Below are 55,255 nucleotides of genomic sequence, written 5' to 3'. Positions count from 1 at the left end.
GCGGCGGCCGGCCAGCCGGAGTCGGAATTGACCTAACGATCTGACTCCACGCACAGTTTTCTGAAATCGGTTGGCTGAGGGTTGTTGGCACGGAGCTTGCGGAGAGAGACGGAAAGCATCGCCCCTGCTCGGACACGCCATGGCCACTCCCGCCGCCCTCGAACTGGTCGCCGTCACCAAGCGCTACGACACCACGCTGGCGGTCGACAACGTCAACCTGAAGATCCCGGCCGGCACCTATTGCTGCCTGCTCGGCCCCTCCGGCTGCGGCAAGACCTCGACCCTGCGCATGATCGCGGGCCACGAGGCGGTCAGCGAGGGCGACATCATCCTCGGCGCGCAGAACGTCACCGACCTCGAGCCGGCCAAGCGCGGCACGGCGATGATGTTCCAGTCCTACGCGCTGTTTCCGCACCTCTCCGTGCTCGACAACGTCGCCTTCGCCTTGAAGATGCGCGGCATCGACAAGCCGACGCGCCACAGGCGCGCCGGCGAACTGCTCGAGCTGGTCGCGATGAGCCAATATGCAGGCCGCCTCCCGGCGCAGCTCTCCGGCGGCCAGCAGCAGCGCGTCGCGCTCGCCCGCGCGCTGATTACCGAGCCGCAGATCCTCCTGCTCGACGAGCCGCTCTCCGCGCTGGATCCGTTCCTGCGGGTGAAGATGCGCGGCGAGTTGAAGCGGCTGCAGCGCGAGCTCGGCATCAGCTTCATACAAGTCACCCACGGTCAGGAAGAGGCGATGGCCCTCGCCGACCACATCGTGGTGATGAACCAGGGCCGGATCGAGCAGCAGGGCACGGCGCGCGACATCTTCCATCATCCCCGCACCGAATTCGTGGCCCGCTTCATCGGCGGCCACAATGTCCTCAGCGACGCCGGCAAGCTCATCGCCGTGCGCGCCGATCAGCTCGGCATCGTGCCGTTCGCCGACGGCGCGTTCGGCGCGCCGGCGCTGCTGACCCAGACCGAGTACCAGGGCTCCTACATCGCCGTTTCGCTCACGCTCGACGATGGCACCGCCCTGTTCTCCCACCTTCCCGAGGCCGCCTTCGACGTCCACCCGTTCCGTCCGGGCGATCGCGTGCTGGCCACCTGGGATCCCGCCAAGGCGCAACCCCTGCAATAGCGCCGATCAATCACCGGAATGGAATGCGCAACAGAGGAGTGATGACATGACCGAGACCACCTGGACGAAGGGCGTCAGCCGCCGCACGCTGCTCAAGGGTACCGCAGGTCTCGCCGGCCTCGCCGCCGGCTCGGGGGCGATCACCGGCTTTCCCTACGTGAAGTCGGCCGACGCGAAGGTGCTGCGCTATCTCGGCACCGCCGTGAACGAGGGCGACGACATCGCCAAGCAGTGCCTGAAGGACACCGGCATCAAGATCGAATACATCACCGCGACCACCGACGACGTCACCAAGCGCGTGATGACCCAGCCGAATTCCTTCGACGTGTTGGACACCGAATATTTCTCGCTGAAGAAGATCGTGCCGTCGGGCAACATCCTCGCGCTCGACGCCAGGAAGATCAAACAGTTCGACAACATCACGCCGGTGTTCACCAAGGGCGAGACGCCCGGCGGCAAGAAGATCGGCGGCCAGGGCACCGCGCCCTGGAAGGTGCTCTACCTCGAAGGCAAGGACTCCAAGAAGTTCGCGACGTCGCCGACCGAATTCGTGACACTGATCCCGACCGTCTACAACGCCGACACGCTCGGCATCCGCCCCGACCTGATCAAGCGGCCGATCAATTCCTGGTCCGAGCTGCTCAACCCCGAGTTCAAGGGCAAGGCCTCGATCCTCAACATCCCCTCGATCGGCATCATGGACGCCGCGATGGTCGTGGAAGCCTCCGGCAAGTACAAATATGCCGACAAGGGCAACATGACCAAGCAAGAGATCGATCTCACCATGAAGGTGATGACCGAAGCCAAGAAGGCCGGTCAGTTCCGCGCCTTCTGGAAGGATTTCAACGAGAGCGTCAACCTGATGGCCTCGGGCGAGACCGTGATCCAGTCGATGTGGTCGCCGGCGGTGACGAAGGTGCGCTCGATGGGCATCCCCTGCACTTTCCAGCCGCTCAAGGAAGGCTACCGCTCCTGGGCCTCGGGCTTCTGCGTCTCCAAGGGAGTCTCGGGCGCAAAGCTCGAATGGGCCTATGAGTTCGTCAACTGGTTCCTGTCCGGCTATGCCGGCGCCTATCTCAATCGCCAGGGCTATTACTCCGCCGTCCTCTCTACCGCGAAGGCGCACATGGAGCCCTACGAGTGGGCCTACTGGATGGAAGGCAAACCGGCCGAGAAGGACATCAAGGCGCCCGACGGCTCGCTGCTCGAGAAGGCTGGCGCGGTGCGCGATGGCGGCTCCTACGAGGACCGCATGGGCGCCGTCGCCTGCTGGAACGCGGTGATGGACGAGAACGACTACATGGTCCGCAAGTGGAACGAGTTCATCGCGGCGTGACGTGATGGACACCTCCGAGGACATCCTGGATCACGCATCCCCGGACCTCGTCCGGGGATCGGAGACGGCGCGCCGCAGCAAGACGGCGCGACTATCACCGTCTTTCATCTCCTGGCTCCAGGCCGGGCCGATGATGCTGGTGTTTCTCGCCTTCTTCCTGATCCCGCTCGTCTTCGTCGTCATCGTTTCGTTCTGGGACTACAACGAATACCAGCTGCTGCCGACCTTCTCGGGCCGCGGCTACACCGACACGTTCGAGGGCTGCATCGCGCAGCTTCCCGACCTCTGCACGATCGGCAAGACCTATCTGAAGACGCTGAAGCTGTGCTTCCTGGTCTGGGCCATCACGCTGTTCATCGGATTCTGGGTGGCCTATTTCCTCGCCTTCCACGTCAAGTCCAAGACATGGCAGATGGGATTGTCGCTGCTGTGCACGATCCCGTTCTGGACCTCCAACGTGATCCGGATGATCGCCTGGATTCCACTGCTCGGGCGCAACGGGCTGGTGAACTCAGGCCTGATGAAGACGGGCCTGATCAACCACCCGATCGAATGGCTGCTGTTCTCCGAATTCTCCGTCGTCCTGGCGCTGGTGCATCTCTTCACCTTCTTCATGGTGGTGCCGATCTTCAATTCCATGGTGCGTATCGACAAGTCGCTGATCGAGGCGGCCTATGACGCCGGCGCCACCGGCTTCCAGACCCTTGTCGACGTCATCATTCCGCTCGCAAAACCCGGCATCGTGATCGGCTCGATCTTCGTCATCACCATCGTGATGGGCGACTTCATCACCATCGGCGTGATGGGGGGGCAGCAGATCGCCGCCGCCGGCAAGATCATCGAGACGCGGGTCAACGCGCTGCAATTCCCCGCGGCAGCGGCCAACGCCGTGATCCTGCTCGTCATCACCTTCCTGATCATCACCATGATGTCGCGCATCGTCGACATCAAGAAGGAGCTCTAGAGCATGAAGGAAGGACGTCCGCGCTCTTTCTACGTGCTCGCGATCTTCTTCGCGGCCTATGTGCTGTTCCTCTATGGCCCAATGATCGCGATCTACGTGCTGTCGTTCCAGGGGCCACAGGGCGGCCTCACCTTCCCGATGAACGGCGTCTCGACCTTCTGGATCGCAAAGCTGTTCCAGGGCACCGGCATCGTCGATCTCGGCGCAGCCTTCCGCCGCTCGCTGCTGCTCGGCATCATCGTGATGATCGTCACCGTCGTGCTGTCGGTCGCCGCGGGCATGGCTTTCCGCCGCAAATTCAAGGCGCAAAGCGTCCTGTTCTATTCGGCGATCGCGAGCCTGATCGTGCCCTCGATCATCACCTCGCTCGGCATATCCCTCGAATTCCGCATCATCGACGATTTGATCAAGGCGCATTGGAACGAGAATTTCGAGACCTCGATGGGCCTGCTCACCTCCGGGCTCGGCGCGCACCTGACCTGGACACTGCCGTTCGGCCTCCTGATCATGTTTGCGATCTTCAACCGTTTCGACCCGCGCCTCGAGGAGGCCGCCCGCGATCTCGGCGCGACGCCGTGGCAGACGTTCCGCTATGTCGTGCTTCCGATCATCCTGCCGTCGGTGATCGGCATCGGCCTGTTCGGCTTCACGCTGTCATGGGACGAGCTCGCCCGCTCCAGCCAGGCGATCGGCGCAGTGAATACATTGCCGCTCGATCTGCAGGGCCTCACCACCACCGTGACGAACCCCGACATCTATGCGCTCGGCACCGTGATCTCGGCCGTCTCGTTCACGATGATCGCCCTTGCGCTCGGCACCATCCACATGCTCAACAAGCGGCAGGCGGCCAAGGGTTCGGACGCCGGCCAAGGACTCGTCTAACAAAGCGCTCGTCTGACAGGGGACTTGTCTGATCCGATGCGGCTGCACGTCGTCAACCCCAACACCACCGCGTCGATGACGGCGAAGATCGCCGCTGCGGCGCGCGGCGTCGCCCTGCCCGGCACGGTGATCGACGCGCGTCAGCCGACGATGGGCCCGGTTTCGATCGAGGGGTTTTACGACGAAGCCTTCGCAGTCCCCGGCATGCTCGGCTGCATCCGCGAAGCCGACCGCGACGGCGCGGAAGCGCACGTCATCGCCTGCTTCGACGACACTGGCCTCGACGCCGCGCGCGCCGCCGCGAAAGCGCCGGTGATCGGCATCGGCGAAGCCGGCTTCCACATGGCGAGCCTGATCGCCGCGCGCTTTGCCGTGGTGACGACGCTCGGTGTGTCTATCGTGCCGATCGAGCACAATCTGAGGAAATACGGACTCGCCGAGCGCTGCGCCCGCGTCCGGGCGGCCGACGTGCCGGTGCTCGCACTGGAAGAGCGCGACACCGATGCACTTGGTAAGATTTCGGCGGAGATCACGGCCGCGATCCGCGACGACCGCGCCGAAGCCATCGTGCTCGGCTGTGCCGGCATGGCCGACCTCGCCATTGAGCTCGCCGCCACGCACGGCCTGCCCGTGGTCGACGGCGTCACTGCTGCGGTGACGCTGGCGGAATCACTGGTGCGGCTGGGGCTGAAGACCTCCCGGCTCGGCCCCTATGCCGCGCCGCGATCGAAGCCCTATGATGGATTGTTGTCGCAGTTTCAGCCGTAGGCGCAGCAGCAGATACCTATGGACAGGGTCAGTGTGCCCGACCCGCACCCACACCGCGATGGCCTCGCCTACCGATTCTGATGCGGAATCACTGACGAGCGCAGCCCCGACGACCGGATCAGCAACGCGTCCTCGGGCGGACGCCGGCGCCCCGGATTGAGCGAATCTCGTGAAAACACCGCGAAAAAGGTGCTATTGAACCTCTTTTTGCCCCCGCCCCTCCCATTAATCCCAATCAGCCTCTTTTTGGTCCTATTCCTTGCCGAAACTTAAGGCTTTCGGGACGCCCCGGTGGCCCTCTGGGTTGCCGGTCTTCGCCATTCGCCAAGTTTCCATTTGGGTTTTGTCAGCGATGATCGATCTCGCCCGGGACACCCCGTCCACCTCCCTGCTTCGCCTCGGGGGTCAGCCCATCGCGCTGACCGCTGCAGCCCTCTTGCTCCTGATCGCGGGCGTGACTTCAATCGCGATCTGGCGTGCCTATACCGGCGCCGCCCCTGAGAGCGACCGCATGGTGGCATCGCGGCAGCTCCAAGCGCGCGCGGCCCAGGCGTCCGAGCAGTTGGTCGAGAAGACCAAGGGTCTGGAGGCGACCCAGCAGGAATCGATCGACCAGCTCCAAGTGGTGCAGGATCAGCTCCTGACCATGAAGCGGCTGCTCGCCGCGCAACAGGCCGATACCAAGCGTCTGTCAGAGCAGGTCGCCGCCCTGAACGAATCCATCGACGGCTTGCGCCAGTCATTTGCCAGTGCGCGGGCGACCGAGGTCGAGACACCGTCGGTTACCCGCAGGAAACCGGCAAGGCACCGGGTCCAGGCCGGCGCGCGCAAGCGGTCGCGCAGCTGAGCCGACAGCCGCGGGAACTTTATTTTCGCCACTTGTGAACTGGATCACATTCGCCCGTAGGATTCCGCGCGATGTTGACAGCTACCGGATGGCGTGAGCCGATTTCAATATCCGGGGCTGGCAAGGTCGTTGACGGTATACTGCGTCAACGGCCTTGTTCTTTAACAGGTTATTGCGGTCTCACTCGCAGACGTCGACCCGACGGTACCGCCATCCCGACGGCGTCATGACGCGCTTTCGCGCGACATAGCAGCCTCCGTAACCGTCGTTGTAGCCGGGGCCGTAATAGTAGGGATCGCCGTAGTAGGGATAACCGTAGCCGTAATAGCCGCCGTAGTAGCCGGCACCGACGAAACCCGCGCCGATTGCGACACCTGGCCAGAAGCCGCCGCCATGCCAGTGGCGATGCCCCCAGCCTCCCCCATGGAAGCCACCGCCGCGAAAGCCTCCACCATGGAAGCCGCCGCCATGGAAGCCTCCACCATGTCCAAACCCACCGCGCGCCTCAGCCGCCTGCGGCGCCAACAGTCCGAACGCCGCCACAGTCAGCGCCGTCACGATCATCTTGCGTAACATCACTCGATCCTCCGCGTGGACACACTCCACGCTTCAAAGCCGGACCAAGCTAACGTCAGTTGGGAACTCGTGACAGCCACGCTGTCTCACTTCCGCGCGAGCGTCAGCAGCCGCGGCAGATGCTCTTGATTTTCCTGTCGAGCTGCCGGTTCTCGGCATTGACGGCGGCATCTGTCGCCTCACCTCCGCCGATGCCGGTGGTGACTCCGGAGCCAGGGCCGGATGATTGAGCCGTACCCAGGCTGTTGAGACCCGGCGGCGGAACTGGCGAATTGGCAAAGCCTCCGGTCGACCCGACCGAGCCTCCAGTCGATCCCACTGAGCCTCCGGTTGGTCCCACTGAGCTTCCACTCGATCCGGCAGAGCCGCCGGTCGTTTGCGCGAACGATAAGGCGGGCAAGGTCGCGAGTACGAGGATCATGATCGTAGTCTTGATTGAACCTCTTGCAGACGATCTGGCCATCGGAAGTCCTCCTTTGCCGGTCAACGGCCGCTATCAAGAGCTGTTCCGAAACAAATGCCGTCACATCAGCTTGAAAGCGAGGGAAGCAAATCACGACGATCGATCGCGATCCCTTTGCAGAGGGCGAGCGCGCCGCGCGCGAAAATATTCCGGCCGAAGCCAATCCTACCTCAACGGCAGCGACGAACATGCACTCTGGGCCGCCGGTCACGAGAAGGTGGCAGGCGCGATCGAAGCGCGCAAATCCGAGGGACGATGAGGGCCCGCTCCGTGGCGAACCCCGGCCGCTATGCCGCCGCCGCTGGCCGCTCGGTCCGATCCTCGACCATGGTCACGAACATGTGGGACTCCTCACCGGTGCCCCCCACCTGGATGCGGCGGGCGCAGATGACGCGGCGCCCGCGGACGGGATTATCGATCGTATCGATGATCGGCTCGAGCTGCTGCCTCTGTGCGAGCAACTGCTGGTCGCGCCGCTCGATCAGTTCGGCAGCCTCGGCGGAGAACAACTCCCGCGCCGTCTTGCCGATGATCTCGCCGCGCGACATGCCGATCATCTTCTCGGCGGCCTTGTTGACGAAGACGTAGCGCAGATTGCGCGCATCCTTGGCGATGATGCCCTCAGCCACGTTCTCGATGATGGTGGCGAGGAAGCGCTCCATCCGCTCGAGAATGCGTTCGCGCTGGCGCTGTTCCGTGACGTCCTCCTGCACTGACACCCAGCCGCCGCCGTCCATCGGGCGCTCGTAGATCTTGATGATGCGGCCGTCGTTCAAGGCGATCTCGGAGGCCGCTGGCTGGCGCTTGGCGATCCGGTCCAGAACCGCCGCGACGTATTTCGTGACGTCGCCGCTGAACAATCCGCTGTCGACCCTGTGCCGGAGGATCTCCTCGAGGCTCGACCCGGTCTGGATCGTCTCCGGCAGATTGTAGATCTTCCGGTAGTTGGCGTTCATCGCGACCACGTTGGCCTTGCCGTCGAGCATGATCAATCCCTGCGGCATGCTGTTGATCGCGGCCGAAAGCTGCCACTTCTTGGCCTGGTATTTGTCGTTGAACTTGTCGCGCTCGGTCATGGCCGCGTCCCGCGCCTGCGCGGTCCCGAGCTCGAGCTCCTCGAGCTCGAAGATGCGCGCCACCGCGTCGCGGAAATTCTGCACCGCGCGCGCAAGATGACCGATCTCGTCGTGACGGGAGAGATGCGGCACCTGGCTCTTGACGTCCCCCCGTGCGATCCGGTCGGTCGCGTGCGTGATTTCGGACAGGGCACCGACGACCGAGCTGCGCATGACCACGACGTTGAGCGCCGCCAGCATCAAGGCCGCGAGTCCGAGCACGAACAGATAGGCGGCCGCGTAACGGTTGCTGTCGGCGAGTTCGTCCGCCTCGCGGGCACGCTGCTGGTAGATGCGCTCGAGCTCCTCGATATCGCTGTTGAGCTTGCTGCGCACCGTGCGGTTGGCGTCGTTGTCGCCCCATTCGCGCGCCGCGGCCGAGCCGATCTCCACTCCGCGGCGCACGAGTTCCTGACGGAAATCGATGAACTGCTGGATCCGCTGCCGGAAGCTCGAGAACAGTTCGGCGTCATCATTGCCGACATTCTTCTCCATGTTCTTCACGGCCTCGGCAAGCTCACGGTTGCGCCGCAGCAGGCCGTCCGCGAAGTGCTTCATCCTGACACGATCCGCCGTCATGTAGATGCCGCGCGACTCCATGACGATCGCATAGATCAGCGCATTGATGCGTCCGACGTTGATCGCTGCCGCAGCCGAGGACGCATGCATGTGACGATAGGTCGTCTGCAACCGCACCGACTGGACCGACATCACCAGCAGGAAGACGGTGACGATCGCCAGGAAGGCGGCGATGCTGTAGACCTTCTCCGCGACCGTCAGCGTGTCGGCGCCGCGCGCGAATCTCACAAACTTCTTCAATAATTTGGTTCCGGCACCGAAGCCTGATCCCAGCGCCGTCGCAGCCATGGCGACGCTCCTCCTGGTTGAAAACGCCCAACAATAAGCGTGATCGCACTAGCGGAGGATTAAGCTGGCCGCTGGTATTTTTACGGTACGGAAGGGAGCCGCGCCCCCGCGCCGGATCTCAGCCGATCCGCTTCAAGCCTTTCCTGAAGCGCGGTCCGTTGGCCACGTAGAACCTGGCCGCACTGCCCATCTTCTGCACCTGCGTGTCGTCGAGCGTACGGATCACGCGCGCGGGCGAGCCGATGATCAGCGAGCGCTCGGGGAACTCCTTGCCCTCGGGGATGACGGAACCGGCGCCGACAATGCTGTTGCGGCCGACCCTGGCGCCGTTCATCACGATCGAGCCCATGCCGACAAGGGCGCCCTCCTCGATGGTGCAGCCATGCAGGATGACATTGTGGCCGACCGTACAGTTCCTGCCGACGTGAAGCGGAAAGCCGAGATCGGTGTGGCAGGTCGAGCCGTCCTGCACGTTGGCGCCCTCGGCGATCTCGATCCACTCGTTGTCGCCGCGCAGCACGGCGCCGAACCAGACGCTCGCACCGGGCTTCAGGCGCACGCGGCCGATCACGGTCGCGGTCTCCGCGATGAAATAGTCGCCGTCGGCGGGAAGATCGGGCGCCTGCCCGTCGAGCTCGTAGATCGCCATCAAGGTCTCCTGTCGGGTTGACCCAGCCATAGCGAAACGGCGGCCGCGACGCAAAGGGCCGGCCGCGCTCAAAGCGCGGGCGGCGTCAGACCAGGATGCCGGCCGCGCGCAGCGTCATCAGAAAGAAGGTGCCGCTCATCATGCTCCAGAACGCGGCGATGACGGTCGCCATCATCACGAATTCCACGCGGCGGCTTTCCACCCGCACGCCGCGCAGCGTGTTGCGCATGATGATGAAGGGCGCGGCGAACACCAGGAACGGAACCGCCGCGAAGGTCTTCGGCGCCACGCCCTCCTGCAGCAGCCCGAAGCCGGCGGGCCGCCGCGCGAGCGCCTGGTAGCCGTTCACGAGCGCGCCAGCGAGCGCGAAACCGATGCAGATCGAGAAGAAGGTATTGAGAGCTTCGGGTGTCATCGGAACAGTCCGCATTTACGCAACGCCGGAGCCTACCTGTGACAAAGGGTGCCGGTTAACGCTACATTATCCTTAAGGGAAGGTTAACGTGGCCGGCCGCTCCACGCAGGGCCGTCCCCACCTCCCGCAACCGCGAATACTCCGCGAAACCGCCCTCGCGTGGCATATTCGCCGCTGATTCGTCGGCCATCGGCCGACCTCCGGCTCGACTTGCGCAATTCATGACGGTGTTTTCGGCAGCTCCCCTCAGGTCCCCCCGCACGCGCACCCGTGCGCATGTCGTCCCGATCGTGCTCGCCGGCACTGCCGCGGCATGCGCGGTTGCGCTCGTCGCCTATTTGTTGTGGCCGACCTGGGGCACCAGGGGCGTCAACGCCCCGGACAAGCTGCCGGTGAGCATCGGCGGCACGCTGTTCAACCTGCCGGTGACCGCGATCCGCATGAAGATCCAGCGGCACTCGGGGCCGCAGGAGCGCATCGATCTCGACTTCCTCTATCCCTCGCTGGAGCCGCCCGGCGCGCCGAAGCACGTCACGGCCGACACGGTGGAAGCGGCGGTGCAATCGATCGACCGTATCTTCCTGTCGATCGCGGCCCATCACGATGCGCTCTCGCCCGAGCAGCGGACGGCCACGATCTATCCGCGCTATCTCGATCAGGCCGCGACCATTCCCGTGGATGGGCTGACGATGCGGATGTTCCGCACCGACACGCCTTACGGCAGCGAGGATCTCTATTCCGCGGCAAACCCCGCGCTCACTGCGCGCTGCACGCGCGATGCGGCCACCCCGGGCATGTGCCTCTCGGAGCGCCGCGTCGGCGGCGCCGACCTCACCTTCCGCTTCGCGCGCAGCTGGCTGTCGCAGTGGCGTGACGTGGCGGATGCGATGGACAGGCTGACGGCGCAATTGCGCGGGCCGAGGGGCTGAGCGCGGCCGCCCTGCCCTTCGTGGGGGCCCTCACAACACGAACTGCGAAAACAACCCCATGCACAGTAGCCAGGCCCTTGGCGCGACTTCGCATTTTTAGAAGCCGCGCCGACGGTCGTGCCGTGATCGATTCAAGAGAGGTGGTGACACATCACGCTCCGAAATTTCGCATTTTTCGAAACAAACTTGACCCGTCGGGCAAAACAGGGGCATGATGGCATCATGGGAGATCGACAACCCCGCGCCGTCAGATGGCGCAGATCCGTCCCCGGCCATAGCCGCCCTTCAGCAACCGCACGGGACGTTCCGGCAAGCTCAGTCCCGCCCCTTCTGCGCCCGATACAGGCTCGGCGTCGTCCCGACCGCCTTGCGGAAGGCGCGGTTGAAATTGGCCTGCGATGAAAATCCCGCGGCAAAGGCGATGTCGACCAGCGGGCGATCGCTGGTGGACAGGAGCCGCTTGGCGAGATCAAGACGCTGACGGCTGACATATTCATGCGGCGCGCTACCCGTCGCGGCCTTGAAGCTGCGGGAGAAATGCGCCGGGCTCATGCACGCCACCGAGGCCAGATCCTTCACCGTGACATCGCGCTCGACGGATGCGTCGATGAATTCCGTGACGCGCGACAGGCGCCTGGCATCGAGCGGCTTCTGGACGGCATAGGAGTGCTTCAGCCGGACTGACGTTGCCGCATAGCTGTGCACCAGATGAGCCGACAGGGCCCGTCCCAGGCTTTCGACCAAAAGGCGGCCGGTGGAGGTTTCCTGTTCGAGCTCGGCGAGTATCCGGGTGGCGACATGCTCGATGAACATGTCTTGATCGATGGCCTCGTAGCGGATCGACATTCCCGACGGATCGATGTCGAGATCCCGGAGCATGGTGTCGTCGAACGGCTGTCCGGGAAGAAAGATATGCAGGCATTCCTGCATATGGTTCTCGACGCGGATGAAATCCTCGCGGATGCCGGCCGGACAGAGCCACACGGTGCCCCTTCTGCCGAAAGTGCGCTGCCGCATGCCCGCGCCTTCCCGGTCGACGACCGAGTTGCCGCGCAGCAGGACGGCGATTTCGGTGTCGCGCGGCAGTTGCGGGGGAAGATCGCCCGGCTCATGGCTCCAGCGCTCGGCCAGGAGATGCCCCCACCGCCGGTCGTTGGACGTCTGAAGCATTCTGCCGGTAACATATTTATCGACAGAGTTGCCAAGCATACCCATCGGAAATCTCCGCCAGATCACGCGATGTGTGGGCAGAAAGGTATTGCCGGGTCCAGCAATTACCATGCCAGAGATCCGGCAGTGCGTCCACCGGCCGAGAGCAGTCCGGGACAACAACACCGCACATTTTGAAAAGCCAGACTGCGCCCGGCCGCCGCATCCTCGGCCGTCTTGAATCAGGAAGCGGAGAGATCCATGGCCCGGACCACGGTCATCGGCGCGTGCCCCCACGATTGCCCGGACACCTGTTCCATCCTGACCACGGTCGAGGATGGCAAAGCCATCGCGGTCCGCGGCAATCCCGACCATCCGTTCACGCGCGGACGGCTTTGCGTCAAGGTCAACAACTACGAGGAGCGCGTCTACAGCGACAAGCGCGTCCTGTATCCGCTTAGACGCGTCGGACCGAAGGGCACCAGGCAGTTCCAGCGGATCTCCTGGGAGGAAGCGCTCGCGACCATCGCCTCGCGCTGGACATCCGTCATTGCCGAGCACGGTGCGCAGGCGATCCTGCCCTACAGCTATCTGGGCACGCAGGGCGTCATCAACGGGCTGAACGTCGGCGATCCCCTCTTCAACAAGCTCGGCGCGACGGTCCTGGAGCGCACCTTCTGCGATTCCGGCTCTTGCACAGCCTACATGATGACGATCGGACACACGCCGGGCGTCGACCCCGAGAGCTTCGTGCATTCGAAATACATCATCCTGTGGGCCTGCAACACGCTGAGCACGAACTCGCATCACTGGCCGTTCATCGAGCAGGCGAAAAAGGCCGGTGCCAAGCTCGTGGTGATCGATCCCGTCCGCACCCGCACCGCACGCCTTGCCGACTGGCATATTCCGATCCGTCCCGGCACCGACGCTGCGCTGGCGCTCGCGATGATCCACGTCATCATCAAGGAGAATCTGGTCGATCGCGACTATGTCGACAAATACACCGTGGGCTATGACGAGCTGGCCGAACGGGCGTCCAGCTACACACCCGAATTCGCCTCGCAGGAAACCGGCATTCCCGCCAGCGACATCGTCAAGCTGGCGCGGGAATATGCGACGACACCGCCGGCCGTCGTGCGCATCGGCGTCGCGGTCGAGCGACATGCCGGCGGCGGTCAGACCGTGCGCGCGATCGCCTGTCTTCCGGGACTGATCGGCGCCTGGAAGCACGTCGGCGGCGGGCTGCTCCAGCTCCCGATCTGGGCGTTCCCGGTCAGATGGGACGTGCTGATGCGTCCCGATCTCCAGCCGGTGAAGATGCGCGTGCTCAATTCCTGGCGCCTCGGAGCTGCGCTGACGGGCGAGCTCGGCTTCGATCCGCCGATCAAGGCGCTGTTCGTCTACAACGCCAATCCAATGGCGATGGTGACCGAACAGGGCAAGCTCGAAAAGGGATTGGAACGCGAGGATCTCTTCACCGTCGTCAGCGAGCACTTCCTGACCGACACCGCCAAATACGCCGACATCGTGCTGCCCGCGACCACCCAGCTCGAGCAGAAGGACATCATGTTCTCCTGGGGACATCTCTATCTGTCCTACAACAACCAGGCGATCGAGCCGCTCGGCGAAGCCGTCTCCAACACCGAGCTGTTCCGCCGCCTCGCCCATGCAATGGGCATCACGGACCCCTCCTTCTTCCGGAGCGACGACGAGATCATCGAGGCCTCGCTCGACTGGAGCAGCCCGGTGCTCGCGGGCATCGCGCTCGACGACGTCAAGGCTAACGGCTATGCACGCCTCAACATGCCGGCGCCCGCCGACTGGGCGCCGCATCGCGAGGGCAATTTTCCGACGGCGTCCGGAAAGTGCGAATTCAAGTCGACGATCGCCGGCGGCGGCAACTTCGTGGTGCCGCTGTTCCGCCAGGGCTACAATGGCGACCAGGACGCCACGCCGGTCGATCCCCTGCCCCATTACATTCCGCCGAACGAGAACGCGCGTACCGCGCCGGCGCTCGCAACGCACTATCCGCTCAGCCTGATCTCGCCGAAAAGCCACGCCTTCCTGAATTCCAACTACGGCAACCTGCCGGCCCAGACCGCGCAGGCCGGTGAGGAACAGGCGGTACTCCTCAACCCGGACGATGCGGCACAGCGCGGCATCGTCGCGGGTGCGCCCATTCGCGTGTTCAACGACCGTGGCGCGTTCGAGGCCTTCGCGACCGTTTCGGCCGACGTCATGCCGGGCGTCGTGGTGGCTCCGTCCGGCTATTGGCAACGCTCCAACCGAAAGGGTGCCACGGTTCACGCGCTGACGCCGCCCGCCTTCGCCGACCTCGGCCGTGCCCCGACATTCTCCGACATCCTCGTGCAGGTCAGCGGAGCCTGACGATGACTTATGTGGTCACCGACAATTGCCGCGGCTGCCGATACACCGAATGCGTCAGTGTTTGTCCGGTCGAGTGCTTTCATGTCGACGACGCCATGACCTATATCGATCCGGAAAACTGCATCGATTGCGGCGGCTGCGCACCGGCCTGCCCGGTCGGCGCGATCGAGCCGGACTATCGCCTCGCCGCGGACAAGAAGTACTGGATCGACGTCAACCGCAAGCGCGCGACCGAGACTCCCGTCATCAGTGCGCGCCTGCCGGCGCTGCCGGGGGCCGATGAACGCAGGCGGGCGCTGGGCCGATGACGGGGTCCGTCGCAAACGAAAGCCGCATCGCCGTCGTCGGCAGCGGACCGAGCGGCTTCTACATCACCGAGGCCCTGTTGCGCTCGGGCGTGCCCTTGACGGTCGATATGTTCGAACGGCTCCCGGTGCCGTACGGGCTGGTGCGGTTCGGCGTGGCTCCCGACCATCCGAAGCTCAAGCAGGTCACAACGGCCTTCGACCGGATCGCCGCAATGCCCGGGTTTCGCTTCATCGGCGGCGTGACCATCGGAGACGACGTCACGATCGACGAGCTGCGCGAGGCCTATGACGCCGTCGTGCTGGCGACGGGCGCGGAGCTGAGCCGGGCGCTCGACATCCCCGGCGAAGCACTCCCGGGCAGCCACACGGCGGGCGATTTCGTCGCGTGGTACAACGGACATCCGCAGTTTGCGGATCTGCGGTTCGATCTTCATCATGAGACCGCGATCGTCATCGGCCATGGCAACGTCGCTCTCGACGTGGCGCGCATCCTGGCCAAGACGGCGGACGAGCTGCGCCGGACCGACATCGCGCCCCATGCGCTCGAGGTGCTGGCAGAGAGCCGGATCCGCGAAATCCACGTCGTCGGCCGCGGCGGACCGGCGCAGGCCAGATTCACCGCGAAGGAATTGCGTGACTTTCTCGAACTCAACACATGCGACACATGCGTCGACATGCGCAACGTCAGCTCCGATGAATTCGAGCCGCGATCTCCCGGCGATCCGGAGCTGACGGAAAAATTGTCGTTGCTGCGCGCGTTCTCGCAGGCCGCCGTGACGAAGCCGCGGCGCTGCGTTTTTCGATTTCGCCTGTCACCCGTCGCGCTCCGAGGACGAGACCGCCTGGAGGCCATCGCGTTCAAGCAGGAATCGGGCGCTGTCGAGGACATCGCATGCGGCCTCTCGCTCAGCAGCGTCGGCCGGAAGACCACGCCGGTGGCCGGGGTTCCCTATGACGCGCATCGCGGTGTGCATGCGAACGTCGGCGGGCGTGTCGCAGCCGATGGTTCGGTGATCGAGGGCCTCTATGTCTGCGGATGGAGCAAGCGCGGGCCGAACGGCACGATCGGCACCAATCGCGGCTGCGGGATTGCCACCGCAGAGGCCGTCCTGGCGGATATCACCCATCGACGGCCGCGCTCGGATACGCCTGATGCACTGCTCGCGCGCCTGACCGGCCGCGTCGCACGCATCGTGAGCTATCCGGATTGGGCCACGATCGACGCGGCCGAGAAACGCAGGGGAGCCGCGCTGGGCAAGCCCCGGGAGAAGTTTGTCACGATTCCCGACATGCTCGCCGCGATGGATGCGTGACTCCGAGGCACGGCAGTGCGCCTGCACTACTCCTGATCGACGAGATCGTCCTCGAGGATCGCCATCTGGAACTGGAACGAGCGATCGTCATCCTCGTCGTCGACGAAGAGCACGCCGATGAACTCCTCGCCGATATAGACTTCGGCGGAATCGTCCTTCTTCGGCCGCGGCACGACGCGGATCTTGGGATTGCCGAATACGCGCTTCAGATACGCGTCGAGCTTCCTTACTTCCTTGACGTCCACGGCAAGTCTCCAATCGAAATCTAACGTGGCGGGGTTTTAGGACGAGACGCGACGAACCGCCAGCATGAATTACCAAAGAATTTGGGGACGACAAGGACCGGAGAATCCGGCCCTTTGCGAGCATCAAAGTCCGTCTCAAAGCCCCATGGCGTTGATCATCTGATCCATGGTGCGCGAAGGCTCGGCGCAGCCGGCTTCGCCGACGATCTTGGCGGGCACGCCTGCGACCGTGACGTTGTGCGGCACCGGCTTGACCACGACAGAACCCGCGGCGATGCGCGCGCAGTGACCGATCTCGATGTTGCCGAGGATCTTCGCGCCGGCGCCGATCAGGACGCCGTGACGGATCTTCGGATGACGATCTTCATTCTCCTTGCCGGTGCCGCCGAGCGTGACGCCGTGCAGGATCGAGACGTCGTCCTCGATCACCGCGGTCTCGCCACAGACGAAACCGGTGGCGTGGTCGAGGAAGATGCCGCGGCCGATGCGTGCGGCGGGATTGATGTCGGTCTGGAACACCGCGGAAGCGCGGCTCTGCAGATAATACGCGAAGTCCTTGCGGCCCTTCAGATAGAGCCAGTGCGCGAGGCGATGGGTCTGGATGGCGTGGAAGCCCTTGAAGTAGAGCAAGGGATCGATGAAGCGCGAGGTCGCGGGATCGCGATCGTAGACGGCGACGAGATCGGCCCGGAAGGCGTTGCCGAGATCGGGATCGTCACGCAGCGCTTCGTCAAAGGTCTGGCGCACCAGATCGCCCGACAGCGCGGAATGATCGAGGCGGTCGGCGACGCGATGGACCACGGAATCTTCGAGGCGGCTGTGGTGCAGCACCGTCGAATAGATGAAGGTCGCAAGCTCTGGCTCGCGGTGGACGATGTCCTCCGCCTCGCCCCGGATCCGATCCCAGATCGGATCGAGCGATGCGAGCTTTCCTCCCGGATTGACCTGATGCACTGCCATGCGATTTGCTCTCTCGAATTGGCCTCTTTTACCGGCTGTATAGCACAGTCCAGGCGACAAAGTCCTGACGGGCTTGCCTCAGGAGTGAACAGCCCCTTGCCCCGCGAGGATGCCTCAAGGCTTTGAAACACAAGCATTTCTTCCGATGCCCCCAAGCGGCAAGGTCGGCTCAAAGTGGTCAGAGTTCTGCCAAATTCAAGCGGGGCGGCATCAAACTATTGGTGAATTCTCTCCGAGCCGCTATTGCAGGCGAGGTCCGAACGAGGGGCACGGAACCGATTTGACCATCACCACCGAACCATTGCGTACACGCGCCGCTGATACGTTGTGGCTTCGGCTCGCGGCGGCGGCCCTGCCTCTCCTGATGATCGCGCCGGCGTTCTGGAACGGCTATCCGCTGTTGCAATGGGATACCGGCGGCTATCTGGCGCGCTGGTACGAGGGCTATCTCGTCCCCAGCCGCTCCACGGTGTTCGGTCTCTATCTGCACTATGGCGAGAGTTTCGGCTTCTGGATCAATCTCGCCGTCCAGTCGCTGGCGACGCTGTGGCTGCTGCAGCTCACGCTGCGTCTGCTCTCGATGATGCAGACCTTCCGCTTCGTCGCGATCAGCCTTGGCCTGATCCTGTCGACCGCGCTGCCCTGGCTTGCAAGCCTGCTGCTCACCGATATCTTTGCAGGACTTTCGGTGCTGTCGCTGTTCCTGCTGGTCATCGGAGGACAGCGCACGTCGCGGCTCGAAAAGATCGCGCTGTTCGCCTTCACTGCCTTTGCGGCCGCGACCCACAGCGCGACGCTCGGCGTGCTGCTCGGTCTCTGCGCCGCGGGCTGGATGGCGCGGCCGTTCGTGGGCAAGCGGCTTCCGCTTGCCGGATTGACACAGGCGAGCCTCACCATCGTTGCGGGTGGCCTGATGCTGGTATCGGCGAATTATGCATTGTCCGGCAAGTTGGCCTGGACGCCCGGCGGCTATGGCGTCGCCTTCGGCCGCATGCTGCAGGATGGCATCGTTGCGCGCTATCTCAACGATCATTGCCCGCGCGAACGCTACAAGCTCTGCCCCTATCGCAACGAGCTGCCGGCGAGCGCCGACGAATTCCTGTGGGGCAAGAGCATGTTCAACACGCTCGGCCGCTTCGAAGGCATGAATGACGAGATGGGTTACATCGTCGTGCATTCGCTCAAGGACTATCCGGCCTGGCAGGCCGGCGCGGCGCTCCGCGCGATGGGCCAGCAATTGCTGCATGTGGCGACCGGCGAAGGCACCAATGGCTGGATTCCGCACACCTACGGCATCATCGAGCGCTACATCCCCGCGCAGGTCGCGCCGATGCGGGCGGCGCGACAGCAGCACTGGGACATCGATTTCGTTTACGTCAACTGGCTGCATGTCCCCGTCGCGCTGGCCTCGATGCTGGGGCTGGTTTGGCTGCTCGCACATGCGCTGGCGAAGCGCCAGCTGGACGACCTGACGCTGCTGGCCGCGACGGTGACGCTGGCCTTGCTCGGCAACGCCTTCATTTGCGGCGTGATCTCAGGGCCCCACGACCGCTACGGCGCGCGGATGGTGTGGGTTGCAACGTTTGTGGTGCTGATGGCGGTGGCGCGGCGGTTTGGGGAGGATGGCAAAACTCGTAGGATGTGTTGAGCCCTTGCGAAACCCATCAATCCATCCACGATGGCGAAACTCGGTGGGCAGAGCGTAGGTGCCCCCATCGACCCTCCACCGATGACGAAGCATGATGGGTTTCGCAAAAGGCTCAACCTATCCTACGAGCTAATCCGACGAGCCGTTCGCCTTCAGATACTCCTTTACAGCCCATGCATTCTGGACCAAATCGCGAATATGTACCGGGAACGCGCTCTCGTGATCGGAAGGAGCGACATTCTTTTTGTGGCGCATGTATTGGCCCATTGCCTCAGGATCGAACTCGGGATTTGAAATCACCCGATGCAAAGCCTGGTAGAAGCGTTGAAGGTCGTAGTGATGACCGGTATGCCAAGTGTCTACGTTCAAGAAACTATCAAATGCTGAGTAATCCATGATGTGATCCTCGCCGTTGGCGCATGTCCCCATCCACTTTGTAACTGAAACAGGCTTGGCGCGAAACCCGCCCATACTCCCCTGAGGGAGTGGATGGCGGTGGATAAGCGAATTCTCCGCCGCAACTTTGCCGAAGTCGAACACAGATTATTAGACATACAGTAGAAGGGCGAAAGCAGATGCTTAATACTCAAACCTACAACCGCCGCTTTATCGATCTTTTCCAATCGAAATGGGTGGGGGCCACCTTTCTACATTGCGCAATCGGCAGCAAACCTATGACGTTCGAAAGATGCATTTTCGTCAATTGCTCATTTCCCGAAGCCAATGCCGAGATTACCCTCCGAGATTGCAGCATCGTTACTCACGCCTGAGAGGAGCGGATCGAGATTTATTGAATCGCTGCTGTCCGGCTGACCCTGATCAGGTTACGGCTGTAGGATGGGTAGAGCGCCAGCGAAACCCATCAATCCGTTCGCCGCTGACGAAGCATCATGGGTTTCGCAAGAGCTCAACCCATCCTACGCGTGCTCGCCTCAATGCGTTCACATGTCCTTGGCGAGCGCGAACAGCCGGAACTCTTCGAGCGCCGCGTGCCGGTGCGGAGCGACCTCGCACCGGTAGGTCTCGTTTTCCACGATCGAACGGAAGGTGGCGAAATCGCCGTATTCATTGATCGCCGCTTCGTCCCAGCGTTCGCCTGGCGCGCCGACGATGTTCGCCAGGACCGGAACGGAAAACACCCGCACGAGCGGCTTACCGGCGGCCAGACGCCGGAATGCCGGCCTGTAGCGTTCATTGAAGGCTTCGCGGCCTGAGCAGGGCGCGGCGTCGAATCCGTCCTCGTAACGCGCCTGCGCGCGGTAGCGCAGCAGATTGAGCATGTAGATCGGCTGGCCGGACGGGATCGCCCGCTCGGCGGCGTCGAGGGCTTGCAGGGTGATTTCGATGGAATTCATGGGATTTCCCGGGTTTCGAGCGCCGCAGAATGCGCGCTGACGCTTCCTAATTAGCCGTTCGGGAATGGCCCTTGTAGTGACCGCAGAGCCATGACTATGTGGACTCCATGTCCACAACAACCTTGCCTCCCGATCTCTCGCGCCTGCTCGCCTTCGTCCGCGTCGTCGAGGCCGGCTCCTTCGCCGAGGCCGCGCGGCGGGCGGGGACGACCACCTCGGCGATGTCCAAGGCGGTCGCCCGCTTCGAACAGGCGCACGGATTGCGGCTGTTGCATCGCTCCACCCATTCGTTGGCGCTCACCGCAGAGGGCGACAGGCTGATGACGGCGGGACGCGCGTTGGTCGAAAGTCTCGCCCGCGTCCAATCCGCGCTCGGCGACGTCGTGCGCGAGGATGGCGGACGGGTGCGCGTGACGGCCCCCGCCTCGTTCGCGCGCGCCTGCATCCTGCCGCGACTGCCCGCGTTCCTGCGGGAACGGCCGGAGATCGAGATCGAGGTCAAATTCCGCAACGAGATTCTCGATCTCGCGGCGGAAGGCGTCGACATCGCAATCCGCTCGGGGCCCCTCGACCGCGCGCCCGGCCATCAGGCGCGGCGGCTTTGCACGTTCTCCTGGATCGCCTGCGCCTCGCCTGCCTATCTGAAGGCGCGCGGCGCGCCGGCGACTCCGTACGAGCTTTTCGCGCACGACCACGTCGGCTTCCGCAATCCCGCGAACGGTCAGATCCTGACCTGGCGCTTCGCCGACCCGCGCGGCAAAGGACCCATTCGCGTCACGCCCAAGCCCAAGCACATTTGCGACGACGCGCATGCTTCGCTGGCTTTGGTCGCGAACGGGTTCGGGATCGGCTGGGGGCCAGCGTGGCTCGTCCATGAAGACCTGCGCGCCGGCCGGCTGGTCGAGGTGCTGGCGCCCTGGCGCGCGCCTGGGGAACCGCTCTGGATGCTGCGCACCTCAGGCCGCCGCCCGCCCCTGCGGACACAGCGCGTCATGTCGTTCCTCAGCACGCTTCCCGCCGCGTTCAGCGGCAAGGCGGTGTGAAGCGGCGGCCGTCACCGAGATTCAGCACGGCGAATTGCGGGATATCGATTGAGTGGCTTTCAATTCACGAACCGGACATGACCGATATCGGTGGTGTCGTAGCCGCCCAATTCTTTCGCCCGTTCCTGGAACGAAGTTGAACGAACAAAGCCGAAGAGCTTCTGAGGCTGCGGCAAGAAGTAATCGCGTTGCCTCAGGACCAGATCAAAGCGCTCCCACGTCAGCGGCACGAAGTCTAGTCCAGTCGCGCGCGCAACGGATCGGGTTGCAATTCCGCAATCGGCTTTTCCCGAACGCACGGCGTGGCCGATTTCGTCTCCTGTCGCGCAAACGGGCTGTTGCAGGGCGAGCTCACCCATTGCGATGCACTCGCGGGCCGCCAAGGTCATCATGAGGAGCTGGGCGCCGGCGCCGCGCGGACGTTGCGCCATGCGTGCTCCCGACTTCGCGACGGAGGCCAGATCCCCGAGCTTCAGTGGATTACCCGGCGAGACGATCAGGCCCTGCTCTCGCCGGGCAAAAGCGATGACGACGGCGTCGTAGAAGTCATGGGCATCGGCCATCCGGGCAATATTCGTCTGCTCCCCATCCTCATCGAGGGCGTGAAGATGGATTGCGGCCATCATGATCTCGCCACCGGTCAGCCGCCGCAGACCTGCTTCGCTGCCCTCCGGCAGGCTCGCCAGTCCGCAGCCGCTTTCACGAAGCGCCCACTCCAGGAGCGGGTCGTGGCTGCCCCCGACAATGGGCGGAGCAGGCTCGCGCGATATGGCGGTGGGAGAAAGGCCCGACGCCACCCATCGGTTGAGAGCCGTGCGCGGGAACAGCCATTTGCCGGTCACCTTGCTGCAGGGCACGGCATTTTTCGCGACCAGCTCGTAGAGCTTGCGCTCGGAAAGGCGGAGGTACTCGGCCGCTTCATCAGTCGTGAGTAGCTCGCGCATCCGGAAAGGACCTGCAGATTTATGAAATTATTCCGAATTTGACCATAATGGAATGGTCAGCGCAATATTGCATATGCCCGAGAACACGTCCGCGCTCGACCTCGTCCTTGCTGCAGATCCGGCGCTGTTAGCCATTGTGCGGCTCTCGCTCGTCGTCAGCCTGTCTGCCGTGACTCTTGCAGCCATCATTGGTGTGCCGTTCGGCGCGCTTCTTGCGCTCACCGGGTTCCCCGGGCGGCAGGCCGTCATCGTCATCCTCAACGCGTTGATGGGGCTTCCGCCCGTGGTGGTCGGGCTTTGCGTTTTTCTCGCTCTGTCGCGCTCGGGGCCCCTCGGGTCATGGGGCCTGTTGTTCACGCCCGCAGCGATGGTCGTCGCCCAAACCATCTTGGTCGCCCCGATCATCGCCGCGCTGACGCGGCAAACGATCGAGGACCTCTGGACCGAATACCGGGACGAACTGACCGCCATGAATGTCGGCCCGCTGGGCCGGGTGGCAACGCTGGTTTGGGACGCCCGCTTCAGCCTGATCACCGCGCTGCTTGCCGGGTTCGGCCGGGCTGCGGCCGAGGTTGGCGCCATCATGATCGTGGGCGGCAACATCGAGGGCTTCACCCGCACCATGACCACGGCGATCGCGCTGGAGACCTCGAAGGGCGATCTGCCTCTGGCCGTCGGCCTCGGCATCGTGCTGATCACGATCGTGATCGCCGTCAACATACTCGCGTGGGCCGCACGGCGCGCGAGCGAACGATTGGCGGGATGAGCATGCGTGCGCCGTCCAGCGAACTTCCCATTCGGTTCGAGAAGGTGAGCTTCTCCGTTGGCCCAGTGACCATCCTGGACGTGATCGACCTGACGTTGAATCCGGGGACGCCGACCGTCATCGTCGGCCCGAACGGCTCCGGAAAGACCACGCTCCTGCGCGCCGCGATGGGGTTGGTGTCGCCGTCGCGCGGCCGCATCACCTGGGGCGGCCGGACCGACGTTGCCCCGCAGCGGCGCGCCATCGTGTTCCAGCGCCCGGTCATGCTGAGGCGCAGCGCGAGCGGCAATATCCGTTACGCCTTGAGCGTTGCTGGCACGAAGCGCGCAGAATGGAAGCGTCGCGTCGACGAGGTTCTGGGACTCGTCGGGCTCGAACACGTTGCCGACCGCCCTGCCCGACGCTTGTCCGGCGGCGAACAGCAGCGGCTTGCCCTTGCGCGTGCGCTCGTTCGCGATCCCGCCGTGCTCTTCCTGGACGAGCCCACGGCCAGCCTCGATCCAGCCGCGACCAAAGCCGTCGAGGATGTGATCCACGCCGTCAGCGCACGCGGGATCAAGGTGGTCATGTCGACCCATGACATCGGCGGGGCCCGGCGGCTTGCGGGCGACATCGTCATGCTTCACCGGGGCCGCGTGATCGAAACGGCCGCTGCGTCGTCCTTCTTCAATGCCCCCGCAACCGCCGAGGCGAGGAAGTTCGTCGCCGGCGAACTCATCATCTAGTCAAGACGGAGAGATCGACATGTTGAGCCGCCGCTACCTGATTGCGATCGCCGCCTGCGCCGTGCTGGGCGGCCCTGCCGTTGCGCAAGAAAAGTCGATCGTGGTCGCTTCGACGACATCGACCCAGGACTCCGGCCTGTTTGGCCACATCCTGCCGCTGTTCAAGGACAAGACCGGAATTGCCGTGAAGGTGGTCGCTCAGGGCACGGGCCAGGCGCTCGATACCGGCCGCCGCGGTGATGCCGACGTGGTATTCGTCCATGCGAGGCCGGCCGAGGAAAAGTTCGTGGCCGAAGGGTCGGGCGTGAAGCGCTACCCTGTGATGTACAACGACTTCATCCTGATCGGTCCCGCGAGCGATCCCGCGGGTGTCAAAGGCACGAAGGATATCGTCGCCGCCCTCAAGGCGATCAAGGACAAGGGCGCCGCCTTCATCTCGCGGGGTGACAAGTCAGGCACGCATCAAGCGGAGCTCAATCTCTGGAACGTCGCCGGCATCGACCTCGCAAAGGACAAGGGCGCCTGGTACAAGGAGATTGGGCAGGGAATGGGCGCTGCGCTCAACACCGCCTCGGCGTCCAACGCCTATGTGCTCGCGGACCGCGGCACGTGGCTTTCGTTCAAGAACCGTGGCCCGCTTGCGATCGTCGTCGAAGGCGACAAGCGCCTGTTCAACCAATACGGCGTCATCCTGGTCAGCCCGCAGAAACACCCGAACGTGAAGCAGGAACTCGGCCAGCAATTCATCGACTGGCTCGTTTCGTCCGAAGGACAGAAAGCCATCGCCGGCTACAAGATCAACGGCGAGCAGCTCTTCTATCCCAACGCCAGCGATCCGGGCGCGTGATGCGCGCGAGGTCGGCAACGACCTCGTCGCCTCACCGCCGCCGCGACAGGAAATCCAGCACGCCGGTCTTGTAGACCTTGTCGCCGACCGCGCGCATGTGGTCCCGGTTCGGAATGTCCAGCACTTCCGAGCCCGGGATGATCGCGCCGAGCGCGCTCGCGGAGCCCGCGACGTCGTCGGTGGTGCCGACCGCGATCAGCACGGGCACCTCGATGCGTGCGGCCTGCTGCCTCGTCATCAGATCACGCGTACCGCGGAGGCACGCGGCGAGCGCACGGCGGTCGGAGCGGGTCTGATCGGCAAACGCGCGGAACGTGCGGCCGACGGGATCGGTGACGTCCTCGAGCTCCGGCGCTTCCAGCGCTTTCGCCACGTTCTCGCCGGGGCCGGTGCCTTCAATCAGGCCGCCGATGCCGATGCCGCCGAGGATCGCCGAGCGCAGGCGCTGCGGCTCGTTGAGCGAGAGCCACGCCGTCATCCGTCCCCCCATCGAATAGCCCATGATGTCGGCCTGCGGGATGGCGAGGTGATCCATCAGCGCGACCACGTCGCCGGCCATGGTCGGGATCGAGTACTGTTCGGGCTCGTACAGCTTCGCGCTTTCGCCGTGGCCGCGATTGTCGAGCGCAATCACGCGGCGGCCGTTCTTGCGCAGTTCCGAAACCCAGGTCGGATAGACCCAGTTCACGTTCTTGCTGGAGGCAAAGCCGTGCACCAGGACGATCGGATCGCCCTCGCCTTCGTCGAGATAGGCGATTTCAACGGCGCCGTTGTGAAAGCTCGGCATCATCAGTTCCGTGGAGTCTTTTGGGGATGGGTCGATCTTAGAGCATGATCCGGAAAACTGTGCAGCGGTTTTCCGGCAACATCATGCTCAAACAATAGCCTGGAGCACGTCGCACTTCAGGCCGTGGTGCCCGCACGGGCCAGAGCGGCGTCAGCCGCGATCTGCGCCCGGCGAAACCGCCGCGCCCGCCTGCGATCGCACCAGGCCTGGGTCAGGCGCTCGGTCGTCGCCTTGATGGAGGACAGAAGGCCGAACAGCGTCAGTGCCGCACCGAGCAGCCAGAGCGCCAGATCGAACGCGCCGCCAATGAGCAGCAGCGCGCCCCGGCCCAGGAGCTTCATGATCGCGCGCGTCTTGCCGCCCTGCGCTTCCGCAAGCCGCGCCGCGCGCGCGACGTCCTTGGGACCCTCGGCCATGCGCAAGGTGTCCATCGCACCGCGCGTGCCGGTCTTTTCGGCGACGCGCGTGACGTCCTTGCCGAACCGGACCAGCGCACCGGCCTTCTCGGCCCGGAACGCGGCCTTGATCGCGCTCACGGTCTGGCCAGGGCGCAGCACCGAGCCTGATACCACCGCATTCCGGAGCGCCGGCGTGTCGACGACCTCGCGCGCAGACCGGCCGGCCCATGCGGCCAGCCCCTCGCCGAGCCGTCCGACTTTGCGCGCATCCTTCACCAGCGTCAGTCCGGCGCGCACCGGCGCGGCACCGCCGACGGACACGTAGGTTGCCGCCGTCACCGCAAGGCCGGCAGCCGCAAGGGCGAGCACGAGACGGTCGGTGTCCTCGCCCATGGCAAGATGCTTGCCCTCGCGCACCACGTCCCTGATGTCGCCGAACACGAACAGATCGCCCGCCACCGTTCCCGACAGGCTCGCGACGTCGGCGGCGTTGCCGGTGACGAGGCCGGTGGCAAATCGTTTGGCGAAATGCGAGGTGGAGTTCTCCGCCTTGACGGCGTCACTGACACGGTTCAGGAGGTCGTCGGGGAGCGCGATGTTGCGATCGCGCGCCAGCGCAACGAAACTGTCGGCGAGATCGGTATCATCAGCAGCGAGCGCGGCCTCGATATTGTCCTGAACCAGCCGCTCGTTCTGCCGCAGCAGCGCATCGAGCTTCAACTCCGACAGCGCGGAGGGATCATCCTGGGCAGCGAGGATCGCGCCGGCCTCACGGGCATGCGGCGCGACCTGCACGAGCAGGAAGCTGCACGCCGCGATACCGGTCAACGCTGTGCTGATTCGCAGCCACTTCATGCGGAAAGCCTGGATGGTCCCTTCGGGTCGCTTGCGCCTGACGATTTCGTCCTTCGTCGCAACTTGCAGTCGTCCATAGAGATAGTTTGCCAAAATTGCGACACAACGTCCCCGACGAAAGAAGGGCTTCTCTCAGGCCCCAAGATTGTGTCGAATTTGCATGAGCAAATGAGCATGGGGCAATTGCGAACCTTTCGGTTCCACTGGACTAGCAATCATCTGTACCCGCAAGTATGGTCCGCGGCGCCTCAAAGAGGCCGCGTCAGTTCTTGATTGTGTCTGCCGCCATTGCCACTCCAGGATGAGTTACGATGTCCGACCATGTCGTCCCGCACTTCCATAACGATGCCGGCGTGCCCGTCATCGAGATCGGCTCGAAAGAGTTCATGTGTGTGGGCGCCAACCCCCCGTTCGACCATCCGCACGTCTTCCTCGACCTCGGCAACGACAACGAGATCATCTGCCCCTATTGCTCGACGCTGTACCGCTTCGCGGCCGACCTGAAGCCGGGCGAAGCCCGCCCGCCGGAATGCGTCCTGAAGGACAAGGTGGCCTGACCGCTTCCATCGGTCAGGGGTGGCGCTCTCCCGAACGATTGTCATCGCCGGTGCCGGTATCGGTGGCCTGACGGCCGCGCTTGCGCTCGCGGCCCGGGGCTTCCGCATCGTCGTGCTGGAAAAGGCCGAGCGCCTCGAGGAAGTCGGCGCCGGCCTGCAGCTCTCCCCCAATGCCAGCCGCGTCCTGGTCGAGCTCGGCCTGACCGAACGCCTCAAGGCGCGCGCGGTAACCCCGGAAGCGGTCTCGATCATGAGCGCGCGCGCCGGCGGCGAACTCTTGCGCATGCCGCTCGGCGAGGCAGCGTCGGCTCGTGCCGGCGCTCCATATTGGGTGGTGCACCGCGCCGACCTCCAATCCGCGCTGGCGGGCGCTGTCGCCGATCATCCCGACATCGACCTGAAGCTGGGTGCAACCTTCGAGGACGTCGCGCCCCACGCCAAGGGCCTCACCGTCGTCCATCGCAGCGGCACGATCCGCCGCAGCGATCTCGCGAGCGCCCTGATCGGCGCCGACGGCATCTGGTCGACAGTCCGCCAGCATCTGTTTCCCGAGGTGCAGCCGCGCTTCTCCGGGCTGATCGCCTGGCGCGGCACGCTCGATGCCGCGCAACTGCCGAAGGACTATGCCGCCCGCCGGGTGCAGCTCTGGATGGGACCGAACGCGCATCTGGTCGCCTATCCGATTGCCGGCGGACGCCAGATCAACGTGGTCGCGGTGCTGCCCGGCACCTGGAACCGGCCGGGCTGGAGCACGCCCGGCGATCCTGTCGAGGTGATGGACGCCTTTGCCGCCCCGCGCTGGCCGCCGCCGGCGCGGATGATGCTCGCCCCGGTCGACAGCTGGCGGAAATGGGCGCTGTTCGGCGTGCCCGACGGCTGCCCCTGGAGCAAGGGCCCGGTGGCGCTGCTCGGCGACGCCGTGCATGCGATGCTGCCCTTTGCAGCCCAGGGCGCCGGAATGGCGATCGAGGATGCCGCCGTGCTCGCCCGGCATTTGAGCCCTGAGGCCGCCGAGAGCACCACGGACATCGCCGCCGCGCTGACTCAATACGGCCGTGCCCGCCAGGCGCGGGTCCTTCGGGTGCAGCGGACCGCGCGGCAGCAGGGCAGGATCTATCATCTCGGCGGGCCGCTTGCGATCGCACGCGACCTTGCGATCCGCGCGCTCGGCCCGGAGCGCATGCTGGCGCGGCAGGACTGGATCTATAGCTGGCGTCCCTGATGCGAAGCGCGGTCCGCGGGGCGCCTCAGCAGATCACCTTTTTCCGGACGTCGAGGCGGGCTTGCCAGCGGGTGATGGCGGCTCCGCCGCAGCCGGTGTCGTCTCCGGCATCTCCCGGCACATGTTGCGGCGCCAAGCCTCCTCCGCCAACTGCGACTGCCCGCGGACGGCAATATAGTCGTTGCGGTAGGCAAGCTCGGACACGACCGCGCCACCTGCCCCCGTCTCGGCCTTCTCCATCAGCCTCTGCAGATCGGCAGTGCGCTTGGCGAGCGCCTTGCGCTCGGTCTGCAGCTGCTTGCAGTCGTACAATTCGTATTTCGCGGGATCGGCAAAGGCCGGTGCGATCGTCTCGCTCATGCCGGCGCAACCCGAGAGCGCGGCGCCGGCGACAAGCAACACGAGGAGCGCGCCAAAGCCGCGCGGCGAAGAGAAAAACGAAGCAGCCATGCCGGATGAATAGTCCCCGTGGATTGAGAATGCCTAAAGCAACAACAGATGTCCGGATTGAGGCTTTGCCTTGGGCGCCCGGCTCGCTTAAGGAAGAACCGTCCCTCCGGCAACGAACGCGCCAATTCCAGATGGCCGGAGATGGACTTAAGTGTTTGATCTCGTTGGATCAAGCGGGCATGGCGGAATTGGTAGACGCAAGGGACTTAAAATCCCTCGGTGCGCAAGCGCTGTGCCGGTTCGACCCCGGCTGCCCGCACCATATTTTTCTCGGCGCTGGACGACTGGAGCATGGAGGCGCTGGGCAGGCGCGCAGCGAAAGATCGGGCCCAGCATATGGCGATCTGAGGCGGCGGGCGCATTTCAGCGACAGATGCTCCAATCAATTGAGTGCACTGTCACCGAAATCCGAAATCCACCGAAATCGCCGTCCTCATGCCTGAGAAGGTGACATGATTATCTTCAGTAAGTTCGTAGATGCCGATCTTGAGTTGAGCGCATACTCAAGCATACAGGCAGAGACGCCTTGAGGTAGACGTTGAGAAACGCGAATGCGACGATAAATTTCCGTCCGCTCGGGCCAGATAACTATGGTCGCTCTGGTGAAGCCTATCTGATTTTTGGGCCGGAAGTGGATCTGCTCGAATCGACCCTGCAAGGAAAGTTTGAACCAACGGGCGCTTCAGGATGTCGACGCAGACACCGGGATCTGTTTACTCATGCCAAGAGCTCGCCGTCACCGGCGCAGGTCCAAGATGCGAAAATCTGAGTGCGACCAGCTACCCGACCGCGGTCACTCAGTGCAGTCTGAAGGCCCTATCGACCTGCTCGCCAGCTATAGGACTTTGCCCTGTCTACGGCTAACGCCTGAGCATGGGAAAACATATATACTGCAATATGTTATATGGAGGCGATGGCTGCCATTGCGGAGATCGAGCGTTATATTCTCCGCACTAGATGCGGAGAACAACTTCCCTTTGCGGAGAATAGTTGCCATAATCTCCGCATGAGATGCGGAGAATGACGAGCTATATTCACGAATTGCCTGATTGGCCCAAGTTCCTTTGGAACCCCGCCAATATCGCGGGCCAGCTCGCGGCTGTGCGGCATCGTCAAGGACGCCTGCTCGGCCGAATGGAAGCGCTTGGCTTCGATCTGCGGGCTGAAGCTAACCTCCGAAGCTTGACCGAAGAGGTCCTCAAATCCAGCGAGATCGAGGGCGAGAATCTTGACCGCGAGCAAGTGCGTTCGTCAATCGCGCGTCGGCTTGGGATGGAGGCCGGCGGTCTCGCGACCGCTGACCGCAACGTCGAAGGTATTGTCGAAATCACCCTCGACGCGACGGAGAATTATGCCGATCCGCTGTCGCGCGACCGGCTCTTTGCCTGGCATGCCGCGCTCTTTCCAACGGCCCGCAGCGGCATGAGAAAGATCATGGTCGGCGGATGGCGTCCCGAAAGCGCGGATCCGATGCAAGTGGTCTCAGGACCGCCTCACCGGGAGCGCGTGCATTTTGAAGCGCCGGAAGCCAAGCGCGTCGATGACGAAATGAATGCCTTCATCGCGTGGTTCAACGGCAAAGAAGAGCTCGACCCGGTCCTTAAGGCAAGTATCGCGCATCTTTGGTTTGTGACTATTCACCCGTTCGAGGACGGCAACGGCCGCATCGCGCGCACGATTGCCGACATGGCCCTTGCGCGCTCCGAGGGCATCCCCCAGCGCTTCTACAGCATGTCAGCGCAAATCCGGCAGGAACGCAAAGCCTATTACGATGTCCTGGAAACGGCGCAGAGAGGCGGACTTGCCATCGACGCCTGGCTGGACTGGTTTCTTGGTTGCTTCGACCGGGCGCTCCAGGGTGCCGAGACCATCCTTGCGGCTGTCTTCGCGAAGGCGCGGTTCTGGGAGGTGCATGCCGGCACGAGCCTCAATGACCGGCAACGCGTGATGATCAATCATCTGCTCGATGGATTTCGCGGGAAGCTCACCTCATCCAAATGGGCGACGATCACGAAAAGCTCGCAAGATACGGCCTCGCGCGACATCGACGACCTCATCAAGAAGGGCGTTTTGAGTAAAGACCCGGGCGGCGGTCGTAGCACCAGCTATTCGCTGATCGAGCCGCCGCCGAGCGGCGCTTGAGCGCGCACCACCGAAAACGAGCAATGCTGTCTCGTAAGAATCCTTTGCATCTCGAAATTCGCGGCGAGACGCGGCGGCGCGCGTTGATCAAAGCGCGATCATCCCATCTGAACACCTTCTGGCCAGACAGGGAGAGGCATTTGCCTCTCATTTGCGCACTCGCTTGACGCTCCCGGCTCTCGCCAAATCTTGTCCGATCCGCCTGCCAGCCATCCCGAAACATGGGTTGTGCAGCGCAACATTGGCGATAAACAAGTCGCTCGATTGCAGAGGTGAGCTTCCTTGTCCGACGTCAATGCCGACGATTGGGTGTCCGCCGGACACCGCCCGATGGGTTTTCCGGAATTCGTCATCGTGATCGCGTCCATCATGGCGCTCAATCCGCTCGCGATGGACATCATGCTGCCCGCGCTGCCGGATATCGGGGCGGCCTTCAAGATCCCTGTCGCCAACCATCTCCAACTCGTGCTTTCGACCTTCCTGATCGGCTTCGGCGTCGGCCAGTTCGTCATGGGGCCGCTGTCGGACCGCTTCGGCCGCCGGCCGGTGCTGCTCGGCGGCATGGCGGTTTATGCCGTGGCGAGCGTACTCGCGGTGGCGGCGCCCTCGTTCGAAACGCTGCTGCTGGCGCGCGCCCTGCAAGGGCTCGGCACCGCGGCGACGCGCGTGATCGCAACCTCGATCGTGCGCGATTGCTATGCCGGACGCCGCATGGCGAGCGTGATGTCGCTCGCCATGATGATCTTCATCGCGGTCCCCGTGGTCGCTCCCTCTTTCGGACAGACGGTGCTGCTGGTCACGGCGTGGCGCGGAATCTTCGTGGTGCTGACGCTGTACGGCCTGCTGGCGCTCGCATGGTGCGTGCTGCGGCTGCCGGAGACGCTTCCCGAGTCGAAACGCAGGTCGCTGGCGCCGGCCGACGTGCTCTCGGCGTTCCGGCAAACCGTCACCCATCGCCAGACCATCGGCTATGCCACGGCCGCCGGCGGCGTGATGGGCGCCCTGTTCGCCTACGTCTTCTGCGCCCAGCAGATCTTCACCGGCATCTATCACCTCGGCCACTACTTCCCGCTCGCTTTCGCGGCGATCGCGGCCGGCGTCGCCATTGCCGGCTTCCTCAATGCAAGGCTGGTCGGGCGGCTCGGCATGCGCGTGATCTCGCACGGGGCGCTGACGCTCTACACGGTGGTGGCCGGCGTGATGCTGCTGACGGAATGCCTCGGCGCGCTGCCGCTCGCCTTGTTCATGCTGCTCTCCGCCCTGATGATGTTCTCGTTCGGCATGATGGTCGCCAACTTCACTGCGCTCGCGATGGAGCCGCAGGGCCACATCGCCGGCACCGCCTCGTCGCTTTACGGCTCGATCACGACGCTGATCGGGATCGTGGTCGGCATGGCGATCGGGCAGAGCTTCGACGGCACGCTGCTGCCCTTCTCGATCGGCTTCTTCCTGTCGACCCTCGCCGCGCTCGCGATCGTGCTGGTGGTCGAGAAGGGACGGCTGTTCAAGCCGCATCATCGCCCCATCGCCTGAGGAACTTCCCGGACCTCTCGATGTTGTACCGCAGCAATCGAGAGGATCGGCGAGATGGAACAAGAGAGCAGAGCGGATCAGCCCGCGTCGGAGACCGAGCGGCCCGCTCAACGGGAATTATTCGAAGAGCGGAGGGACCGAAGCCTGCCATTCGCAAGTGAAGGTCTCGAGCAGGTGCGCGACAGCCACTGCTAAAGCGGGATGCGGTCAGGATGAATCGTGATCGCGCTTCAGGTTATGGCTCATGATCCCTTCGGAAAACCGCTGCGCAATTTTCCGGATCATGCTTCAGGACAGATCGGACGGGTGGGTCCCTCCATAGAAAACGGCGCCGTGGGACACCCACGGCGCCGTTCGCATTTTGAACGCGGACTACTCCGACTTGCTGACGTTCCAGAACAGCGGCGTCGCCGGACCGTCGAGTACACCCGTGAGCGACTTCTGCCAGGCGCTCGGGGCCTGATACTGGCCGAGCGGAATGTAGATCACCTGCTCAAAAGCTTCCTTTTGGATGTCGGCTGCGATCTTCTTCTGCGCATCGGGCGAGGACGCGCGAACGAAGGCGTCCTTGAGCTCTTCGATCTTGGCGTCTTCCGCCCAGCCGAACCAGCCGCCGTTCTTGCCGCGTCCCCCGATCGAGACGTTGGCGATCGGATTCATCACGTCGGCGGCGACCCAGTTGGTGAAGAACATGTTCCATCCGCCCTCCTTCACCGGCTTCTGGCCGGCGCGGCGGGCAACCACCGTCTGCCAATCCGTTGCCTGGAGATCGACCTTGAAGCCGGCCTCACGGAGCAGCTGCGCGGCGACGATCGGCTGCGCCTTCAAAGTTGTGACGTCGCCCGGGGCCATGATCGCGATCGGCGTCCCATCATAGCCGGATTCGGCAAGCAGCTTCTTGGCCTCCGCCATGCCGCCGCCCTTCACCAAAGTCTCCGAACCGATCTCCGTGGCGAGCGGCGTGTCACAGATAAAGAATGCGCCGCAAATCTTGTAGTATTTCGGATTGCCAACAAGCGCGTCCAACACGTCCTTCTGGTTCATTGCCAGAAGTGCAGCGCGGCGCACCTTGGGATTGTCGAAGGGAGGCAGCAGGAAGTTCATGCGGCCGAGCGTCTGGAAGCCGAACTTGTTCAGGACTTCAATCTTGAGATCTTTATTGCCCTCGACGACCGGGAGCATGTCCCAGGGCACGTTCTCCATGAAATCGATATCGCCCGACTGCAGCGCGTTGACCGCTGTCTGGGAGTCCGGCATGGTGATCCACTCGACGCGATCAACCTTCACCACCTTGCCGCCGGCGGTCCAGCTGGCCGGCTCCTTGCGAGGCACATAATCGGTGTTCTTGACATAGACCGCCTTCACGCCGGGCTGGAATTCACCCTGCACGAACTTGAAGGGACCCGAGCCGATCTGCTCGGCAATTTGCTTGCCCGCCGGCGTTTCTGCGAGCCGCTTCGGCATCATGAACGGCACCAGCGAGGACGGTTTGCCGATCGATTCAAGCACCAGGCCGTAGGGCTGCTTGAGCTTCAGCACGATCGTCTTGGCATCTGGCGCCTCGATGCTGGCGGTGAAGTCCATGAGCTTCTGGCCCATGCCGTCGTTCTTGCCCCAGCGCTTCAGCGAGGCGACGCAATCCTCGGCAGTCACCGGTGCGCCGTCATGCCACTTCAGTCCGTCGCGCAGCGTGAAGGTGTAGGTCAGCTTGTCGTCGGATACCTTCCAATCCGCCATCTGCGGCTGAATCTTGAAATTCGAGTCGGTCGCAAGCAGCGTGTCGTAAACCATGTAGCCATGGTCACGCGTGATGTAGGCCGTGGTGAAGATCGGGTCGATGATGCGCAGATCCGAATGCATCACCGCCGTGATGGTCTTGCCGGCCGCAAGCACTGGCGAGGCCAGCGCGGTCGAAAGCGCGACGACCGACAGCGCAAGTTTGGAGGCGAACGCGCGAGGCCCCCGGCGCATGAAGTGGAACATAGAAAGTTCTCCTGACGTGAAACTGTTCAAAGGCAGGTCATTGGTTGAGCATAGGGTTCATTCGTTGGGCGAACTAACCTTATGCAATGCCTTTATCTTTTTGAGACTTGCAGACAGTGCCGATCGCGTCAATCCGGTTTCGTCGCAGCCCCTCACGGCGCGCGCACGGGCTCCACAAAGATCGGTTTGGCTCTACAACACCTTTCCGCTTGTCCTGCCCCGCGCAGATGCAATGCGCGTTCCATCTTTCGAAGCTTGAGAGACATTGAGATGAATCCTGCCAATCTTCCCTTTGATTCCGAGGCGATGCTCGAGGGCCTGCGCGGCTGGGTCGAATGCGAGAGTCCGACCTGGGATGCAGGCGCCGTGGACCGCATGCTCGATATCGCGGCGCGGGATATGGCGATCATGGGTGCGACGATCGAGCGCATTGCCGGCCGCCAGGGCTTTGGTGGCGTCATCCGCGCGCGCTTTCCGCATCCCAAGCAGGGCGAGCCGGGCATCCTGATCGCCGGACACATGGATACCGTTCATCCGGTCGGCACCATCGAGAAGCTGAAATGGCGGCGCGAGGGCAACAAGTGCTATGGCCCCGGCATCTACGATATGAAGGGCGGCAATTACCTCTCGCTGGAAGCGATACGGCAACTGGCGCGCGCCTCGTTCACCACACCGCTGCCGATCACCGTGCTGTTCACGCCGGATGAGGAAGTCGGCACGCCTTCGACGCGGGACATCATCGAGGCGGAAGCGGCGCGCAACAAATACGTGCTGGTGCCGGAGCCCGGCCGCGCCGACAACGGCGTCACCACCGGACGCTACGCCATCGCGCGCTTCAATCTCGAGGCGACGGGCCGGCCGAGCCACGCCGGCGCCACGTTGTCGGTCGGACGCTCGGCGATCCGCGAGATGGCGCGGCAGATTCTCGCCATCGACGCGATGACGACGGAAGACTGCACCTTCTCGGTCGGGGTCGTCCACGGCGGACAATGGGTCAATTGCGTTGCGACGACCGCAACCGGCGAAGCGCTCTCCATGGCCAAGCGTCAGGTCGATCTCGACCGCGGTGTCGAGAAGATGCTGGCGCTGTCGGGCACCAGCAACGACGTCACGTTCAAGGTCACGCGCGGCGTGACGCGTCCGGTTTGGGAGCCGGATGCCGGCACCATGGCGCTTTATGAGAAGGCACGCGGCATCGCCAAATCGCTCGGCGCGGAATTACCGCATGCCAGTTCCGGCGGCGGCTCCGACGGCAACTTCACCGGCGCGATGGGAATTCCCACGCTCGACGGCCTGGGCGTGCGCGGCGGCAACGGGCACACGCTGGAGGAGTTCATCGAGGTGGATAGCCTGGTCGAGCGCGGCCGGCTGATGGCAGGTCTGCTGGCGACGTTGGAGTAACAAGCCAACCGTCATTCCGGGGAGCGTCGAAAGCGCGAACCCGGAATGACTGCGACGACTTCGCACTGCACAATACGTCGGCAGTCACGGTCGAAATTTAGCCTTGTCTAAAAATGAGGCGTATCGTACTGCTCGGCCGTCCACGCGACGATGCGGGAGAGATCGCAGCGAAGGCTTTCAGCCTTCGCTGCGGCGCCGACGGAGCAACCGCCCCGGAAACTCTCAGGCAAAAGGACCGTTTCGTCAGGACGATCTGGAGAGAGGCGGCGCGATTTCAGGCAATCGTGACGCCCACCGAAGGGGATAGTCCGTTGCGAGATCCGCAGCGGATCAAGCTCTCAGGTAACCGTGACAGATGGGGCGCCGCCAACGGCCTTTGGCCGGCGGTTAGCCGACTCTAAACACGGGAGCCCCGAACCTCATCATGACCCATATCGCCATCATCGGCGCCGGCATCACCGGCGTCACGACCGCCTATGCCCTGCTCGAACGCGGCTACAGGGTGACGGTGCTCGACAAGCACCGCTACGCCGCGATGGAGACGTCCTTCGCCAACGGCGGGCAGCTCTCCGCATCGAACGCCGAAGTGTGGAACAGCACCGCGACGATCCTGAAGGGCCTGCGCTGGATGTTCCGGCGCGACGCCCCGCTGCTGATGAACCCGCGGCCGAACTGGCATAAATATTCGTGGATGAGCGAGTTCGTCGCCAACATCGGCAACTACCGCGCCAACACCATCGAGACCACGCGGCTCGCGATCGAAGCGCGCAGGCATCTGTTCGACATCGCGGCGCGCGAGGGGATCGACTTCGATCTCGAACGCCGCGGCATCCTCCACATCTATCGCGACAAGGCCGGCTTCGAATCCGGTCTGCGCGTCAACGCGCTGCTGCAGGAAGGCGGCCTCGACCGCCGCCCGGTGACGCCGGAGGAAATCCGCAGCATCGAGCCGACACTGCGCAAGGACTATCATGGCGGCTTCTACACGCCGTCCGATGCGACCGGCGATATTCACAAGTTCACCCGCGGCCTGGCGGAAGCCTGCAAGCGACGCGGCGCGACCTTCATCCACGAGGCCAATATCGATTCGATCGCACGTGCCGGCAGCGGCTTCGTCATCGGCTGGGCCGATCTGGCCGCGAGCGATGCCGTCGCGGCCGCGCGCGGCGCACTGAACGTGGACGGCGTCGTGGTCTGCGCGGGCGTTGCGAGCCGTCACTTCGCCGCCCTGCTCGACGAGCGCGTCAACGTCTATCCGGTGAAGGGCTACTCGATCACGGTGCAACTCGACACCGCCGAAAGCCGCAACGCCACCCCGACGGTGAGCCTGCTCGACGAGGCCGCCAAGATCGTCACCAGCCGGCTCGGCGCCGATCGTTTTCGCGTCGCCGGGACCGCCGAATTCAACGACTTCAATCGCGACATCCGCGCCGACCGCGTGCAGCCGCTGATCGACTGGGTGCGCAACAACTTCCCCGCCGTCGAAACGTCGCGCGTCGTGCCGTGGGCCGGGCTGCGCCCGATGATGCCGAACATGATGCCGGTCGTGCGCGCAGGGCGGATACCGGGCGTGTTCTTCAACACCGGCCACGGCCATCTCGGCTGGACCCTGTCGGCGGCGACGGCGCAGATGATCGCCCAGACCATCGACGGCTGGCGCGGCCTCAACGCTCCGCCGACGGCACCTTCACTTGGGGTTGAGCGTGAACTGCGACATGCATCCTGAGTGGTCGATATCGGAGACATGCCGGCCTCTTGCGACGGCGCAGCCCTTGGCACACAATTTGCCCTAAGAGGACGGCGTCTCCGGGGCCTTTCCAGCCTAAGTGATAGGCATGATAGACACGACAGAGTTCACGGGAGCCTCAGGGCTCCACACGTTCCGTAGCCGGAGATAAGTGCATGCTGGGTTATCTTATTCGCCGCGTTCTGGCCGCGGTGCCCGTGATGGGCGTCGTCGCGCTGTTCGTGTTCCTGCTTCTGCGGCTGACGCCGGGCGATCCTGCCGCGATTCTGGCCGGCGACAACGCGACACCGGAACGGCTCGAGCGCATCCGCACCTCGCTCGGCCTGAACGAGCCCCTCATCGTGCAGTTCATCACCTGGGTGAACAAGCTGCTGCACGGCGACCTCGGGACATCGCTGATCTCCAACCTGCCGGTGATGAAGATGATCGGCCAGCGGATCGAGCCGTCGATCTCGATCGCGCTGTCCACCATCGTCCTCGCCGTGATCGTCGCCGTTCCCATGGGGGTGATCGCGGCCTGGAAGCACGGCACCTGGATTGATCGCTTCGTGATGGGGCTGTCCGTGCTCGGCTTTTCGGTGCCCGTGTTCGTGGTCGGCTATGTGCTGATCCAGATCTTCGCGATCGAATTGCGCTGGGTGCCGGTCCAGGGCTTCCGCAGCATCTTCAACGGCTTCGGGCCGTTCTTCGAACGCATCATCCTGCCGACCTGCGCACTCTCCTTCATCTACATCGCCCTGATCGCGCGCATGACGCGCGCGGCGATGCTCGACGTGCTCGGCGAGGACTATGTCCGTACCGCGCGCGCAAAGGGCATCAACGAGGTTGCGGTGATGATGCGCCACGCGCTGCGCAACGCCGCGGTCCCCGTGATCACCGTGATCGGCACCGGCTTCGCGCTCCTGATCTCCGGCGTCGTCGTCACCGAGAGCGTGTTCAACATCCCCGGCATCGGCCGCCTCACCGTTGATGCGGTGCTGGCGCGCGACTATCCGGTGATCCAGGCGATGATCCTCCTGACGTCGCTGATCTATGTCGTCGTCAATCTTCTCATCGACGTCGCCTACACCCTGCTCGATCCCCGGATCCGGTACTGAGGCAAGGATAAGAATACAAATGTCAGTCGATACCCTTCCCCAGTCGTCCATTCCGATCACGTCGCCGTTGCGGCCGCGATTCGGATTCCTCACCTCGACGCCCATCATTGCGACCGCGACGGTCCTGCTCACGCTGGTCGTGGTGGTCTCGATCCTCGCGCCGCTGATCGCGCCGCATGATCCGATCCAGCTCGCGCCGTCGCAGCGGCTCAAGCCCTCCTCCGCACAGTTCCTGCTTGGCACCGACGCCTACGGCCGCGACCTGTTGTCGCGCGTGATCTATGGCGGCCGCATCTCGCTTCTGATCGGCATCGGCTCGGCGATTCTGTCGATCGCCATCGGGCTCGTGATCGGCCTCGTCTCCGGCTTCTTCAAGCTGGTCGATTCCGTGCTGATGCGCGTCATGGACGGCCTGATGGCGATGCCGAGCATCCTGCTCGCGATCGCCGTGGTGTCGCTGTCCGGCGCCAGCCTCTGGACCGTGCTGATCGCGATCACGATCCCTGAGATTCCGCGCGTCGCGCGCCTGGTGCGCTCGGTCGTGCTGTCGGCGCGCGAGGAGCCTTACGTCGAGGCCGCGATCTCGGTCGGCTCCAGCCTGCCGAAGATCATGTGGCGCCACCTGATGCCGAACACGATCGCGCCGCTGATCGTCCAGGGCACCTATGTCTGCGCGAGCGCCATTCTGACCGAGGCCATCCTCTCCTTCCTCGGCGCCGGCATCTCGCCGGAGACACCGACCTGGGGCAACATCATGGCCGAGGGCCGCCAGTATTTCCAGATCAAGCCGTCGCTGATCTTCTGGCCGGGCCTCTTGCTCTCGATCGCCATCCTCAGCATCAACCTGATCGGCGACGCCGCCCGCGACGCACTCGATCCGCGCATGAAGCAGCGGGAAGGCAAGTGATGACCAACACCATCCTCGACATCAACAACCTCGTCGTTTCCATCGGCAAGAAGCCGAAGGGCGTGAACATCATCGACGGCATCTCGATCCAGGTGCGCGAGCGCGAGACGCTGTGCCTCGTCGGCGAAAGCGGCTCGGGCAAGTCGGTGACGTCGCTCACCACGATGGGCCTCTTGCCGAAGGGCACGCTGGTTCCCACCGGCGGCAGCATCAAGCTGGTCGGCGAGGAGCTGCTCACCGCGACCGACCGCCGCCTGCGCCAGCTTCGCGCGACCAAGATGGCCATGATCTTCCAGGAGCCGATGACCGCGCTCAATCCGGTGGTGCCGGTCGGCCGCCAGATCGACGAGGTCCTGCGCGCGCACACCGATCTCGACGGGAAAGCGCGGAAGAAGCGTATCCTCGACATGATGGAGCAGGTCCACCTGCCCCAGGTCGAGCGCATCTTCGCCTCCTATCCGCACCGCCTGTCCGGCGGTCAGCGCCAGCGCATCATGATCGCGATGGCGCTGGTGCTGGAGCCGAAGCTCCTCATCGCCGACGAGCCGACCACCGCGCTCGACGTCACCACGCAGAAGCAGATCCTGACGCTGATCCGCGAGTTGCAGCGCGATCACGGCACCGCCGTGCTGTTCATCACGCACGACATGGGGGTGGTCGCCGAGATCGCCGACCGCGTCGCGGTGATGCGGCAGGGCCGCCTGGTCGAGACCGGCCCGCTCGACACCGTGCTGCGCAATCCGACCATGGAATACACCCGCAACCTGCTCGCCTCGGTACCGAGCCTGGTGCCGCGAGCGCCGCGCGAGGAGAGCCGCGAGCCCGTGGTGCTGGAGGCCAACGAGCTCACCAAGGTCTACAAGGAGCGCGCCTTCTTCGGCAAAGGCCGCGAGGTCGTCGCCGCCGACAAGGTCACGCTGACGCTGCGCAAGGGTCGCACCCTCGGCATCGTCGGCGAAAGCGGCTCGGGCAAGTCGACGGTGGCACGCTGCATCGTCCGCCTGATCGATCCGACCTCCGGTGGCGTGCGCCTCGCCGGTCGCGAGATCGCCGACATCTCGCGCCGCCTGCTCCAGCCGCACCGGCAGAAGATCCAGATCGTGTTCCAGGATCCCTACCGCTCGCTGAACCCGCGCGTGACCGTTGGCGACAGCATCGCGGAAGGCCCGATCAACTACGGCGTCTCCCAGGCCGATGCGATGAAGCGGGCACGCGAGCTGCTCGAACTCGTCGGCCTGCCGGCAGATGCCGTGTCGCGCTATCCGCACCAGTTCTCCGGCGGCCAGCGCCAGCGCATCGCCATCGCCCGCGCGCTTGCGCTCGATCCGGACGTGCTGGTCGCGGACGAGGCGGTCTCCGCGCTCGACGTCTCCGTGCAGGCACAGGTGCTGGAACTGCTCGACGAGATCCAGAAGCGGCTCGGCATCGCCATCCTGTTCATCACCCACGATTTGCGCGTCGCTGCGCAAATCTGCGACGAGGTCGTGGTGATGCAGCATGGCCGCGTCGTCGAACAGGGTCCCGCCGCCGAGGTGCTGACGCATCCGAAGGAAGCCTACACCAGGGCGCTCCTCGATGCCGCACCAGGGCGAGGCTGGGATTTTGCGAACTTCCGGCCGGTGGCGGAAGGGGTGGCGGCCACACTGTAGCTCTCTCCGCTGTCATTCCGGGGCATCGCGAAGCGATGAGCCCGGAATCCATCGGACAGCAGACTCTGTAGCGCAATGGATTCCGGGCTCGCGCCCAAGTGGGCGCGCCCCGGAATGACGGTAGATAGAGTCAGCGCGCTCTCACCGCGTCCGCAGCATTCCCAAAACAGCTTGAGGCCATGCACGGCGCGAGTGCTTCCCGCCTTGCTCTCTCCTTCGCGCCAAGGCTAACGTCGCGCACTTTCCAACGCTGGACTTGAATTGATGACACGTATCGCCATCGGCGGCTTCCTGCACGAGACCAACACCTTCGCTCCGACCAAGGCGACATTCGCGGACTTCCAGCATGGCGGCGGCTGGCCGGCGATGACGCAAGGCGCCGACGTGCTGAAGGTGATGCGGCGCATCAATGTCGGCCTCGCCGGCTTCGTCGACAGCGCTGAAGCCAGCGGCTGGGACCTCGTTCCGACGATTGCCTGCGGGGCGAGCCCCTCCGCCCATGTCACCAAGGACGCCTTCGAACGCATCGTCAAGGTGATGGTCGAGGGCATCGCAGCCGCCGGGCCGATCGATGCGGTCTATCTCGACCTGCACGGCGCCATGGTGACGGAGCATCTCGACGACGGCGAAGGCGAGATCCTGGCGCGCGTGCGCCGCGTCATCGGCAAGGATGTTCCGCTCGTCACCAGCCTCGATCTCCATGCCAACGTCACGCCCGAGATGATCGAGCATGCCGACGCGCTGATCGCCTACCGCACCTACCCGCATGTCGACATGGCCGAGACCGGCCGCGCCTGCGCAAGGCATCTGGCGCTGCTGCTGCAGACGAAGCAGCGCTTCGCAAAGGCGTTCCGGCAACTGCCGTTCCTGATCCCGATCAGCTGGCAATGCACCAACGACCAGCCGACCAGAGGCATCTACGAGAAGCTCGCTGCGCTGGAGGGCGATGCAGTTCCGACACTCTCTTTCGCGCCCGGCTTCCCGGCCGCGGATTTCCGCGATTGCGGGCCGAGCGTATTCGCCTATGGCAAGACGCAGGCGGACGCCGACCGCGCGGCCGATGCGATCGTCAAGCTGATCGAGAGCCACGAGGACGATTTCGACGGCAAGATCTGGTCGCCTGACGATGGCGTGCGCCATGCCATGGAACTTTCGCAGAATGCGAGCAAGCCGATCATCATCGCGGACACCCAGGACAATCCCGGCGCCGGCGGCGATTCCGACACGACAGGCATGCTGCGCGCGCTGGTGCGCAACAAGGCAAGCGCCGCCACCGGCGCGATCTACGATCCGGAATCGGCCAGGGCCGCGCATGCGGCCGGCGTCGGCGCCACCGTGACGCTCTCGCTCGGCGGCAAGTCCGGCATTCCCGGCGACGAACCCTATCGCGAGACCTTCCTGGTGGAAAAGCTCTCCGACGGCCGCTTCATCGCGCCCGGCCCCTATTACGGTGGCCGCGAGATGGAGATGGGTCCCTCCGCGTGCCTGCGCATCGGCGACGTCCGCGTGGTCGTTTCTTCGCACAAGGCGCAGCTCGCCGATCAGGCGATGTACCGCTATGTCGGCATCGAGCCGACCGCGCAGAAGATCCTGGTCAACAAGAGCTCGGTCCACTTCCGCGCCGATTTCGAGCCGATCGCGGAGAAGCTGATGATCTGCGCCGCCCCCGGCGCGATGCCGGCCGACACGGCTTCGCTGCCCTGGACGCGGCTGCGGCCGGGCATCCGCATCAAACCGAACGGTCAGCAATTCGTTCCACCTGAGAAACCTCGATGATTAGCGGCCTAATCAGGAAGGCTACTCTCCTATTCAGTCTCGGCGGCGCCGCGGCTGTCTCCGCTGAGAGATGGCCATCCTTGCCTACTTACGGCTTTATTTCCGGACGACCAGCCCAAAAAGAAGACGTCAGTAAGGGCGATGCAATCTTCGTGGCGGCGGTCAACGATGTCGTCATTGGTAAGCCTCTGCCTCTCCAGATCCCTCAATATGCTTTACTGCGCGATAAGCAGGAGCGCGTCATCCTCGTGCAGGCAGAAGAAGCGAACGGCATCAAGCTGTTCGGACTCCGCACTCTCGATGGCAAGGAAATGGTCGCAAAAGATACCGATGTAGACTTGCTCGGTGCAGACAAGCCTCGAATCTAACGAACATTCACACGCAACTACGGACAGGACACATGCCCACGATCGACCGCATCGACGGCTACGCTGACGAACTCACCGCTATCAGGCGCGACCTCCACGCCCATCCCGAGATCGGGTTCGAGGAAGTGCGCACCTCCGGCATCGTCGCCGACAAGCTGAAGAGCTGGGGCATCGAGGTGCATCGCGGCCTCGGCGGCACCGGCGTGATCGGCGTCATCAAGGGCAAGGGTTCGAGCGGCAAACGCATCGGCCTGCGCGCCGACATGGATGCGCTGCCGATGGAGGAGAACACCAATCTGAAGTGGAGCTCGAAGATCCCCGGCCGTTTCCACGGCTGCGGCCACGACGGCCACACCACCATGCTGCTCGGCACCGCGCGCTACCTCGCCGAGACCAGGAATTTCGACGGCACCGTGCATCTGATCTTCCAGCCGGCCGAGGAAGGCCTCGGCGGCGCCCGCGCGATGATCAAGGACGGCCTGTTCGAGAAGTTTCCCTGCGACGAGCTCTACGGCCTGCACAACGCGCCCGATCTCAACCACGGTGAGATCGCGATCCTGCCCGGCCCCGCGATGGCCAGCGCCGACTTCTTCGACCTCCGCATCACCGGCTACGGCGCGCATGGCGCGATGCCCGAACGCTCCAAGGACGCGGTGATCATCGCGACCACGCTGGCGCAGGCGATCCAGACCATCGTCAGCCGCAACGTCGAGCCGCTGCAGGCCGCCGTGATCTCGATCACCCAGATTCACGCCGGTTCCGCCTACAACGTCATTCCCGGCGACGCGCATCTTTGCGGCACCATCCGCACCTTCTCGAAGGAAGTCCGCACCCTGATCGCCGAGCGCATCCGCACGATCTGCGCCGGCATCGCGAGCGCCTATAGTTGCGTGATCGACGTCGACATCCGCGACACCTTCGACGTGCTGGTCAACCAGGTCGAGCAGTCCAAGGTGGTCGAGGAGGTCGCGCGCACCATCGTCGATCCCGCCAACGTGATCACCCGCACCCAGCCGAAGATGGGCAGCGAGGATTTCGCCGACATGCTGCAGACCATCCCCGGCGCGTATTTCTGGGTCGGCCATGACGGCTCGGTGCCCGTGCACAATCCCGGCTTCGTGCTCGACGACAAGATCCTGCCGATCGGCGCCAGCATGTTCGCCCGCATCATCGAGACGCGCATGCCGGTGGGGGCCCATGCATAAGAAGAGCGTCGAAGAGGCGGTCACCTCGCTGCACGATCTGTCCGCGGTCGATCTGATCGCGGGCTATCGCGCAAAGCAGTTCTCGCCGAGCGAGGTGCTGGAGGATCTGCTCGCGCACGTCGCTGCGTGGGAGCCGCGCCTCAAGGCACTCTATGCGTTCGATCCCGACGGCGCGCGCGAGGCCGCAAAGGCCTCGACCGCGCGCTGGACCGGCGGCGAGCCGTCCGGCGCGCTCGACGGCGTGCCCGTCACGGTGAAGGACAACATCGCGACCAAGGGCGTGCCGGTGCCGCTGGGCGCGGCCAGCGTCAAGCTCGTGCCCGCCGAGAAGGACGCCCCGCCGGCTGCGCGGCTGCGCGAGGCCGGCGCGGTCATCTTCGCCAAGACCACCATGCCGGATTACGGCATGCTGTCCTCCGGTCTCTCCAGCTTCCATGCGCTGGCGCGCAATCCCTGGGACCTCAGCAAGAACCCCGGCGGCTCCAGCGCGGGCGCAGGCGCTGCCGCCGCGGCGGGCTATGGTCCCCTGCATCTCGGCACTGACATCGGCGGCTCGGTTCGGCTGCCCGCCGGCTGGTGCGGGCTCGTCGGCCTGAAGCCGAGCTTCGGCCGCGTGCCGATCGAGCCTACCTATGTCGGCCGCGTCGCCGGTCCCATGACCCGCACGGTCGATGATTGCGCGCTGATGATGAGCGCGATCGCCAAGCCCGACCGGCGCGACGGCATGAGCCTGCCGGCCGAACCGCTCAACTGGAAGGGGCTGGAGAAATCGCCGCGAAAGCTGCGCATCGGCCTGATGCTCGATCCCGGCTGCGGCCTTCCGCTGGAGAAACCGGTGCGCGAGGTCGCGGTGAAGGCGGCGAAGGCGTTCGAATCCGCGGGCGCCATCGTGACCGAAGTCGACGGCATCCTCACGCGCGAGATGCTCGACGGCCTCGACAATTTCTGGCGCGCGCGGATGTGGGACGATCTGTCCAAGCTGACGCCGGCCGAGCAGGCCAAGGTGCTGCCCTATATCTTCAAGTGGGGCGAGTCCGGCGCCAGCCTCTCCGGCGTCGACGTGATCCGCGGCTTCAACCAGACGATGGCGATCCGCGCGGCGGCGGCGAAGTTGTTTTGCGAGCTCGACTATGTGATCTCGCCGACCGCACCGAACGTGAATTACCCCGCGGAATGGGCTTCCCCCACCAACGATCCCATGAAGCCGTTCGAGCACATCGCCTATACCGTGCCGTGGAATATGTCAGAGAACCCGGCCATCTCCGTCAATGGCGGCTTCGACGCCAAGGGGTTCCCGATCGGCGTGCAGATCGTCGGCCGCCGCTTCGACGATATCGGCGTGCTCGGCATGGCCAAGGCTTTCGAAGGCCTGCGTGGCCCGCAGCGGCCCTGGCCGAAGCCGCCGGCCAACTAGTCGCAGTGTCGTCATTCCGGGTTGCGCCCTCTTGGCGCAAGCCCGGAGTCCATTCCTCGGCACAATCGCTGCGAGAGATGGATTCCGGGCTCCCTTCGCGCCCCGGAATGACGTGCTAGAGAGACCGACAAGGAAACAGGGAAGGAAACCATTATGGCGTATGAGACGATCAAGTACGAGATCGCCGAGCAGATCCTCACCATCACGCTGAACCGGCCCGACAAGCTCAACGCCTTCAACGCGCAGATGCAGACGGAGCTGATCGACGCGTTCGACGCCGCCGACAAGGACGACAACGTCCGCGCCATCATCGTCACCGGCGCCGGCCGTGGTTTTTGCGCGGGCGCGGATCTCTCCTCCGGCGCCGACACGTTCGACCGCGATGCGCGGCGCGGGCCGGTGAAGCGCCTCGCCGACGGCAAGGTCGATTACAGCGATCCGCAGGTGCGCGACGGCGGCGGACAGGTCACCTTGCGCATCTTCAAGTGCCTCAAGCCCGTGATCGCCGCGGTGAACGGACCTGCGGTCGGCATCGGCGTCACCATGCAGCTCGCGATGGACATTCGCATCGCGTCCGACGCTGCGCGGTTCGGCTTCGTGTTTTCCCAGCGCGGCATCGTGCCGGAAGCGGCCTCAAGCTGGTTCCTGCCCCGCATCGTCGGCATCTCGCAGGCGCTGGAATGGTGCTATTCCGGCCGCGTTTTCCCGGCGCAGGAGGCGCTTGCGGGCCGTCTCGTCAGCAAGGTCGTCGCTCCGGATGATCTCCTGCCGACCGCCCGCGCGCTCGCCAAGGAATTCGCCGCGAAGACCGCCCCGGTCTCAGTCGCGCTGATCCGCCAGATGATGTGGCGCATGATGGGCGCCGACGATCCGATGGAGGCCCACAAGGTCGACAGCCGCGGCATCTATGCCCGCGGCCGCTCCGACGACGTCAAGGAAGGCGTGGTGTCGTTCCTGGAAAAGCGCCCCGCGCAATTCAAGAACAAGGTGTCGACCGACATGCCGGATTACTTTCCGTGGTGGACGGAACGGGAGTACACGTGAGGCTCCTGTAGGGTGGGTTAGCGCAGCGTAACCCACCATTGATATCACCGCGGAGACAGAAGAGGTGGGTTACGCCTTCGGCTAACCCACCCTACTTTTCACGGCATCACCAGCGCCACCCGTCCGATCGCCTTGCGCTCGATTAGGAGCCGCATCGCCTTGGCATAATCCTGCAGCGGCAGGCGGTGCGAGACGTTGGGGCGCAGCTTGCCTTCCTCCGCCCACTGCAAGAGCGCCTTCAGGCGCACCTCGCCGAGCTCGGGATTTTTCCGCACGGCTTCGCCGGCGCGCACGCCGAGCACGCTGGCGCCCTTGATCAGCAATAGATTTGTCCTGGCCGAGCCGATGCCGCCGGTGAAGCCGATCACGAGGAGCCGGGCGCCCCAGGCGATGCAGCGCATCGAGTCTTCAAAGACCTTGCCGCCGACCGGATCGAACACGACGTCGGCGCCGCGGTCGTCGGTGATGCGCTTGACGGCGTCGCGAAACGGCTCGCGGTCATAGCGCACGAGATGATCGGCGCCGCGCGATTTCGCGATCGCGAGCTTCTCGTCGCTTGAAGCCGTCGCAATCACGATCGCGCCCAGCATCTTGCCGATCTCGACGGCGGCAAGACCGACACCGCCGCCGGCGCCATGGACCAGCAGCACCTCACCCGGCGCGACCCGGCCGCGGTCGATCAGCGCGTGATAGGCGGTACCATGGCCGGCGAGATAGGTCGCTGCCTCGGCGTAGTCGAACGTCGATGGCATGGGGGTGAGCTGCGACGGCGTCACCACCGCTTCATCCGTGAAGGCACCAAAGCGCATCTTCACGATGACCTTGTCGCCGACCGAAACGCCGCTTGCCTCCGATCCCACCTCGGTGACGTCGCCGGCAGCTTCCATGCCCGGCGTGAACGGCAGCTCAGGCTTGAGCTGGTATTCGCCGGCAGCCATCAGCACGTCGGGAAAGTTCAGCCCGGCGGCGCGGATGGCGACGCGCACCTCGCCCGGCTTCAGCGCGCGGGACGGAAACTCTTCCAGCAGCAAACGCTCGGGCGCGCCGAGCTCGCGGCAGACGACGGCGCGCAACATCAGGCCGCGCTCGCCTTGCTGCGCTGAAGTGCTTCGCGGATCAGCGGCAGGCGATCATTGCCGAAATACATGTCGGTCTTGTTCACGAAGATCGTCGGCGAGCCGAAGCCGCCGCGTGCGATGACCTCCTCGGTATTGGCCTTGAGCTGGTCCTTGATGCCCTGCTCGGCAATGCCGGCGAAGAACTTCTGCTCGTCGATGCCGACCTTCCTGCAGATCTCCGCGAGCACCGCGTCCTGCGAGATGTCCTTGTCCTCACCCCAATAGGTCTCGAACACGGCGGTTGCGAACGGCACCATGTCCTTGCCGAGCCAGATGCAGCCGCGCATCGCCTTGACGCTGTTCACGGGAAACACCGTCGGCGGCATCTTGATCGCAAGCCCCGCCGAACGCGCCCAGTCCTGAAGGTCCTTCTTCATGTAGCGCGCCTTCAGCGGCACCGGCTTCTCCCGCTGCGCGTAGACGCTCGGGTTGACCGTGTTGAAGATGCCGCCGACCAGGATCGGCCGCCAGGTGATCTCGGCGCCCAGCTCCCTGGCCAGCGGCTGGATGTTGTGGAAGGCGAGATAGGTCCAGGGGCTGGAACAGTCGAAGAAGAATTCGATCATGATGGTTCCTTATGTCTGTCATTCCGGGATGCGCCGCAGGCGCAGGCCCGGAATCCATTTCACCAGTCTTGTTGCGGCCTGATGGATTCCGGGCTCGCGCTTCGCGCGCCCCGGAATGACGGCGTTGCCGTCACCTCTTTCCCAGCACTTCCTTAGCCCTTTGTCCGAACATGATCTTGCGTGATTCCTCGTCGAACGGCTCTTTCACGAACTTGCCGATCGCGAGCCCGGCCTGCACCTGCGGCCTCGCACGAACCTCGGCATACCAGCGTTTCACGTTCGGATAGTCGTCGAGCGTAAAGCCTTGCGCCTTGTGGGTCATGGTCCAGGGGAAGCAGGCGATGTCGGCGATGGAATAGCCGCCGGCGACAAAAGCCCCGGTCTTGCCGAGCTGGCGATCGAGCACCCCGTAGAGCCGCGCCGCCTCGTCGCGGTAGCGCTCGATCGCGTAGGGGATCTTCTCCGCCGCGTAGAGCGCAAAATGTCCATGCTGGCCGAGCATCGGTCCGAGCCCGGCCACCTGCCACATCACCCATTGGATCGTGGTCGAGCGCCCGCGCAAGTCCGTCGGCAAGAACCGGCCGGTCTTTTCCGCGAGATAGATCAGGATGGCGCCGGTCTCGAAGGCCGAGAACGGAGGCCCGCCGTCGGCAGGATCGTGATCGACGATGGCCGGGATACGGTTATTCGGAGAGATCGCGAGAAAATCGGGGCTGAACTGCTCGCCGGCGCGGATGTTCACGGGCTTCACGCTGTAGGGAAGCCCGAGTTCCTCCAGCATGATCGAGATTTTCCAGCCGTTCGGCGTCGGCGCGTAATAGAGATCGATCACGACCCTTCCCCTGGCCTTTTCTTTAGGCCTTCCATGTCATCGCCGTCGGACTAGAGAGCGACTTTTGTTGTTCTGTACCTCGACGTTAAGTCATGGCAGGAAGAGGCGCAACACAACCTGCCGGGAGGGCCGCCATGCTGTTTCCAACCACGATCGCCGGCTCCTTGCCGAAGCCGGAATGGCTGGCCGAGCCGAACATGCTGTGGGCGCCCTGGAAGTCAGGGGGTGACGAGCTGCTCCGGGCCAAGCGAGATGCGACGCTGATCTGGCTGAAGATCCAGGAGGACGCCGGCATCGACATCGTCACCGAGGGCGAGCAGGCCCGGCAGCATTTCGTCCACGGTTTCCTGGAGAAGATCGAGGGCATCGATTTCGCCCACAAGGTCGAGATGGGCATCCGCAAGGACCGCTACAAGGCAATGGTGCCGCAGGTGGTCGCCCCGCTCCGCCTGAAGGATCGCGTCCACGCCTTCGAGGCGCGCGTGGCGCGCACACATACGAGGAAGAAGCTGAAGTTTACCCTGCCCGGCCCGATGACCATCATCGACACCATTGCGGATCGCTACTATGGCGACCGCGTGAAGATGGCCTTTGCCTTCGCCGAGCTGCTCAACGAGGAGGCCAAGGCCTTGCAGGCCGATGGCGTCGATCTCGTGCAGTTCGACGAGCCCGCCTTCAACGTCTACATGGACGAGGTCAACGATTGGGGCATCAAGGCGCTGGAGCGCGCCGCGCAAGGCCTCACTTGCGCCACCGCCGTTCACATCTGCTACGGTTACGGCATCAAGGCCAATACCGATTGGAAGGAAACGCTCGGCAGCCAATGGCGGCAGTACGAGCAGATCTTCCCGGCAATCGACGCGAGCCCGATCCAGCAGGTTGCGATCGAGTGCCGCAATTCCAAGGTGCCGCTCGACCTGCTGGCGCTGCTCAAGACCAAGATCGTGCAGGCCGGCGTGATCGACGTCGCCAGCGACACGGTGGAGACCGCCGAGGACGTCGTGAAGGTGATCGACGCGGTGTCGAAATTCGTGCCGAAGAGCAACATCATCGCCACCACCAATTGCGGCATGGCGCCGATGCGGCGGGAGATCGCCGAGGCCAAGCTGATGGCGCTCGGCGCCGGCGCCGCGCTGGCGCGCGAGAAGCTTGGGTGAGATACCTAATTGCGCGGCAGCGACGTTCCGGTTCCGGGCGCGGACTCGAGCGTTCTGACGGCGCCTTGCTGGTGATCGCTCTTGCAAGCATGGCCGTCGAGCGACTTCAGCCCAAGCAGATATTGGCCGTGTTCGTGCAAGTTGCTCGTCATGTATCTGTCAATGCGGGTCAGGAAGTTCAGCATTTGACTTTCTCCTCGATGTTGCACGAGAAGGTAAGCTGCTCGGTATAGCCGATCGATGGGATCGTCAGGACGATGTTATAAAGGCGATATAGCCGTCGCCGGAACGACTTGCCCGCAAGAGCAATAAGATGTCGCCCGCGTCGCGATAACTCGCAATATTATGAGGAATACGGGCGCCGCAGCACGGTGGGAATTCATGGTACACGTCTAGCTGAGTGCCGTCGGATGCAGCCTTGGCTGATAACCTGCGCTCAGCGCACGCACTGTCGAGGGCGGCGTCAAGAGCTTGGCGTTGTCGAGCCGCCCCTGAGCACCGGCATAGCCCGCCGGCGACCACCGCAGCGCCCTGCCCCTTGTCACTAGAAAACTGGCTTCGCCCTGCATCACCATCGCCCCATCCGGAAGCTGCTCGATCGGCATCACGAGCTCATGAAGCCGCTTCCGGCCGTGATCCAGCCGCTCGCGATGCAGGACCTCATCGATATCGTGCATCCGGACATCGTGAAGGCGATTGCCCTTCTCCCAAGCGGCGCGAAACCGTTTCGCGTCGTCGCGGCGGCAGAAGAAGCAGGGACGATGGCCGGCAGCGAGCGCGGTGGCCTCGTCGAGGAAGAACAGCTCGGTCCAGCTCCGGCGCGCCATCACCGGCCGCCGCCAACCGCGGAATTCGCACAGGCAGGTGATCCACGCCGGCGACGACCAGCGCTTCTTCAGCAGCGTCTTGGTCGCGGGATCGTGGATGATGCCGCGATTGCCTGTGAACAGGCCGCGATGCGGGGTGGCGATGATGTCGCCCGTCGGGGTGACGCGGTTTTGCAGGGGCATGGTGAAATGGAGACGTTCTATCTGTGACGTCGCGTCAACTGCAATCGGGCAAGTGCTGGTTCGCAAGCTCTTTGCAGACGTAGAGTACGACCAGCCTTGCAGACTTGATTTCCTCGAAATGGTCCAAGAATGTCGGCAACTCCATCGAGAGGAAATAGTCAACGTCCCATCGCTGTTCGCTAACGTCATCCAATGGCAGGTTGTGGATCAAGTTTAAAATCCATCCTGCACCAATGAAGTTTGCGCCTTTGATTTCAGCAATCGCCTCGGCAACACAACGCGCGATAATTTTCCTCGTACTTGAGACAGCGACCGAATCGACTTCCGCCAGTACTTGCTGAAGGCTAGGCAAAACGTGCTCGTTTGTGCGACCGCCCAGCAGAATATTCCTGCCGGAGATCAAGGCCTCGGCCGTCGGCTGCCTCGTGTTCATCACTAGCTCCAGGAAGGCAAGCAGGAAGACCGAAGACGATCACGCCGCCCCGTCGCGAAGCGGCGGGTGGTAGGACAGCGCGGTATCCCAAGGGAAGAAAATCCAGGTGTCCTGCGAGACTTCTGTTATGAAGGTGTCGACCAGCGGGCGTCCCATCGGCTTGGCATAGACGGTGGCGAAATGCGCATCGGGCAGCATCTCGCGCACCATCCTGCCGGTCTTGCCGGTGTCGACGAGGTCGTCGACGATCAGGAGTCCCTTGCCGGTGCCGCCGCCGAGCTTCATGGCCGCGTCCGAAATGCCCTTGAGGACCTGGAGCTCGCCCTGCTTGTCGTGATCGTAGCTGGCGATACAGACCGTGTCGATCACGCGCACCCCTAACTCGCGCGCCACGATCGCGGCGGGCACCAGGCCGCCGCGGGTGATCGCGATCACGGCGTGGAACGGACCGACCTCGTTGAGCCGCCAGGTCAGCGCCCGGCAGTCCCGGTGGAACTGGTCCCACGAGACCGGAAAGGCCCTGCCCGCGCGCTCCTGCGCGCTCAGTTCCGGTGCTTCACCCATCGTCGTCTCCATTCGTCTCGAGCGTCTTCTGCTAGCGGGTGATATTCAGGCCCGCCAGCATTTCCTTCACCGCCGCCATCGCCGCGGCGAGCTTCTCCGGATCGCGCGAGCGCACCACCAGATTGGTGTTCGGCTTCTGCTCCTCGTCCATGAAGGGATAGCTGCCGATGATGGTGTCGGGATGGGCGGCGGCGATCGCCCGCAGCGGGCTGCCGATGTCGCCCTCGCGCGCATTGGCGCGGACCGATTCGGAGAGCATGCGCACGCCCGATTTCAGCTTGGGCGAAACGATATCCATCATCGCCTGCATGATCGACGGCACGCCGGCCATGACGATGACGTTGCCGATCTTGAAGCCGGGAGCGAGGATGGTCGCGCTCTGGATCAGCTCGGCACCGTCGGGGATGCGGGCCATACGCAGGCGGGCCTCGTTGAGGTCCTGCTCGCTCCAGCGCTCGCGGAAGCGGGCGACGACCTCCGGATGGTGATCGATACCGACGCCGAACGCCTTGGCGACGGCATCGGCGGTGATGTCGTCGTGCGTCGGGCCGATGCCACCCGTGGTGAAGACGTAGCTGTAGCGATGCCGCAGCGCGTCCAGGGCGGCGATGATGTCGGCCTCGTCGTCGGAAACGATCCGGACCTCCTTCAGGTCGATGCCGATATTGGTCAGGTATTCGGCGATGAAGCCGATATTCTTGTCCTTGGTCCGGCCGGACAGGATTTCGTCCCCAATGACCAGAATGCCCGCCGTGACGATGTCGCTCATGCCTTAAGTCCCTCACCTGTGACGCCGACTTTGCCGAGGTAACGCGTTGAAGTCACGTGGTTTTGCTTCTGAAATAAGCAGTCCTCAGCCATTTTTTCAGGCAAGCCGCCGGCCGTCCCCGGCAAATGCCCTTCCTCCATGCTTATCGCGCTGGCCCGGCCCTTGCTACCTCCTAGGGAAGTCATGCACTCTCACGGCATGGCCACAGGACGTTGCGGTCTTCAGCAAGGCCCAAGCGACCTGACCAATGGTGCAACGCCTGGGGGAGAACAGTCGGAATCCATGGCAGTCGCGTTTGACGAAATGAATGTTGCCGGCGGAGACCTTCGCCCCGCCTATCGGGAGCTGGCGCGCTGGCTCAAGGAAACGCCCCCCGAAGCCCTCGAATATCGGCGCCAGGAGGCCGAGCTGCTGTTCCGTCGGATCGGCATCACCTTCGCGGTCTACGGCGAGGCGGAATCCACCGAACGCCTGATCCCCTTCGACGTGATCCCACGGATCATGTCCGGCAAGGAATGGGCGCTGCTGGAGAAGGGCCTGAAGCAGCGCGTGCGCGCGCTCAACATGTTCCTGCGCGACATCTATCACGGCCGCGACATCCTCCGCGCCGAGATCGTGCCCGACGATCTGATCTTCCAGAACCCGGTGTTCCGCCCCGAGATGAACGGCCAGCAGGTGCCGCACGACGTCTACGTGCACATCGCCGGCATCGACATCGTCCGGGTCGACGCCGAGGACTTCATCGTCCTGGAGGACAACGCCCGCACGCCGTCTGGCGTATCCTACATGCTGGAAAACCGCGAGATCATGATGCGGCTGTTTCCGGATCTGTTCGCCCGCCACAAGGTCGCGCCGGTCGAGCGCTACCCGGACGAGTTGCTCTCAGCCCTGCGCTCGGTCGCGCCGCTAAGCGCCTCCAGCGAGCCGACCGTCGCCCTGCTCACGCCCGGCGTCTACAACTCGGCCTATTACGAGCACTCGTTCCTCGCCGACAAGCTCGGCATCGAGCTGGTCGAAGGCCGTGACCTCATCGTCAAGAACAACGAAGTGTTCATGCGGACGACGGAAGGGCTGAAGCGGGTCGACGTGATCTACCGCCGTGTCGACGACGATTTCCTCGATCCCCTCACCTTCCGTCCCGACTCCGTGCTCGGTGTGCCCGGGCTGATGTCGGCCTACGCGGCCGGCAACATCACGCTCGCCAACGCCGTCGGCACCGGCATCGCCGACGACAAGGCGATCTACTCCTACATGCCCGACATCGTGAAGTTCTATCTCGGCGAGGAGCCGATCCTGAAGAACGTGCCGACCTGGCGCTGCCGCGAGCCGAAGGACCTCGCCTATGTGCTGGACAACTTAAGCGAGCTCGTCGTCAAGGAAGTGCACGGCTCCGGCGGCTACGGCATGCTGATCGGCCCCGCTGCGACCAAGGCGACGATCGAAGCCTTCCGCGACAAGCTCAAGCGCGAGCCGGAAGGTTTCATCGCGCAGCCGACGCTGGCGCTCTCGACCTGCCCGACCTGCACCGCATCGGGCCTTGCCCCGCGCCATGTCGACTTGCGCCCCTTCGTGCTGACGGGCAGCAAGAGCACCACGATCGTGCCGGGCGGCCTCACCCGCGTCGCGCTCAAGGAAGGCTCCCT

General features: G+C 64.1%; 55 protein-coding genes, 1 tRNA gene and 2 riboswitches (1 of these 58 running past the window's edge). Of the genes, 33 read left to right on the top strand and 23 right to left on the bottom strand.

Annotated elements, in window-relative coordinates:
• The first annotated feature begins 139 nt into the window (after positions 1-139).
• The 6 genes from EDE08_RS23855 (at position 140) to EDE08_RS23830 (ending at position 5,923) form a co-directional block, all read left to right on the top strand.
• Positions 140-1,126, top strand: a complete 987-nt coding sequence (locus EDE08_RS23855; RefSeq protein ID WP_131871175.1) for an ABC transporter ATP-binding protein — start codon at positions 140-142, stop codon at positions 1,124-1,126.
• Between the two features lie 46 nt (positions 1,127-1,172).
• Positions 1,173-2,462 (top strand): ABC transporter substrate-binding protein, encoded by a 1,290-nt coding sequence (locus EDE08_RS23850; RefSeq protein ID WP_131871176.1) that lies wholly within the window; start codon positions 1,173-1,175, stop codon positions 2,460-2,462.
• 4 nt (positions 2,463-2,466) lie between these two features.
• On the top strand, positions 2,467-3,426 hold the full coding sequence (locus EDE08_RS23845; protein ID WP_131871177.1) for an ABC transporter permease: 960 nt from the start codon (positions 2,467-2,469) through the stop codon (positions 3,424-3,426).
• A gap of 3 nt (positions 3,427-3,429) precedes the next feature.
• Positions 3,430-4,308: an ABC transporter permease gene (locus tag EDE08_RS23840; protein ID WP_131871178.1), complete on the top strand. Its 879-nt coding sequence runs from the start codon at positions 3,430-3,432 to the stop codon at positions 4,306-4,308.
• A 36-nt stretch (positions 4,309-4,344) separates the two neighbouring features.
• Positions 4,345-5,076 (top strand): aspartate/glutamate racemase family protein, encoded by a 732-nt coding sequence (locus EDE08_RS23835; protein WP_131871382.1) that lies wholly within the window; start codon positions 4,345-4,347, stop codon positions 5,074-5,076.
• A 352-nt stretch (positions 5,077-5,428) separates the two neighbouring features.
• Positions 5,429-5,923, top strand: a complete 495-nt coding sequence (locus EDE08_RS23830) for a hypothetical protein (protein WP_131871179.1) — start codon at positions 5,429-5,431, stop codon at positions 5,921-5,923.
• A 180-nt stretch (positions 5,924-6,103) separates the two neighbouring features.
• On the opposite strand, the gene EDE08_RS23825 is transcribed toward EDE08_RS23830, so the two are convergent.
• A complete protein-coding gene (locus tag EDE08_RS23825; protein ID WP_131871180.1) occupies positions 6,104-6,499 on the bottom strand; it encodes a hypothetical protein in 396 nt (131 codons plus the stop codon).
• A gap of 103 nt (positions 6,500-6,602) precedes the next feature.
• On the bottom strand, positions 6,603-6,962 hold the full coding sequence (locus EDE08_RS23820; RefSeq protein ID WP_131871181.1) for a hypothetical protein: 360 nt from the start codon (positions 6,960-6,962) through the stop codon (positions 6,603-6,605).
• On the opposite strand from EDE08_RS23820, the gene EDE08_RS38565 reads away from it, so the two are divergent.
• Positions 6,919-7,221 carry a hypothetical protein gene (locus EDE08_RS38565; RefSeq protein ID WP_165936111.1) on the top strand — a complete coding sequence of 101 codons (303 nt, stop codon included), beginning with the start codon at positions 6,919-6,921 and terminating at the stop codon, positions 7,219-7,221. The two genes, EDE08_RS23820 and EDE08_RS38565, sit on opposite strands and share 44 nt — an antisense overlap.
• 28 nt (positions 7,222-7,249) lie before the next feature.
• Here EDE08_RS38565 and EDE08_RS38885 read toward each other — a convergent pair whose 3' ends face one another.
• From EDE08_RS38885 to EDE08_RS23805, 3 genes are all read right to left on the bottom strand, one after another.
• Positions 7,250-8,944, bottom strand: a complete 1,695-nt coding sequence (locus tag EDE08_RS38885; protein ID WP_131871182.1) for a PAS-domain containing protein — start codon at positions 8,942-8,944, stop codon at positions 7,250-7,252.
• Positions 8,945-9,062: 118 nt separating this feature from the next.
• The gene (locus tag EDE08_RS23810; RefSeq protein WP_131871183.1) at positions 9,063-9,593 is read right to left on the bottom strand and encodes a gamma carbonic anhydrase family protein; all 531 of its coding nucleotides are present in this window, start codon (positions 9,591-9,593) and stop codon (positions 9,063-9,065) included.
• Between the two features lie 85 nt (positions 9,594-9,678).
• Entirely contained in the window at positions 9,679-10,008 is a 330-nt protein-coding gene (locus tag EDE08_RS23805) for a DUF6949 family protein (RefSeq protein WP_131871184.1), read from the bottom strand.
• A 221-nt stretch (positions 10,009-10,229) separates the two neighbouring features.
• Here EDE08_RS23805 and EDE08_RS23800 point away from each other — a divergent pair, with 221 nt between their 5' ends.
• Complete coding sequence (locus tag EDE08_RS23800; RefSeq protein ID WP_131871185.1) at positions 10,230-10,937, top strand: hypothetical protein; 708 nt, start codon at positions 10,230-10,232, stop codon at positions 10,935-10,937.
• 315 nt (positions 10,938-11,252) lie between these two features.
• Here EDE08_RS23800 and EDE08_RS23795 read toward each other — a convergent pair whose 3' ends face one another.
• Positions 11,253-12,107: an AraC family transcriptional regulator gene (locus EDE08_RS23795; RefSeq protein ID WP_131871186.1), complete on the bottom strand. Its 855-nt coding sequence runs from the start codon at positions 12,105-12,107 to the stop codon at positions 11,253-11,255.
• Between the two features lie 240 nt (positions 12,108-12,347).
• Between EDE08_RS23795 and EDE08_RS23790 the strand changes: the two genes are divergently transcribed.
• The 3 genes from EDE08_RS23790 to EDE08_RS23780 are packed head-to-tail and all read left to right on the top strand — an operon-like array spanning position 12,348 to position 16,095.
• Positions 12,348-14,474, top strand: coding sequence for a molybdopterin-containing oxidoreductase family protein (locus EDE08_RS23790; RefSeq protein WP_131871187.1), 2,127 nt, complete (start codon positions 12,348-12,350; stop codon positions 14,472-14,474).
• A 2-nt stretch (positions 14,475-14,476) separates the two neighbouring features.
• The gene (locus tag EDE08_RS23785; protein WP_131871188.1) at positions 14,477-14,782 is read left to right on the top strand and encodes a ferredoxin family protein; all 306 of its coding nucleotides are present in this window, start codon (positions 14,477-14,479) and stop codon (positions 14,780-14,782) included.
• Positions 14,779-16,095 carry an FAD-dependent oxidoreductase gene (locus tag EDE08_RS23780; RefSeq protein ID WP_131871189.1) on the top strand — a complete coding sequence of 439 codons (1,317 nt, stop codon included), beginning with the start codon at positions 14,779-14,781 and terminating at the stop codon, positions 16,093-16,095. The genes EDE08_RS23785 and EDE08_RS23780 overlap by 4 nt, the downstream gene beginning before the upstream one ends.
• A gap of 26 nt (positions 16,096-16,121) precedes the next feature.
• Here the strand turns inward: EDE08_RS23780 and EDE08_RS23775 are convergent, their stop codons facing one another.
• Entirely contained in the window at positions 16,122-16,340 is a 219-nt protein-coding gene (locus tag EDE08_RS23775; RefSeq protein ID WP_007602550.1) for a DUF3126 family protein, read from the bottom strand.
• A gap of 135 nt (positions 16,341-16,475) precedes the next feature.
• Positions 16,476-17,300, bottom strand: coding sequence for a serine O-acetyltransferase (cysE, locus tag EDE08_RS23770; protein ID WP_028180886.1), 825 nt, complete (start codon positions 17,298-17,300; stop codon positions 16,476-16,478).
• A gap of 280 nt (positions 17,301-17,580) precedes the next feature.
• Between cysE and EDE08_RS23765 the strand changes: the two genes are divergently transcribed.
• Positions 17,581-18,948 (top strand): hypothetical protein, encoded by a 1,368-nt coding sequence (locus tag EDE08_RS23765; RefSeq protein ID WP_165936135.1) that lies wholly within the window; start codon positions 17,581-17,583, stop codon positions 18,946-18,948.
• A 129-nt stretch (positions 18,949-19,077) separates the two neighbouring features.
• Here EDE08_RS23765 and EDE08_RS23760 read toward each other — a convergent pair whose 3' ends face one another.
• Positions 19,078-19,344, bottom strand: a complete 267-nt coding sequence (locus EDE08_RS23760) for a hypothetical protein (RefSeq protein WP_131871190.1) — start codon at positions 19,342-19,344, stop codon at positions 19,078-19,080.
• A gap of 545 nt (positions 19,345-19,889) precedes the next feature.
• Positions 19,890-20,303, bottom strand: a complete 414-nt coding sequence (locus tag EDE08_RS23755) for a hypothetical protein (RefSeq protein ID WP_131871191.1) — start codon at positions 20,301-20,303, stop codon at positions 19,890-19,892.
• A 107-nt stretch (positions 20,304-20,410) separates the two neighbouring features.
• On the opposite strand from EDE08_RS23755, the gene EDE08_RS23750 reads away from it, so the two are divergent.
• On the top strand, positions 20,411-21,346 hold the full coding sequence (locus tag EDE08_RS23750; protein ID WP_131871192.1) for a LysR family transcriptional regulator: 936 nt from the start codon (positions 20,411-20,413) through the stop codon (positions 21,344-21,346).
• 59 nt (positions 21,347-21,405) lie between these two features.
• Here EDE08_RS23750 and EDE08_RS23745 read toward each other — a convergent pair whose 3' ends face one another.
• Complete coding sequence (locus EDE08_RS23745) at positions 21,406-22,290, bottom strand: substrate-binding domain-containing protein (RefSeq protein WP_131871193.1); 885 nt, start codon at positions 22,288-22,290, stop codon at positions 21,406-21,408.
• A gap of 73 nt (positions 22,291-22,363) precedes the next feature.
• Between EDE08_RS23745 and EDE08_RS23740 the strand changes: the two genes are divergently transcribed.
• From EDE08_RS23740 to EDE08_RS23730, 3 genes are read left to right on the top strand one after another with little or no spacing between them, the layout of a single operon-like run.
• The gene (locus tag EDE08_RS23740) at positions 22,364-23,056 is read left to right on the top strand and encodes an ABC transporter permease (RefSeq protein WP_131871194.1); all 693 of its coding nucleotides are present in this window, start codon (positions 22,364-22,366) and stop codon (positions 23,054-23,056) included.
• 2 nt (positions 23,057-23,058) lie between these two features.
• Positions 23,059-23,781: an ABC transporter ATP-binding protein gene (locus EDE08_RS23735; protein WP_131871384.1), complete on the top strand. Its 723-nt coding sequence runs from the start codon at positions 23,059-23,061 to the stop codon at positions 23,779-23,781.
• Between the two features lie 19 nt (positions 23,782-23,800).
• The gene (locus EDE08_RS23730; protein WP_131871195.1) at positions 23,801-24,628 is read left to right on the top strand and encodes an ABC transporter substrate-binding protein; all 828 of its coding nucleotides are present in this window, start codon (positions 23,801-23,803) and stop codon (positions 24,626-24,628) included.
• Between the two features lie 31 nt (positions 24,629-24,659).
• Here the strand turns inward: EDE08_RS23730 and EDE08_RS23725 are convergent, their stop codons facing one another.
• Both EDE08_RS23725 and EDE08_RS23720 read right to left on the bottom strand, forming a co-directional pair.
• Entirely contained in the window at positions 24,660-25,415 is a 756-nt protein-coding gene (locus EDE08_RS23725; protein WP_131871196.1) for an alpha/beta fold hydrolase, read from the bottom strand.
• Positions 25,416-25,531: 116 nt separating this feature from the next.
• Positions 25,532-26,668, bottom strand: a complete 1,137-nt coding sequence (locus tag EDE08_RS23720; RefSeq protein WP_131871197.1) for a hypothetical protein — start codon at positions 26,666-26,668, stop codon at positions 25,532-25,534.
• 311 nt (positions 26,669-26,979) lie between these two features.
• Between EDE08_RS23720 and EDE08_RS23715 the strand changes: the two genes are divergently transcribed.
• Positions 26,980-27,225 carry a zinc-finger domain-containing protein gene (locus EDE08_RS23715; RefSeq protein WP_131871198.1) on the top strand — a complete coding sequence of 82 codons (246 nt, stop codon included), beginning with the start codon at positions 26,980-26,982 and terminating at the stop codon, positions 27,223-27,225.
• A 19-nt stretch (positions 27,226-27,244) separates the two neighbouring features.
• Positions 27,245-28,447 (top strand): FAD-dependent monooxygenase, encoded by a 1,203-nt coding sequence (locus tag EDE08_RS23710; protein ID WP_131871199.1) that lies wholly within the window; start codon positions 27,245-27,247, stop codon positions 28,445-28,447.
• 33 nt (positions 28,448-28,480) lie between these two features.
• Here the strand turns inward: EDE08_RS23710 and EDE08_RS23705 are convergent, their stop codons facing one another.
• Positions 28,481-28,897 (bottom strand): twin-arginine translocation pathway signal, encoded by a 417-nt coding sequence (locus tag EDE08_RS23705; protein WP_131871200.1) that lies wholly within the window; start codon positions 28,895-28,897, stop codon positions 28,481-28,483.
• Positions 28,898-29,070: 173 nt separating this feature from the next.
• Between EDE08_RS23705 and EDE08_RS23700 the strand changes: the two genes are divergently transcribed.
• From EDE08_RS23700 to EDE08_RS23690, 3 genes are all read left to right on the top strand, one after another.
• Positions 29,071-29,159 (top strand) — tRNA-Leu (locus EDE08_RS23700).
• Positions 29,160-29,917: 758 nt separating this feature from the next.
• Positions 29,918-31,039, top strand: coding sequence for a Fic family protein (locus EDE08_RS23695; RefSeq protein WP_131871201.1), 1,122 nt, complete (start codon positions 29,918-29,920; stop codon positions 31,037-31,039).
• 282 nt (positions 31,040-31,321) lie between these two features.
• Positions 31,322-32,572, top strand: coding sequence for a multidrug effflux MFS transporter (locus EDE08_RS23690; RefSeq protein WP_131871202.1), 1,251 nt, complete (start codon positions 31,322-31,324; stop codon positions 32,570-32,572).
• Positions 32,573-32,944: 372 nt separating this feature from the next.
• Here EDE08_RS23690 and EDE08_RS23685 read toward each other — a convergent pair whose 3' ends face one another.
• Positions 32,945-34,555 (bottom strand): ABC transporter substrate-binding protein, encoded by a 1,611-nt coding sequence (locus EDE08_RS23685; RefSeq protein ID WP_131871203.1) that lies wholly within the window; start codon positions 34,553-34,555, stop codon positions 32,945-32,947.
• Positions 34,556-34,825: 270 nt separating this feature from the next.
• Between EDE08_RS23685 and EDE08_RS23680 the strand changes: the two genes are divergently transcribed.
• From EDE08_RS23680 to EDE08_RS23635, 10 genes are all read left to right on the top strand, one after another.
• A complete protein-coding gene (locus EDE08_RS23680) occupies positions 34,826-35,956 on the top strand; it encodes a M20/M25/M40 family metallo-hydrolase (RefSeq protein ID WP_131871204.1) in 1,131 nt (376 codons plus the stop codon).
• Positions 35,957-36,099: 143 nt separating this feature from the next.
• Positions 36,100-36,204, top strand: a riboswitch (glycine riboswitch).
• Between the two features lie 3 nt (positions 36,205-36,207).
• A riboswitch (glycine riboswitch) is annotated at positions 36,208-36,313 on the top strand.
• Between the two features lie 67 nt (positions 36,314-36,380).
• Positions 36,381-37,682 (top strand): D-amino acid dehydrogenase, encoded by a 1,302-nt coding sequence (locus tag EDE08_RS23675; RefSeq protein WP_131871205.1) that lies wholly within the window; start codon positions 36,381-36,383, stop codon positions 37,680-37,682.
• A 176-nt stretch (positions 37,683-37,858) separates the two neighbouring features.
• Complete coding sequence (locus tag EDE08_RS23670; protein ID WP_165936133.1) at positions 37,859-38,800, top strand: ABC transporter permease; 942 nt, start codon at positions 37,859-37,861, stop codon at positions 38,798-38,800.
• A gap of 19 nt (positions 38,801-38,819) precedes the next feature.
• A complete protein-coding gene (locus tag EDE08_RS23665; protein ID WP_131871206.1) occupies positions 38,820-39,707 on the top strand; it encodes an ABC transporter permease in 888 nt (295 codons plus the stop codon).
• Positions 39,707-41,356 carry an ABC transporter ATP-binding protein gene (locus tag EDE08_RS23660; protein WP_131871207.1) on the top strand — a complete coding sequence of 550 codons (1,650 nt, stop codon included), beginning with the start codon at positions 39,707-39,709 and terminating at the stop codon, positions 41,354-41,356. The genes EDE08_RS23665 and EDE08_RS23660 overlap by 1 nt, the downstream gene beginning before the upstream one ends.
• Before the next feature lie 264 nt (positions 41,357-41,620).
• Positions 41,621-43,132: a M81 family metallopeptidase gene (locus EDE08_RS23655; RefSeq protein WP_131871208.1), complete on the top strand. Its 1,512-nt coding sequence runs from the start codon at positions 41,621-41,623 to the stop codon at positions 43,130-43,132.
• A gap of 80 nt (positions 43,133-43,212) precedes the next feature.
• Entirely contained in the window at positions 43,213-43,500 is a 288-nt protein-coding gene (locus EDE08_RS23650) for a hypothetical protein (RefSeq protein ID WP_131871209.1), read from the top strand.
• Between the two features lie 32 nt (positions 43,501-43,532).
• Positions 43,533-44,705: a M20 aminoacylase family protein gene (locus EDE08_RS23645; protein WP_028177321.1), complete on the top strand. Its 1,173-nt coding sequence runs from the start codon at positions 43,533-43,535 to the stop codon at positions 44,703-44,705.
• Positions 44,698-46,119 carry an amidase gene (locus EDE08_RS23640; RefSeq protein WP_131871210.1) on the top strand — a complete coding sequence of 474 codons (1,422 nt, stop codon included), beginning with the start codon at positions 44,698-44,700 and terminating at the stop codon, positions 46,117-46,119. The genes EDE08_RS23645 and EDE08_RS23640 overlap by 8 nt, the downstream gene beginning before the upstream one ends.
• Before the next feature lie 153 nt (positions 46,120-46,272).
• Entirely contained in the window at positions 46,273-47,163 is an 891-nt protein-coding gene (locus EDE08_RS23635) for a crotonase/enoyl-CoA hydratase family protein (protein ID WP_131871211.1), read from the top strand.
• A 98-nt stretch (positions 47,164-47,261) separates the two neighbouring features.
• On the opposite strand, the gene EDE08_RS23630 is transcribed toward EDE08_RS23635, so the two are convergent.
• From EDE08_RS23630 to EDE08_RS23620, 3 genes are all read right to left on the bottom strand, one after another.
• The gene (locus EDE08_RS23630; protein WP_131871212.1) at positions 47,262-48,239 is read right to left on the bottom strand and encodes an NADPH:quinone oxidoreductase family protein; all 978 of its coding nucleotides are present in this window, start codon (positions 48,237-48,239) and stop codon (positions 47,262-47,264) included.
• Positions 48,239-48,847: a 2-hydroxychromene-2-carboxylate isomerase gene (locus EDE08_RS23625; RefSeq protein ID WP_131871213.1), complete on the bottom strand. Its 609-nt coding sequence runs from the start codon at positions 48,845-48,847 to the stop codon at positions 48,239-48,241. The genes EDE08_RS23630 and EDE08_RS23625 overlap by 1 nt, the downstream gene beginning before the upstream one ends.
• Positions 48,848-48,977: 130 nt before the next feature.
• Positions 48,978-49,679, bottom strand: a complete 702-nt coding sequence (locus tag EDE08_RS23620; protein WP_131871214.1) for a glutathione S-transferase N-terminal domain-containing protein — start codon at positions 49,677-49,679, stop codon at positions 48,978-48,980.
• 134 nt (positions 49,680-49,813) lie between these two features.
• On the opposite strand from EDE08_RS23620, the gene EDE08_RS23615 reads away from it, so the two are divergent.
• On the top strand, positions 49,814-50,836 hold the full coding sequence (locus EDE08_RS23615) for a methionine synthase (protein WP_131871215.1): 1,023 nt from the start codon (positions 49,814-49,816) through the stop codon (positions 50,834-50,836).
• 5 nt (positions 50,837-50,841) lie between these two features.
• On the opposite strand, the gene EDE08_RS23610 is transcribed toward EDE08_RS23615, so the two are convergent.
• The 5 genes from EDE08_RS23610 to EDE08_RS23590 all read right to left on the bottom strand — a co-directional run bounded on the left by EDE08_RS23610 (position 50,842) and on the right by EDE08_RS23590 (position 53,612).
• Positions 50,842-51,021 carry a hypothetical protein gene (locus EDE08_RS23610; RefSeq protein ID WP_131871216.1) on the bottom strand — a complete coding sequence of 60 codons (180 nt, stop codon included), beginning with the start codon at positions 51,019-51,021 and terminating at the stop codon, positions 50,842-50,844.
• Between the two features lie 207 nt (positions 51,022-51,228).
• The gene (locus tag EDE08_RS23605) at positions 51,229-51,846 is read right to left on the bottom strand and encodes a hypothetical protein (RefSeq protein ID WP_131871217.1); all 618 of its coding nucleotides are present in this window, start codon (positions 51,844-51,846) and stop codon (positions 51,229-51,231) included.
• 34 nt (positions 51,847-51,880) lie between these two features.
• On the bottom strand, positions 51,881-52,279 hold the full coding sequence (locus EDE08_RS23600) for a hypothetical protein (protein WP_131871218.1): 399 nt from the start codon (positions 52,277-52,279) through the stop codon (positions 51,881-51,883).
• 39 nt (positions 52,280-52,318) lie between these two features.
• Positions 52,319-52,843, bottom strand: a complete 525-nt coding sequence (gene gpt, locus EDE08_RS23595) for a xanthine phosphoribosyltransferase (RefSeq protein ID WP_131871219.1) — start codon at positions 52,841-52,843, stop codon at positions 52,319-52,321.
• Between the two features lie 31 nt (positions 52,844-52,874).
• Positions 52,875-53,612: a competence/damage-inducible protein A gene (locus EDE08_RS23590; RefSeq protein WP_131871220.1), complete on the bottom strand. Its 738-nt coding sequence runs from the start codon at positions 53,610-53,612 to the stop codon at positions 52,875-52,877.
• A gap of 282 nt (positions 53,613-53,894) precedes the next feature.
• Between EDE08_RS23590 and EDE08_RS23585 the strand changes: the two genes are divergently transcribed.
• Positions 53,895-55,255 carry the 5' portion of a circularly permuted type 2 ATP-grasp protein gene (locus EDE08_RS23585; RefSeq protein ID WP_131871221.1) on the top strand. The gene runs 58 nt beyond the window's last position, so the window shows 1,361 of its 1,419 coding nt (coding positions 1-1,361); the start codon lies at positions 53,895-53,897; its stop codon lies off the right edge, out of view.

This window comes from Bradyrhizobium sp. R2.2-H, assembly GCF_004346455.1.
Taxonomy (GTDB): Bacteria; Pseudomonadota; Alphaproteobacteria; order Rhizobiales; family Xanthobacteraceae; genus Bradyrhizobium; species Bradyrhizobium diversitatis.
This window is presented reverse-complemented; position numbering and strand designations above follow the sequence as displayed.

What these genes read in the sequence shown, in the direction of transcription:
- EDE08_RS23720 (WP_131871197.1), bottom strand. Translation starts at nt 26,668, where the DNA reads ATGAAGTGGCTGCGAATCAGCACAGCGTTGACCGGTATCGCGGCGTGC.
- EDE08_RS23605 (WP_131871217.1), bottom strand. Translation starts at nt 51,846, where the DNA reads ATGCCCCTGCAAAACCGCGTCACCCCGACGGGCGACATCATCGCCACC.
- EDE08_RS23750 (WP_131871192.1), top strand. Translation starts at nt 20,411, where the DNA reads ATGTCCACAACAACCTTGCCTCCCGATCTCTCGCGCCTGCTCGCCTTC.
- EDE08_RS23695 (WP_131871201.1), top strand. Translation starts at nt 29,918, where the DNA reads ATGACGAGCTATATTCACGAATTGCCTGATTGGCCCAAGTTCCTTTGG.
- EDE08_RS23590 (WP_131871220.1), bottom strand. Translation starts at nt 53,612, where the DNA reads ATGAGCGACATCGTCACGGCGGGCATTCTGGTCATTGGGGACGAAATC.
- EDE08_RS23745 (WP_131871193.1), bottom strand. Translation starts at nt 22,290, where the DNA reads ATGCGCGAGCTACTCACGACTGATGAAGCGGCCGAGTACCTCCGCCTT.
- EDE08_RS23635 (WP_131871211.1), top strand. Translation starts at nt 46,273, where the DNA reads ATGGCGTATGAGACGATCAAGTACGAGATCGCCGAGCAGATCCTCACC.
- EDE08_RS23625 (WP_131871213.1), bottom strand. Translation starts at nt 48,847, where the DNA reads ATGATCGAATTCTTCTTCGACTGTTCCAGCCCCTGGACCTATCTCGCC.
- EDE08_RS38565 (WP_165936111.1), top strand. Translation starts at nt 6,919, where the DNA reads ATGATCGTAGTCTTGATTGAACCTCTTGCAGACGATCTGGCCATCGGA.
- EDE08_RS23600 (WP_131871218.1), bottom strand. Translation starts at nt 52,279, where the DNA reads ATGAACACGAGGCAGCCGACGGCCGAGGCCTTGATCTCCGGCAGGAAT.
- EDE08_RS23845 (WP_131871177.1), top strand. Translation starts at nt 2,467, where the DNA reads ATGGACACCTCCGAGGACATCCTGGATCACGCATCCCCGGACCTCGTC.
- EDE08_RS23705 (WP_131871200.1), bottom strand. Translation starts at nt 28,897, where the DNA reads ATGGCTGCTTCGTTTTTCTCTTCGCCGCGCGGCTTTGGCGCGCTCCTC.
- EDE08_RS23850 (WP_131871176.1), top strand. Translation starts at nt 1,173, where the DNA reads ATGACCGAGACCACCTGGACGAAGGGCGTCAGCCGCCGCACGCTGCTC.
- EDE08_RS23670 (WP_165936133.1), top strand. Translation starts at nt 37,859, where the DNA reads ATGCTGGGTTATCTTATTCGCCGCGTTCTGGCCGCGGTGCCCGTGATG.
- EDE08_RS23615 (WP_131871215.1), top strand. Translation starts at nt 49,814, where the DNA reads ATGCTGTTTCCAACCACGATCGCCGGCTCCTTGCCGAAGCCGGAATGG.
- EDE08_RS23810 (WP_131871183.1), bottom strand. Translation starts at nt 9,593, where the DNA reads ATGGCGATCTACGAGCTCGACGGGCAGGCGCCCGATCTTCCCGCCGAC.
- EDE08_RS23820 (WP_131871181.1), bottom strand. Translation starts at nt 6,962, where the DNA reads ATGGCCAGATCGTCTGCAAGAGGTTCAATCAAGACTACGATCATGATC.
- EDE08_RS23795 (WP_131871186.1), bottom strand. Translation starts at nt 12,107, where the DNA reads ATGCTTCAGACGTCCAACGACCGGCGGTGGGGGCATCTCCTGGCCGAG.
- EDE08_RS23825 (WP_131871180.1), bottom strand. Translation starts at nt 6,499, where the DNA reads ATGTTACGCAAGATGATCGTGACGGCGCTGACTGTGGCGGCGTTCGGA.
- EDE08_RS23755 (WP_131871191.1), bottom strand. Translation starts at nt 20,303, where the DNA reads ATGAATTCCATCGAAATCACCCTGCAAGCCCTCGACGCCGCCGAGCGG.
- EDE08_RS23840 (WP_131871178.1), top strand. Translation starts at nt 3,430, where the DNA reads ATGAAGGAAGGACGTCCGCGCTCTTTCTACGTGCTCGCGATCTTCTTC.
- EDE08_RS23835 (WP_131871382.1), top strand. Translation starts at nt 4,345, where the DNA reads ATGCGGCTGCACGTCGTCAACCCCAACACCACCGCGTCGATGACGGCG.
- gpt (WP_131871219.1), bottom strand. Translation starts at nt 52,843, where the DNA reads ATGGGTGAAGCACCGGAACTGAGCGCGCAGGAGCGCGCGGGCAGGGCC.
- EDE08_RS23675 (WP_131871205.1), top strand. Translation starts at nt 36,381, where the DNA reads ATGACCCATATCGCCATCATCGGCGCCGGCATCACCGGCGTCACGACC.
- EDE08_RS23665 (WP_131871206.1), top strand. Translation starts at nt 38,820, where the DNA reads ATGTCAGTCGATACCCTTCCCCAGTCGTCCATTCCGATCACGTCGCCG.
- EDE08_RS38885 (WP_131871182.1), bottom strand. Translation starts at nt 8,944, where the DNA reads ATGGCTGCGACGGCGCTGGGATCAGGCTTCGGTGCCGGAACCAAATTA.
- EDE08_RS23715 (WP_131871198.1), top strand. Translation starts at nt 26,980, where the DNA reads ATGTCCGACCATGTCGTCCCGCACTTCCATAACGATGCCGGCGTGCCC.
- EDE08_RS23805 (WP_131871184.1), bottom strand. Translation starts at nt 10,008, where the DNA reads ATGACACCCGAAGCTCTCAATACCTTCTTCTCGATCTGCATCGGTTTC.
- EDE08_RS23655 (WP_131871208.1), top strand. Translation starts at nt 41,621, where the DNA reads ATGACACGTATCGCCATCGGCGGCTTCCTGCACGAGACCAACACCTTC.
- EDE08_RS23800 (WP_131871185.1), top strand. Translation starts at nt 10,230, where the DNA reads ATGACGGTGTTTTCGGCAGCTCCCCTCAGGTCCCCCCGCACGCGCACC.
- EDE08_RS23685 (WP_131871203.1), bottom strand. Translation starts at nt 34,555, where the DNA reads ATGTTCCACTTCATGCGCCGGGGGCCTCGCGCGTTCGCCTCCAAACTT.
- EDE08_RS23780 (WP_131871189.1), top strand. Translation starts at nt 14,779, where the DNA reads ATGACGGGGTCCGTCGCAAACGAAAGCCGCATCGCCGTCGTCGGCAGC.
- cysE (WP_028180886.1), bottom strand. Translation starts at nt 17,300, where the DNA reads ATGGCAGTGCATCAGGTCAATCCGGGAGGAAAGCTCGCATCGCTCGAT.
- EDE08_RS23730 (WP_131871195.1), top strand. Translation starts at nt 23,801, where the DNA reads ATGTTGAGCCGCCGCTACCTGATTGCGATCGCCGCCTGCGCCGTGCTG.
- EDE08_RS23735 (WP_131871384.1), top strand. Translation starts at nt 23,059, where the DNA reads ATGCGTGCGCCGTCCAGCGAACTTCCCATTCGGTTCGAGAAGGTGAGC.
- EDE08_RS23645 (WP_028177321.1), top strand. Translation starts at nt 43,533, where the DNA reads ATGCCCACGATCGACCGCATCGACGGCTACGCTGACGAACTCACCGCT.
- EDE08_RS23725 (WP_131871196.1), bottom strand. Translation starts at nt 25,415, where the DNA reads ATGCCGAGCTTTCACAACGGCGCCGTTGAAATCGCCTATCTCGACGAA.
- EDE08_RS23610 (WP_131871216.1), bottom strand. Translation starts at nt 51,021, where the DNA reads ATGCTGAACTTCCTGACCCGCATTGACAGATACATGACGAGCAACTTG.
- EDE08_RS23790 (WP_131871187.1), top strand. Translation starts at nt 12,348, where the DNA reads ATGGCCCGGACCACGGTCATCGGCGCGTGCCCCCACGATTGCCCGGAC.
- EDE08_RS23855 (WP_131871175.1), top strand. Translation starts at nt 140, where the DNA reads ATGGCCACTCCCGCCGCCCTCGAACTGGTCGCCGTCACCAAGCGCTAC.
- EDE08_RS23740 (WP_131871194.1), top strand. Translation starts at nt 22,364, where the DNA reads ATGCCCGAGAACACGTCCGCGCTCGACCTCGTCCTTGCTGCAGATCCG.
- EDE08_RS23830 (WP_131871179.1), top strand. Translation starts at nt 5,429, where the DNA reads ATGATCGATCTCGCCCGGGACACCCCGTCCACCTCCCTGCTTCGCCTC.
- EDE08_RS23640 (WP_131871210.1), top strand. Translation starts at nt 44,698, where the DNA reads ATGCATAAGAAGAGCGTCGAAGAGGCGGTCACCTCGCTGCACGATCTG.
- EDE08_RS23660 (WP_131871207.1), top strand. Translation starts at nt 39,707, where the DNA reads ATGACCAACACCATCCTCGACATCAACAACCTCGTCGTTTCCATCGGC.
- EDE08_RS23680 (WP_131871204.1), top strand. Translation starts at nt 34,826, where the DNA reads ATGAATCCTGCCAATCTTCCCTTTGATTCCGAGGCGATGCTCGAGGGC.
- EDE08_RS23785 (WP_131871188.1), top strand. Translation starts at nt 14,477, where the DNA reads ATGACTTATGTGGTCACCGACAATTGCCGCGGCTGCCGATACACCGAA.
- EDE08_RS23760 (WP_131871190.1), bottom strand. Translation starts at nt 19,344, where the DNA reads ATGGATTACTCAGCATTTGATAGTTTCTTGAACGTAGACACTTGGCAT.
- EDE08_RS23630 (WP_131871212.1), bottom strand. Translation starts at nt 48,239, where the DNA reads ATGTTGCGCGCCGTCGTCTGCCGCGAGCTCGGCGCGCCCGAGCGTTTG.